The 57,671-nt window shown below is 39.0% G+C and carries 39 protein-coding genes (1 of these 39 running past the window's edge); 23 read left to right on the top strand and 16 right to left on the bottom strand.

From position 1 onward, the window contains the following. The 5 genes from AC1DDK_RS24400 to AC1DDK_RS24380 all read left to right on the top strand — a co-directional run. Positions 1–2,382 carry part of the coding region annotated (locus tag AC1DDK_RS24400) for an immunoglobulin domain-containing protein (protein ID WP_477634126.1) on the top strand (this coding region is incomplete at its 5' end). Its footprint begins 4,014 nt before the window's first position, so 2,382 of the 6,396 annotated nt are shown. Between the two features lie 29 nt (positions 2,383–2,411). Continuing rightward, entirely contained in the window at positions 2,412–4,184 is a 1,773-nt protein-coding gene (locus tag AC1DDK_RS24395) for an Ig-like domain-containing protein (RefSeq protein ID WP_477634127.1), read from the top strand. 57 nt (positions 4,185–4,241) lie between these two features. After that, positions 4,242–5,237, top strand: a complete 996-nt coding sequence (locus AC1DDK_RS24390; RefSeq protein ID WP_172660448.1) for a PorP/SprF family type IX secretion system membrane protein — start codon at positions 4,242–4,244, stop codon at positions 5,235–5,237. 78 nt (positions 5,238–5,315) lie between these two features. Beyond that, on the top strand, positions 5,316–7,310 hold the full coding sequence (locus AC1DDK_RS24385; RefSeq protein WP_288883729.1) for an OmpA family protein: 1,995 nt from the start codon (positions 5,316–5,318) through the stop codon (positions 7,308–7,310). A 373-nt stretch (positions 7,311–7,683) separates the two neighbouring features. After that, positions 7,684–8,196, top strand: coding sequence for a GAF domain-containing protein (locus AC1DDK_RS24380; protein WP_288883728.1), 513 nt, complete (start codon positions 7,684–7,686; stop codon positions 8,194–8,196). A 669-nt stretch (positions 8,197–8,865) separates the two neighbouring features. Here AC1DDK_RS24380 and AC1DDK_RS24375 read toward each other — a convergent pair. Genes AC1DDK_RS24375 through AC1DDK_RS24360 form a run of 4 tightly spaced genes read right to left on the bottom strand, consistent with a single transcriptional unit; the run spans position 8,866 to position 15,269 of the window. Continuing rightward, on the bottom strand, positions 8,866–9,720 hold the full coding sequence (locus AC1DDK_RS24375; protein WP_172660451.1) for an N-acetylglucosamine kinase: 855 nt from the start codon (positions 9,718–9,720) through the stop codon (positions 8,866–8,868). A gap of 18 nt (positions 9,721–9,738) precedes the next feature. Then, on the bottom strand, positions 9,739–11,049 hold the full coding sequence (locus AC1DDK_RS24370; RefSeq protein ID WP_172660452.1) for a TolC family protein: 1,311 nt from the start codon (positions 11,047–11,049) through the stop codon (positions 9,739–9,741). Positions 11,050–11,071: 22 nt separating this feature from the next. Continuing rightward, entirely contained in the window at positions 11,072–14,176 is a 3,105-nt protein-coding gene (locus tag AC1DDK_RS24365; RefSeq protein WP_477634125.1) for an efflux RND transporter permease subunit, read from the bottom strand. Between the two features lie 10 nt (positions 14,177–14,186). After that, the gene (locus tag AC1DDK_RS24360) at positions 14,187–15,269 is read right to left on the bottom strand and encodes an efflux RND transporter periplasmic adaptor subunit (RefSeq protein WP_172660454.1); all 1,083 of its coding nucleotides are present in this window, start codon (positions 15,267–15,269) and stop codon (positions 14,187–14,189) included. 205 nt (positions 15,270–15,474) lie between these two features. Here AC1DDK_RS24360 and AC1DDK_RS24355 point away from each other — a divergent pair, with 205 nt between their 5' ends. Continuing rightward, positions 15,475–17,274, top strand: a complete 1,800-nt coding sequence (locus AC1DDK_RS24355; RefSeq protein WP_337718258.1) for a M61 family metallopeptidase — start codon at positions 15,475–15,477, stop codon at positions 17,272–17,274. Between the two features lie 399 nt (positions 17,275–17,673). After that, a complete protein-coding gene (locus AC1DDK_RS24350; protein WP_337718256.1) occupies positions 17,674–19,329 on the top strand; it encodes a TlpA family protein disulfide reductase in 1,656 nt (551 codons plus the stop codon). Positions 19,330–19,412: 83 nt separating this feature from the next. Here AC1DDK_RS24350 and AC1DDK_RS24345 read toward each other — a convergent pair whose 3' ends face one another. After that, entirely contained in the window at positions 19,413–19,880 is a 468-nt protein-coding gene (locus tag AC1DDK_RS24345; RefSeq protein ID WP_099439747.1) for a hypothetical protein, read from the bottom strand. Positions 19,881–20,394: 514 nt separating this feature from the next. On the opposite strand from AC1DDK_RS24345, the gene AC1DDK_RS24340 reads away from it, so the two are divergent. From AC1DDK_RS24340 to AC1DDK_RS24300, 9 genes are all read left to right on the top strand, one after another. After that, entirely contained in the window at positions 20,395–22,176 is a 1,782-nt protein-coding gene (locus AC1DDK_RS24340; protein ID WP_337718254.1) for an AMP-dependent synthetase/ligase, read from the top strand. Further along, positions 22,136–23,860 carry a gamma-glutamyltransferase gene (ggt, locus tag AC1DDK_RS24335; RefSeq protein WP_337718253.1) on the top strand — a complete coding sequence of 575 codons (1,725 nt, stop codon included), beginning with the start codon at positions 22,136–22,138 and terminating at the stop codon, positions 23,858–23,860. The genes AC1DDK_RS24340 and ggt overlap by 41 nt, the downstream gene beginning before the upstream one ends. Before the next feature lie 132 nt (positions 23,861–23,992). Next, positions 23,993–25,327, top strand: coding sequence for a DUF6089 family protein (locus AC1DDK_RS24330; RefSeq protein WP_172660456.1), 1,335 nt, complete (start codon positions 23,993–23,995; stop codon positions 25,325–25,327). A gap of 134 nt (positions 25,328–25,461) precedes the next feature. After that, positions 25,462–25,917 (top strand): MarR family winged helix-turn-helix transcriptional regulator, encoded by a 456-nt coding sequence (locus AC1DDK_RS24325; protein ID WP_172660457.1) that lies wholly within the window; start codon positions 25,462–25,464, stop codon positions 25,915–25,917. Positions 25,918–25,965: 48 nt separating this feature from the next. Then, positions 25,966–28,329, top strand: a complete 2,364-nt coding sequence (locus tag AC1DDK_RS24320) for a 3-hydroxyacyl-CoA dehydrogenase/enoyl-CoA hydratase family protein (protein ID WP_337718261.1) — start codon at positions 25,966–25,968, stop codon at positions 28,327–28,329. A gap of 24 nt (positions 28,330–28,353) precedes the next feature. Continuing rightward, positions 28,354–29,532, top strand: coding sequence for an acetyl-CoA C-acyltransferase (locus tag AC1DDK_RS24315; protein ID WP_172660458.1), 1,179 nt, complete (start codon positions 28,354–28,356; stop codon positions 29,530–29,532). Positions 29,533–29,545: 13 nt separating this feature from the next. After that, complete coding sequence (locus AC1DDK_RS24310; RefSeq protein ID WP_477634124.1) at positions 29,546–31,336, top strand: acyl-CoA dehydrogenase family protein; 1,791 nt, start codon at positions 29,546–29,548, stop codon at positions 31,334–31,336. Positions 31,337–31,469: 133 nt separating this feature from the next. Then, positions 31,470–31,967: an FKBP-type peptidyl-prolyl cis-trans isomerase gene (locus tag AC1DDK_RS24305; RefSeq protein ID WP_172660460.1), complete on the top strand. Its 498-nt coding sequence runs from the start codon at positions 31,470–31,472 to the stop codon at positions 31,965–31,967. Between the two features lies 1 nt (position 31,968). Further along, positions 31,969–32,895: an FKBP-type peptidyl-prolyl cis-trans isomerase gene (locus tag AC1DDK_RS24300; protein WP_172660461.1), complete on the top strand. Its 927-nt coding sequence runs from the start codon at positions 31,969–31,971 to the stop codon at positions 32,893–32,895. 8 nt (positions 32,896–32,903) lie between these two features. Here the strand turns inward: AC1DDK_RS24300 and AC1DDK_RS24295 are convergent, their stop codons facing one another. Beyond that, a complete protein-coding gene (locus AC1DDK_RS24295; protein WP_337718250.1) occupies positions 32,904–34,208 on the bottom strand; it encodes a cryptochrome/photolyase family protein in 1,305 nt (434 codons plus the stop codon). Continuing rightward, positions 34,208–35,113: a TIGR01777 family oxidoreductase gene (locus AC1DDK_RS24290; RefSeq protein ID WP_172660463.1), complete on the bottom strand. Its 906-nt coding sequence runs from the start codon at positions 35,111–35,113 to the stop codon at positions 34,208–34,210. The genes AC1DDK_RS24295 and AC1DDK_RS24290 overlap by 1 nt, the downstream gene beginning before the upstream one ends. 156 nt (positions 35,114–35,269) lie before the next feature. Between AC1DDK_RS24290 and AC1DDK_RS24285 the strand changes: the two genes are divergently transcribed. The 4 genes from AC1DDK_RS24285 (at position 35,270) to odhB (ending at position 41,656) form a co-directional block, all read left to right on the top strand. Then, complete coding sequence (locus tag AC1DDK_RS24285; protein WP_172660464.1) at positions 35,270–36,562, top strand: DASH family cryptochrome; 1,293 nt, start codon at positions 35,270–35,272, stop codon at positions 36,560–36,562. 104 nt (positions 36,563–36,666) lie between these two features. Next, positions 36,667–37,545 carry a MerR family transcriptional regulator gene (locus tag AC1DDK_RS24280; RefSeq protein ID WP_288883719.1) on the top strand — a complete coding sequence of 293 codons (879 nt, stop codon included), beginning with the start codon at positions 36,667–36,669 and terminating at the stop codon, positions 37,543–37,545. A gap of 66 nt (positions 37,546–37,611) precedes the next feature. Further along, positions 37,612–40,407 (top strand): 2-oxoglutarate dehydrogenase E1 component, encoded by a 2,796-nt coding sequence (locus tag AC1DDK_RS24275; RefSeq protein ID WP_172660466.1) that lies wholly within the window; start codon positions 37,612–37,614, stop codon positions 40,405–40,407. Positions 40,408–40,426: 19 nt separating this feature from the next. Continuing rightward, the gene (odhB, locus tag AC1DDK_RS24270) at positions 40,427–41,656 is read left to right on the top strand and encodes a 2-oxoglutarate dehydrogenase complex dihydrolipoyllysine-residue succinyltransferase (RefSeq protein WP_288883718.1); all 1,230 of its coding nucleotides are present in this window, start codon (positions 40,427–40,429) and stop codon (positions 41,654–41,656) included. Between the two features lie 68 nt (positions 41,657–41,724). Here the strand turns inward: odhB and AC1DDK_RS24265 are convergent, their stop codons facing one another. The 3 genes from AC1DDK_RS24265 to AC1DDK_RS24255 form a co-directional block, all read right to left on the bottom strand. Continuing rightward, positions 41,725–42,450 (bottom strand): head GIN domain-containing protein, encoded by a 726-nt coding sequence (locus AC1DDK_RS24265; RefSeq protein WP_288883716.1) that lies wholly within the window; start codon positions 42,448–42,450, stop codon positions 41,725–41,727. A 64-nt stretch (positions 42,451–42,514) separates the two neighbouring features. Beyond that, positions 42,515–44,170 (bottom strand): M1 family metallopeptidase, encoded by a 1,656-nt coding sequence (locus AC1DDK_RS24260; RefSeq protein ID WP_172660469.1) that lies wholly within the window; start codon positions 44,168–44,170, stop codon positions 42,515–42,517. A gap of 4 nt (positions 44,171–44,174) precedes the next feature. Then, positions 44,175–46,052, bottom strand: a complete 1,878-nt coding sequence (locus tag AC1DDK_RS24255) for a CocE/NonD family hydrolase (protein WP_172660470.1) — start codon at positions 46,050–46,052, stop codon at positions 44,175–44,177. A 114-nt stretch (positions 46,053–46,166) separates the two neighbouring features. On the opposite strand from AC1DDK_RS24255, the gene lpdA reads away from it, so the two are divergent. Continuing rightward, a complete protein-coding gene (gene lpdA, locus AC1DDK_RS24250; protein ID WP_172660471.1) occupies positions 46,167–47,573 on the top strand; it encodes a dihydrolipoyl dehydrogenase in 1,407 nt (468 codons plus the stop codon). A 35-nt stretch (positions 47,574–47,608) separates the two neighbouring features. Here lpdA and AC1DDK_RS24245 read toward each other — a convergent pair whose 3' ends face one another. The 6 genes from AC1DDK_RS24245 to AC1DDK_RS24220 all read right to left on the bottom strand — a co-directional run bounded on the left by AC1DDK_RS24245 (position 47,609) and on the right by AC1DDK_RS24220 (position 55,624). Beyond that, on the bottom strand, positions 47,609–48,418 hold the full coding sequence (locus AC1DDK_RS24245) for a hypothetical protein (protein WP_337718248.1): 810 nt from the start codon (positions 48,416–48,418) through the stop codon (positions 47,609–47,611). 115 nt (positions 48,419–48,533) lie between these two features. Then, positions 48,534–51,722, bottom strand: a complete 3,189-nt coding sequence (locus AC1DDK_RS24240; protein ID WP_172660473.1) for an efflux RND transporter permease subunit — start codon at positions 51,720–51,722, stop codon at positions 48,534–48,536. Positions 51,723–51,782: 60 nt separating this feature from the next. Then, the gene (locus AC1DDK_RS24235; protein ID WP_172660474.1) at positions 51,783–52,850 is read right to left on the bottom strand and encodes an efflux RND transporter periplasmic adaptor subunit; all 1,068 of its coding nucleotides are present in this window, start codon (positions 52,848–52,850) and stop codon (positions 51,783–51,785) included. Positions 52,851–52,852: 2 nt separating this feature from the next. Further along, on the bottom strand, positions 52,853–54,196 hold the full coding sequence (locus tag AC1DDK_RS24230) for a TolC family protein (protein WP_172660475.1): 1,344 nt from the start codon (positions 54,194–54,196) through the stop codon (positions 52,853–52,855). A gap of 21 nt (positions 54,197–54,217) precedes the next feature. Beyond that, positions 54,218–54,823 carry a TetR/AcrR family transcriptional regulator gene (locus tag AC1DDK_RS24225; protein WP_172660476.1) on the bottom strand — a complete coding sequence of 202 codons (606 nt, stop codon included), beginning with the start codon at positions 54,821–54,823 and terminating at the stop codon, positions 54,218–54,220. A gap of 195 nt (positions 54,824–55,018) precedes the next feature. Beyond that, complete coding sequence (locus AC1DDK_RS24220; protein ID WP_477634123.1) at positions 55,019–55,624, bottom strand: TetR/AcrR family transcriptional regulator; 606 nt, start codon at positions 55,622–55,624, stop codon at positions 55,019–55,021. 184 nt (positions 55,625–55,808) lie between these two features. Between AC1DDK_RS24220 and murB the strand changes: the two genes are divergently transcribed. Both murB and AC1DDK_RS24210 read left to right on the top strand, forming a co-directional pair. Continuing rightward, on the top strand, positions 55,809–56,825 hold the full coding sequence (murB, locus tag AC1DDK_RS24215; protein WP_172660478.1) for a UDP-N-acetylmuramate dehydrogenase: 1,017 nt from the start codon (positions 55,809–55,811) through the stop codon (positions 56,823–56,825). A 168-nt stretch (positions 56,826–56,993) separates the two neighbouring features. Beyond that, complete coding sequence (locus AC1DDK_RS24210) at positions 56,994–57,524, top strand: RNA polymerase sigma factor (RefSeq protein ID WP_048906458.1); 531 nt, start codon at positions 56,994–56,996, stop codon at positions 57,522–57,524. The last annotated feature ends 147 nt before the right edge of the window (positions 57,525–57,671 follow it).

The raw sequence follows: 57,671 nt of genomic DNA, 5'->3' as shown, positions 1-57,671 counted from the left end.
GCATTACGTAATGGCTGTCAAAGTGCTAAAACGAAGGTAACAGTTACCATCCTTGCATCACCAAATGCACCAGTGGCTGCAACAGGAAACCCTGCAACTACTTGTCCTAATACTCCGGTAGCGTTAAAAGTGAATCCTGTAACAGGTGTTACCTTCAACTGGTACGACGCGTTAACAGGCGGTAACCTTTTAGCTTCAAATACCGACACTTATACTACTCCTGCAGGATTATCTGTAGGCAAACATGACTTCTATGTAGAGGCGGTAAATGGTAACTCATGTGTAAATACAACGCCACGTACTAAAATTACATTAGAAGTAAATCCAACAGCACTTCCAACTGACATAACTGTTGCCGGAGCCAATGTACCTTTCTGTGCAGGAACAGAAGCAACACTAACGGCTACAAGTACCACCGTAACGTCACCTATATTTACATGGTATAAAGATGCAGCGTTAACTGATGTGGCCTTTACAGGTGCAACATTTAAAACTCCTGTACTTACTGTAACCACAACTTATTATGTAACGGTAAGAGGTGCAAATAAATGTGAGAATACTGCTGCTGCCGCTAAAACAGTGACCTTAACAGTTAACCCACCTGCAACAGCAGCTGATCTTGCGGTAAGTGGAGCTGACGCACCATTCTGTGCAGGTACGATAGCTACATTAACAGCAACTACAACTACTGTTACCAATCCGGTATTTACATGGTACAGCGATGCTGCGTTAACTAATCAGCTTTTTGAAGGACCTGTTTATAAAACACCGGCTCTGACCGCATCAACAACGCTTTATGTAACAGTAAAAGGTTCTAATAAATGCGAAAACTTAAGTTCAGGTGCAGAAATTGTGACCATAACAGTGAACCCTCCTGCAACTGCGGCAGACATTGCCGTTAGCGGAGCAGGAACACCTTTCTGTGCTGGTGCAATAGCAAATCTTGTCGCCAGCAGTACAACAGTAACAAATCCTGTGTTTACCTGGTACAAAGATGCGGCCTTAACTGATGTTGCATTTACGGGAGCAACATTTAAAACACCAGCCCTTACTGCAACTACTACTTATTATGTTACCGTTAAAGGAGGCAACAAATGCGAAAATGCCGCAGCAACAGCTAAGGCAGTTACTTTAACTGTTAACCCGCCTGCACTTGCTGCTGATATAAGTGTAGCTGGGGCTGATGCGCCATTCTGTGCGGGCAATACCGCTAAATTAACGGCAAGCAGTACAACGGTTGCCAACCCAGTGTTCACCTGGTACAGTGATGCTGCGTTAACAAATGCGGTGTTTACCGGAGCAATTTTTAACACTCCGGCACTTACCGCAACCAAAACCTACTACGTTACAGTTAAAGGATCTAACAAATGTGAAAACACTGCAGCAACGGCTAAAGCAATCACATTAACAGTTAATCCTCCAGCTTTGGCAACAGATATTAATGTAAGTGGAGCCGATAAACCATTCTGTGCAGGTACAACTGCTAGGCTAACTGCAAGCAGTACAACAGTAACCAACCCAGTATTTACCTGGTATAGTGATGCCGCATTAACTGATGTGGTATTCACCGGAGCAATATTCAATACACCAGCGCTTACAGCTACTAAAACTTATTATGTAACTGTAAGAGGTTCTAATAAGTGTGAAAACGCAGCAGCTAATGCTAAAGTTGTAACCTTAACTGTTAACCCACCTGCAATAGCATCTGATATTACAGTGGCGGGTGCAGGGGCGCCGATTTGTTTCGGAACAACTGCTAAATTAACAGCAAGCAGTACAACAGTAACTGATCCGGTATTTACCTGGTATACTGATGCTGCGTTAACCAATGCAGTATTTACCGGAGCAGAATTTACTACTCCAGTGTTAACCGCAACAACAACTTATTATGTAACTGTAAGGGGATCTAACAAATGTGAAAACACTGCATCAACAGCAAGAGTGGTTACCTTAACCGTAAATCCTCCGGCAGTGGCTTCAGACATAAGTGTAGGTGGTGCTGATGATCCGATTTGTGCTGGCACAACAGCTAAATTGACTGCAACTACTACAACAGTGACCAACCCTGTRTTTACCTGGTACAGTGATGCTGCGTTAACCAACGCTGTATTCACGGGAGCAGCCTTCACAACACCTGTGTTAACTGCAACTACCAGTTATTATGTAACTGTAAGGGGATCTAACAAATGTGAAAACACCTCATCATCAGCAAAAGTGGTTACGATAACCGTTAATCCACCGGCAACAGCCGCTGATATCAATGTGGCAGGAGCYGATTCTCCRTTCTGTGCAGGTACTTCAGCTAAGTTAACTGCAAGYAGTGTAACGGTAACTAATCCAGTATTTACCTGGTACAGTGAGCAGGTGCAACTGCTAAGCTAACCGCAAGCAGTACAACAGTAACAAACCCAATATTCACCTGGTATAAAGATGCTGCGCTAACCGATGTAGCATTTACCGGAGCAGAATTTAMTACWCCAKTATTAACWGCMACCAMWACTTAYTATGTRACWGTAAGMGGCGAYAACAGATGYGAMAAYACAGCWGCYACAGCTAAGRYTGTTACYGTAACGGTTAATCCACCRGCCACAGCAGCTGAYATTGYTGTAGCAGGAGCRGGCTCACCATTCTGTGCAGGCACAACTGCCACGCTTACAGCAAGCAGTACAACCGCTACTAATCCGGTGTTTACCTGGTACAGTGATGCAGCATTAACCAATGCAGTGTTTACCGGGGCAGAGTTTACTACTCCGGTGTTAACAGCAACTACAACTTACTATGTAACTGTTAGGGCTGCTAATAAATGCGAGAACACTGCCGCAACAGCAAAAGTGGTTACAATTACAGTTAATCCTTTACCAGAAACACCAGATGTTGCTAGTGCAGGAACAAGTATATGCAGCGGCGAATCAACTGTGTTAAAAGTAGCTAATGCTGAGGCAGGGATCTTGTACCAATGGTACAGTGAGTTAGCAGGAGGAACATTATTATTTACTGGTGAAGAATTTACCACACCAACCTTAACTACTAATACAGATTACTACGTATTGGCAGTAAGTGCTTCAGGTTGTGGAAATGCAACTGGTAGAACTAAAGTAACAGTAACTGTTTCACCAAAACCACAAACACCAATTGTAGTTTCAGCAGTTGTAGATGCCTGTATAGGAACTCCGGCTGTATTGAGTGTTTCAAGTCCTCAAACTAATGGAGTAACCTACAAATGGTATACTACTCCAATTGCTGGAACAGCTGTTGGTACAGGCACAAGCTTTACTACGCCTGCAATCACAACAACTACTACATATTATGTTGAAGCTTCAACAGCATCTTGTGTAAGTACGGGTCGTACAGCAGTTAAAGTAAACGCTTCACCAATTCCTACAGCGCCACCTGCAATATCAGGAGCTGAAGGGCCATTGTGTTCAGGTACAACTGCTACACTTTCAGTAACCAATCCAGATGCAGCGCTTACTTATAGCTGGTATACTGCAGCAACCGGAGGAACTTCAATTGCTCAGGGTGTAACATTTACTACACCGGCTCTAACAACAACTACAACTTATTATGTGGAAAGTAGCAATGCAACAGGATGCTCAAGTACAACACGCACATCAGTTGTGGTAACTGTACTAGGTAAACTTGAGGCACCAGTGGTTACTGTTAAAGAGAACAAAGCAACAGAAATAACATTCCAGTGGAATCCAATACCAGGAGCAACTGCTTACGAAGTTTCATTAGATAATGGACTAACATGGGTTGCACCTACAGGTGGAGCGACTGGAACTACTTATCTGGTAGCTGGTTTGAAACCTGATCAAAGTGTAACAATAAGAGTTAGGGCTAAAGGTCAGCTTGACTGTCAACTGAGTGACGCAACCAGCTTAACTGCTAAGAGCGATAATCCTCTAGGAAACACAATTTTTGTCCCTAATACATTTACACCAAATAATGATGGTAAAAATGATATTCTGTACGTGTACGGAAATACAATTGCAAAAATGAAGTTGCGTGTATACAATCAATGGGGACAATTTATTTACGAATCATTAAACATTCAAAATGGATGGGATGGAACGTATAAAGGTGATATACAGCCGAACGGTGTGTATGTGTATTTCCTGGAAGCGGAATTTAATGACGGGACTAAAACCACTAAAAAAGGCACAATAACCCTATTAAGATAAAAGATGTTTCCAGTTAATATTAATCATTTACCTAAAAACTCGAAAAACAAATTTGTTATGAAGAAACTAATAAAAATAATAGCACTAGGAGCATTTTTAAGTTTGGGAGCTGTAAGGGTGGTTGCACAGATTGATCCGCACTTCTCTCAATACTACGCTCACCCGCTATGGCTAAACCCAGCACTAACCGGGGTAACGGACGGTGAATACCGGGTTTCTTTGAATGCCAAACAACAGTGGGGAACTATTTCAAATTCATTTTTAACCGGGGGGGCGTCATTTGACATGGCCCCGGTTAAAAACTTAGCATTCGGTGCAATGGTTTTGAATCAGAATGCTGGAGATATTAGTTATAATCACCTAAGCGCTATGGTTTCAGGAGCTTATCGTATCCACTTTGGAAAGATCGGTTTAAACATGATAAACTTTGGTTTGCAGGCTGGTATTCTTAATAAAAGCTTTGATCCATCAAAGATCACCCTGGGTGCACAATTCAATCCAATAACGGGTTATGATCCCAATTTTGGAATAAACGAATCCTTTGCTTCATCTAACACATTAGTGCCAGATGTGAATGCAGGATTTATGTATTTCGATGGAAATCCAGGACAAAGAGTTAACGTGTTCGGAGGTGCAATGGCAGGGCATATTACCAGGCCAGTCGATAAGTTTTTAGGGAATAGCGTTCGTATGCCAATTAGATATGCAGCTCATGGAGGTGCTAGAATCAAAATGTCAGAAGTTCTTGATATTACACCAAATGGGTTATACATGAAACAGGGTAATGCACGCGAAATAGCAATCGGGGCTTATGCACAGTTTATGCTTAATCAGGAATCAGATTTGCTTTTCGGGTCTAATTATAGGGTTGATGATTCTGCGATAGCTTTCTTCGGGTTACACCTAAAAAATATGGTCTTTGGGGTAAGTTATGATTTTAACACTTCAAGTTTAAGTAGAGCTACACGTAATCAGGGAGGGTTAGAGTTATCCATTTCATTTACCAGTAGGAAGGGAATTACAGGCCCTAACTTCTTTTGTCCAAGATTATAAACTAACGCGATATGAACCTAGCATGATTCATCATGCGAGCTCCATCTGACCACCTAAACATAAATAAATCATTTACAGATGAAACTGCTTAAAACATTACTGATCCTGTGCTTATTCACAACTGCTGCAAATGCGCAATTTGTAACCAATAGTAAGAGAGTAGCGGATGTCTATTTTCAAAATAAAGAGTATTACGCAGCCGCAGAATATTATAAAAGATCACTGCAACTATCCTCCGCAGATAGTGCTGGGTTTGTAGTGCCTTATGGTTTTGCAAATAAGATTAAACAAGATAACCCTAAAAAGGAAGATTACGAATACAGCGTATTTCAATTGGCTGAATCGTTAAGGCTTTATAAAAACTTTACTGACGCAGAGAAATGGTATGCTTTGGCAAAGGAATTTAAGGATCCGAAATATGTACTTGCTACATTTTGGTATGCCGAATCACTGAGGGCAAATCAAAAATTTGAAGAAGCAGTTACGGCTTTCAATGAATTTGCCGGCAAGTATAAACTTAATGATGCGTATGCCGCAAAAACAAAATCTGAAATAGCTTCTTGCCAGTTTGCATTATTTGAATTGCGCTATCCGAGATTGTTTAAGTTAACCAAGCTTCAAAACGATATTAACCAGAAAGGATCAAACTATACACCGGTTATAAAAGACAGTAAATTTTACTTTACATCTTCCAGACCAGTAGGTGATGCAGGCAAAAAGGAAATCTTAACTGATCAAAGTAATGCGAAAGTGTCAAAAAAAGAGACCCCATATTTGAATGCAGTATATGAAACTCCAGGTAATCCTTTAACGGGAGGCATCACAATTAAAAAGGTAGCATTAAACAGTTTAAACAAAGAAGCAGCTGCTCCGGCTTTTCATCCAAACGGAAAGGCCATTTATATTACCAGCTGGACAGCTCAGGGCGACAAAAAGATCTACCAACTAGCTTCATCAGATAAAGGTTGGGGCGATCCAGTTGAGTTAGGAAGCCAGGTAAATGTAAAAGGATTTAATGCTATTCAGCCCTTTGTAACTAAAGATGGCAAATACTTAATCTTCTCGTCTAACAGACCTGGTGGACAAGGTAAGTATGATTTATGGTATTGCCCTTTGAGAACTGATGGGTCATTAGGACAAGCGATAAATTTAGGTAATAAGATAAACTCCCCTGAAGATGATCAGGCTCCCTACTATAATGCTCAAACCAATAAATTGCTTTTCAGTAGTAATGGCAGAATAGGGATGGGTGGATTTGATTTTTATGAAAGTGAGGGTGATTTCACTAATTGGTCAGACCCTCGCAATGTTGGTTATCCATTTAACTCATCAAAAGACGATATCTATTATACTCCTTCTGATAATTCAGATACCGAAGGCTATATTAGTTCAGACCGTGAATCTCTTTGCTGTCTGGAGGTTTTTAATGTAAAACGTGAATACCTTACCGTTAAAGGTATTGTATACGATTGTGATACAAAACAGCCCTTACAAGATGCCACTATTATACTTGTTGATTCATTGCAAACACTTAGAACAGTTACAAATCAAGCCGGAGAGTACACGTTCAAAGTAAATTCTAATCGTAAGCTAAAACTTACAGCAGAAAAAGATAAGTACTTCTCTAAAATTTTAAACTTCAGTTATGATGATTTAGCAAAAAAAGATACATTGTTTAGTCCTGATATTTGTTTAACTCCTTACGAAATTGACAAACCTATAGTACTTAAGGATGTGCTATATGAATTTGATAAAGCAACATTAACTGAAGATTCAAAAGGTAAGCTGGATCATTTATTTTCAATCATGGAGGATAACCCTAAGATTGAAATCGAGCTAAGTGCGCATACAGATAGCAAAGGTTCAGATGCTTATAATATGGACCTGTCAGTGAGAAGAGCGAAATCTTGCGTAGACTATTTAGTTTCAAAAGGAATACCGATTTCAAGAATGACAAGCAGAGGCTATGGTGAAACAAAACCAGTAGCTCCTAATGAACTACCTAATGGCAAAGATAATCCTGAAGGTCGTGCCCTTAACAGGAGAACTGAATTCAAGGTTACAAAGAAATAAAATACGAATACCCGTCTGTTAACAGGCCTTCAGAATTTTATTTTTGAAGGCCTGTTTTTTTAACCTTATCTGTAAATATTGGGGAAATGAATCCAGTTTGAGGAAGGTTTACCCCTCTTTACTTTTTCTGAATTGTAGCTTTTGTCGCACATAATCCTGATCCCTCGTTTTTCATCCTCAATCGTAAATCCCCTTCAATTAATAATAGAAGATACATTTATTTGTCGTTAGCCATAAAAAAGCAATTTTTTAAAGCACAATAACAAATCGGGTATGGTAATTGCCATGTAACCGACATATTAGCTGCTATGCAATACCTTGATTGCAAGTGCTATGGGATAAATTAAGTTTAATTGTTTTGCGAATTGTAAGTATGATTGGAATCAATGTAATTTCACCAAATGAATATCCTTGCCTGGAAAACTTAGAGCAATATAAAATTTTGCATACTAAGCCGGAGCCAGTGTTTGATAAACTAGTAGCAGTATCGGCAAAGATGTTAAATGTTCCTTTAGCGATGATCAATTTTGTAGACAACTATAAAGTCTGGGGTATGTCAGAACAATCAGAGTCTGCTGATCTGGATACCGATCAAGCTAACAATATATGTTCAATTGCAATACAGAATGATAGTCTTGTGAAATTTGAAACCATCACAAAAAAACCTGGGTTAATTTTAAATCCAATGATGCTTGGTGAACTTGGGATACAATTTTTTGCTTCGGCTGTTATCACGACTAAAGGAGGACTTAATGTGGGTTCAATTTGTATTGTAGATAGTCAACATAGAGACTTTAGTTCAACCGAACAGAAAAAATTGGATTGGATAGCCTCCATGGTAACTGCCGAAATGGACAAGCGAATAGCGGTGTATGAAGTGGCTTAATTCTTCCTATACAGCCCGGAATGATAATCATCTAAATCTGTCCAAATAGTTGGTCGGGTTTATGCAGAATATATAGATTTCCAAAATTGTATCTACACTACTTAGGGACGCACTGTCTTCGCTTCATTAGTCCGGTTAAAGGATGCTCAGATAAAAAATTTATGTCTTTGCCCTCCATGGTTTGTATTTTGTTTCCGCAATATTCACTACCATGTTTCAAGTCATCATCAGGTCCTATTAACACTGGGGAATTTACAAGATCCTTATAAGCAGAAAAATGGCATCAGTTACTTTGCTTTTGTCAGTTGTGATCTTCTCCCTGTAATTGTATCCCTTCAACAGGAATTGTGCCGAAGTTCCTCTAAATAGAAAGAGAGATAGAATGCGTGTAAATGGCAGGCCCGATCAAACGTTCATGTAACTCCTCGTAAATTTTCGTAAAGATGCTGTCTATGAAACCAATATTCGGTTAATTAAAGAAATTTGTCAGTGGTAAATAATCTATATAGACTTGAATCCATATAAGGAAATAGGCGTTTATAATCATGTTAATCATTTCAACCGGCACTGCTACGGCCTAAGAAGATGATCCCGACGTACCAATGATGCGAGTTCGGTTTACTGCCTGCGGCAGGAGCGGTCTATGATGTAAAAAGGATAAAACGCAGCTTAAACCATGATGCCTTCTTTTCTTAAGATGTAGTTGTAAATACCCTCAATAGGTTTTTGATATATCTTACCAACTTTTACCTGATTCTCAATACAAACCTCTCTTAAAATATCCTGATAGTAAAATGCAATAGAGCCTACAAAGTGAGTATCAAGGCTTTTATAATTAGGGTAATCCTTAATGTTGGAATCTACAAATTCCTGGAAACCCTCACGTAAAATATTAATAATAAAAGGATGATCAGGATGAGAAGCCATAAAACGACTTATCGAGGCCAGGTAGATATTTGGTGCTGGTTTTTGATAAAGATTGGTAATAACAGATTCCTTGTCAATTTGATAAGTATCGGCAAATTCAACAGCAAGATCAGCAGGCATCTGATGATATAGATAGCTTGTGATCAGTTTGCGACCAAAATAGGTGCCTGAGCCTTCATCACCAAGAGCATAACCCAAGCCATGTGCCCCGTTATGAACTTCTTTACCGTCGTAATAAGAAATATTAGAACCAGTACCCAAAATACAAGTCAGTCCTTTTTTATCACCACAAGTGGCGTATGCCGAACCAATTAAATCATGCTCAACTGACACATAAGCCTTGGTAAAGAAAGAAGAAATCCCGTTAGAGATCACCTCAATTTTATCAGGCGACGAGCAGCCTGCACCAAAGAAATAGATTTCTTTAACCTTATCAGCGTAAGGGGCAATTTCTTTCTTCTTTGAAAACAATTTGAAAATATCATGTGCATTTAAGAAATAAGGGTTTATTCCTTGCGTACTAAAGTTGATTTTTTCATTGGGGCTGTAACCCATCCAATCGGTCTTAGAAGAACCACTGTCTGCTACTAGAATCATGCGATAAAAATACTAATCTTATTGGATATTTAAAGTGCCACTTATCTCTTTTAAACTGATTTCTGTAAGTTTTGCCTGATATTGAGCATCTAAAAACCTGGTGATTGCGTTTATAGCGTTTCTTTGGGCCTCTCTAAGTTCCAGAGGGGCAATGCTTCCTAGCCTGTACTTTGCTAAAGTGATATCTAGATTTTGCTTGGCAATGTCAACATTTTTAGTCTCAACCTTTAACAAATCCAGGCTTGTTTTATAATTCTCGAAAGCAGTTAGCAGCTGGGCGTTAATAGTTTGCTTGGTTTTTTCAAGCTCCACTTCAGATGAATTGATCTGCACCTTAGCATTTCTTTCATTCTGACGCTGTAAAAAACCATTAAAGATATTCATGCTTGCCGTTAAGCCATAAGAGATACCCTGACCTCTAAATTTCTGGTTAAACCCAGTAGGGTTGGCGCTTCTCGAAAATGCATAACCACCATTTACACCAACTACCGGATAACGCTGTCCCTTTACCTCTTTTAAACTAAGTTCAGCCACCTTTTTATTAATAAAAGCATTCTGTAGATCAGGATTCAACTGTAACGTTTGCTCCTGCAACAGGGTATAATTCAGTTTGTAATCAATGTCCATATCCTCTTCCGCAGTAAATTTAGTATCAATAGCCCTGGCCATAACCTGATTAAGCGTAATCATTGATGTTTGCAAAAGGTTTTTTTGCTGTAAATAGGCAGATGTATCGGTATTGTAGTCAACCTGAGCAGCTAAAACATCAAGTTTCGAACCCTTACCCAGCTGCAGTTTGTTATCAGCAATGGTTAATCTAAATCTCGAAATATCCAATGCACTGTCATTGGCAACAACAAGCTGTTGCTGTTTTACCACTGCATAATATGAATTAATTACATCAGCAATTGTAGTTAATATAGCGGCTTTTGCATTTACCTCGCCCTGTTTTTGCAACTCCTTTAATTTATCATAAGTAGCAAACATCTTAAAGCCGTCAAAAATGGTCCAATCCAGCGCAACACCGTAGTTCATGCTTGTATTCCTAACACCATCGGCAACTCTCTCAGCACCAGTAGAAGTGGTTTGTACTGTATTTTGTCTACTCCCGTCCGTTGCAAAACTCCCTGTAACCCCAGGTAAAAAACCGGCATTGCCAATATTGGTGTTGTTCTTTGCAATCTGCAAATCATTGTTAACCAATTTTATGTCGTAATTATTTTGCAGAGCGATGGTAATTGCCTGTTGAAGCGTTAGTTTCTCCTGGGCAGCTGCATTTTGTACAAAGGCTGCAAGAAGTATGATCAAAATAAAATTAAGCTTTTTCATGTTTCTCTTTGTAAATGGCCACTTATACATTTTCCGTTTTCAACGCAGCTATTAAAGACTCTTTTAGTTCTGAATTTTCCTTGTGTTMTTTAGACCAGAACGAATAAATAGCAGGGATAACAAACAGCGTAAGAATCAGCGCGAATATAGTACCACCAACAATCACAATACCCATACCCATCCTGCTTTTTGCAGCGGCACCTAATGCCATTGCAATAGGAAGCGCACCAATGGCAATAGCCAAACTGGTCATCAAAATAGGTCTTAACCTCGATACTGAAGCCTCTCTGATTGCATCATGAACGCTCTTGCCCTTTTCTTTAAGCTGATTGGCAAATTCAACAATCAAAATACCATTCTTAGTTACCAGTCCGATCAGCATAATGGTGCCAATCTGGCTAAATATATTCCAGCTTTGGCCAAACAACCAGAGGGATAAAAATGCACCGGCTACAGCCATCGGTACCGTTAATATAATGATAATAGGGTCTTTAAAACTTTCGAACTGTGCTGCAAGAATGAGGTAAACCAACAATAACGCAAGGCCAAAGGCAAAAGAAGTATTAGATGAACTCTCTCTAAAATCTCTCGACTCACCGCCTAAATCTGTAGAAAACGTTTCGTCAAGTATTTTAGCCGATATCCTGTCCATTGCATCCAGACCTTCTCCAATACTTTTGCCCGGAGCCAACCCCGCCGAAACAGTTGCTGCGGTAAAGCGGTTATTTCGGAATAGCTGTGGCGGACTGCTCTCTTCTTTACTCGAAACCAGGTTGTCAATCTGAATCAACTCACCTTTATCGTTTCTAACATATACAGAACTAAGATCAAGTGGATCTTTCCTGTCGCCAACCTCAAACTGACCAATAACCTGATACTGCTTTCCGTTCATAAAGAAGTAAGAAAAGCGCTGACCGCTTAAGCCCAATTGTAAAGCAGAACCAATATCTGCAACAGAAACCCCCAGGTTTTTGGCCTTAGCCCTGTCAATAGTTAAGTCAATTTCGGGCTTATTAAACTTCAAATTCACATCAGAAGTTGTAAAAGTAGGATCCTTAGCCACCTCATCCATAAACAAAGGCACTTTTTCTCTTAGCTTTTCAAAATTCTGAGCCTGTATAATGTAATTGATAGGCAAACCACCCCTACGGCCAACCGAAATAGTAGGCTGTTGCGTTACAACCACTTTTCCTTCAGTATATTTTCTGGTAATCTTGGTTAAAGCATTAGTAATATCAGCCTGAGAACGTTGCCTTTCTCCCGGGTCACTTAAGCCCATTCTTACGAACCCGCTATTTGTAGATGCCGAACCACCAAAGCCCGGCGAGGTAACCGTAATAGCCACTTTCTTTTCAGGCACAGAATCCTGAACCATTTGGGAAACCTTACCCACAAAATCATCAGTATAGGCAAAAGAAGAGCCTTCAGGTAGAGTAAGGTTCATGTTAATCGCGCTTCTGTCGTCGTAAGGAGCGGTTTCTTTAGGCAATATCTTCCAAAACAAAACAATAAGACCCAAACAAACCAAAATAATAGGAATTGCCAACCACCTTCTGTCCAAAAACTTGTTTAGTTTTTCTTCGTACCAATCATTCATGGCCACAAAGTATGGCTCCGTCATGTCGTAGAATTTGGATTTTTTGTGCCCGCTTTTTTTCATCAGGTAAGCATTTAGCATCGGTGTTAAAGTAAGCGATACAAATGCCGATATGAGCACGGCGGCCCCAATTACCACCCCAAACTCCCTAAACAGCCGGCCTACAAAGCCCTGCAAAAATATAACCGGTAAAAACACTGCAGCTAAGGTTACTGAAATTGAAATAACAGCAAAAAAGATCTCGTTAGAACCTTTAATTGCGGCCTCAAAAGGGGAGTAGCCCTCTTCTACCTTTTTAAAGATATTTTCTGTAACCACAATACCATCATCAACCACCAAACCCGTTGCCAGTACAATTGCCAGCAGCGACAATACATTAATCGAGAACCCAAAAATGTACATGATAAAAAACGTAAACACCAGCGATACCGGAATATCTATCAGCGGCCTCATTGCAATTGCCCAATCCCTAAAGAATAGGTAAATGATCAGAATAACCAGAATCAGCGACAAGATAATCGTTTCCGCAACCTCAGTAACAGAGCTCTGGATAAACCTGGTTGTATCCAACGAAACATTAAGTTTTATATCCTGTGGAATATCTTTTTGCAGCTGCTCAAACCGCTTGTAAAACTCTTTAGAAATGTCAAGGTAGTTAGCTCCCGGCTGCGGAACCAAGCCAACAGCAACCATAGGCTTTCCAGATTCCCTTAAAACAGTTTCTTCGTTTTCAGAACCCAGAACCGCGTAGCCAACATCTTTTAACTGCACTACATTGTCCGAATCATTTTTCAGAATCAGGTTGTTAAATTCATCTTCGTCAGTTAATTTACCTAAGGTTTTTATCACCAGTTCCGTACTTGCACCCGTAATTTTACCAGATGGCAACTCTACGTTTTCCCTGTCTAACGCAGTAACAATATCTTGCGATGTTAAGCCATAGGCAGCCAGTTTATTAGGGTCTATACGAATACGCATGGCATATTTCCTTTGCCCCTGTATCTGTATACTACTAACCCCGGTTATGGTTTGCAGCCTATCAGAAATCACGTTTTCAGCGTAATCACTTAGCTGCATTACATTCCGCTTATCGCTTTGCACCGTCATCGTAATTACCGCATCAGAGTTAGCATCAGCCTTACTTACAACCGGATTGCCATCGATATCTTTAGGCAAACTTCTTGCCGCCTGCGAAACCTTATCGCGCACATCATTGGCTGCATCGTCTATATTTTTATCCAGATTAAACTCTATGGTAATATTACTACTACCCTGATTACTTGATGAAGAAATATTCCTGATCCCGTCAATCCCATTAATAGATTTTTCAAGCGGTTCAGTGATCTGCGATTCAATAATATCAGAGTTGGCACCCGGATAAGAAGTTCGCACAGAAACCACCGTAGGGTCAATATTAGGGAACTCCCTAACTCCTAAAAAGTTATAGCCGATAACCCCAAACAAAAGGATCATCAGGTTCATTACAATGGCCAAAACCGGCCTTTTTATACTCGTGGTTGAAATACTCATCCTGTCGCTCTTAGTTTTTAGTAACTGTTACATGTACCGGCGTCCCTGTTTTAAGAGCCATGGCACCTGTGGTTAAAACTGTATCTCCAACTTTTAGTCCCGAAGTAATCACGATAGCTTTTGCCGTACGCGTACCCGCCTCAACAGAAATCTGCTGTGCCTGTCCGCCCTTACTTACAAATACCGTTTTCCCATCAAGTACAGGAATTATAGCCTCATTAGGAATTAAAATAGCATCGTTTAAAGTGGTAAGCGCTAATTTAATCCTTGCAAAAGCACCCGGCAGCAACTCGTTATTCGGGTTAGCCGCCAATGCTTTAATCTGTAATGTTCTTGTTTGTGAATTTATTCCCGGTTCAATAGCAAATACCTTTCCGATGTAAGATTTTGCAGATCCATCTGTTCTAAATGAGATCTCAGAGTGTAATTTGATCTGGCCTACATACTTTTCAGGAACCGCGAAGTTTATTTTAATAGGATCTATGCTAAGCAGGTTTGCAATAACACTGGCAGGGGTAATATACTCTCCAACCGAAATAGAGCGCAACCCAATTTTCCCGCTAAAAGGGGCATATATAGATGTTTTTGCCAATTGTGCACGGACCAATTGCGTTTGCGATTTAAGCGACTGCAAATCTGCAAGCGAGGTATCATACTCTTCCTGACTAATTGCTCCCTTTTGCAAAAGCTGTTTTGCCCGGGCTTCGTTAGTAGCCGATAATCGTTCTTTAGTAAGTGCGTCTTGTAACTGAGCCTGTATATCCCTGTCGTTAATTTTTACCAGCAGCGTACCTTTACTTACGTTAGTACCTTCCTTAAAATTAATTGCGGTAACCAATCCAGATACCTCACTTTTTAAAGTAACAGCCTCGTTGGCCTCAACAGCCCCTGTTATTTCAAGATCATTGTTAAAAGCAGCAGCATTTACTACTACGCCATTCACATTCATTGTTGGCGCGCCGCCTTTGGCTCCCTTGCCTCCGCCTTTTCCGCCACCTGAATTTTCGATCGCCTTATTGGCCGAAATCCTGTAATAAATAAAATAAAGAAACCCTAAAACAATTAGGGCATAAACGATATACTTGAGCTTCATATTGGCTGTGTTGACTTTGTTAGCGTACAAAAATATTCAAATATGGCGCCTCACAAGGCTTGTATTAAGGATGTTACAGCTCCATTAACGTAATATTTTACTTACGAGCATATTAAACGGTAGGTAAAATATACACTATTTTAAGCACTTTTATCTAAGTTTGGCACAGCAAAAACAACTAACTTATATTAATAAAGAATTTTTGATGAAAACATCATTAGCAGGATTAATCGTATTACTATCAATAAGTATGACAGCTAAGTCGCAGGTAAAGATTGGGTTCGAGGTAAATTTCACTGAACCACAGGCACATTACGTTGAAATGGAAATGAACATTTCAGGATTAACTAAGGATTATGTAGACGTTAAAATGCCTGTATGGGCACCAGGATCATACTTGGTTCGCGAATTTGCAAAAAATGTAGAGGGCTTTTCGGCTACTGCAAACGATAAGCCTGTTAAGTTCGAGAAAGTAAGAAAAAACGCCTGGAGAATTTATTCCGCTAAAGCAAAAAACATAAAAATCAAATACCGCGTGTATGCTTTTGAAGTATCTGTACGTACCTCTTTTGTTGATGAAAGTCATGCTTTTTTATCAAGCACCGGAATATTTATTTATCCTGATGGCATGCTAAACTTACCAAGCACTGTTAAAGTGAACCCGTTTAAAGGTTGGGAAAAGGTATCTACAGGCTTAGAGCCGGTAAGCGGAAAACCGTTTACTTATACGGCATCGAACTTCGATCTTTTGTTCGATAGCCCTATTGAAGTAGGTAACCAGGATGTTTTTGAATTCACTGCATCTGGTGTTAAACATGAAGTGGCTATGTATGGAGGTGGTAATTACGACAAGGAAAAGCTACAGGTTGATATGGCTAAGGTTGTTGAGCAGGGAACCGCTATTTATGGCGAGAACCCGAATAAACACTATACTTTTATAGTACACAACCGCTCCGTTGGAGGTGGTGGTCTGGAGCATTTAAATTCTACCGTACTTGGCGCATCCAGAGATAAATATGCTGATCCAAAAGGATATAAAGATTTTTTAAATCTTGTTGCACACGAGTATTATCACCTTTGGAACGTAAAACGCTTACGTCCGGTAGCCCTGGGTCCATTTGACTACGATAATGAAAATTACACTACAAACCTTTGGGTTGCCGAAGGTTTTACATCGTACTATGAGAATAAACTAACGCATCGTGCTGGCTTTTTTACTGTTGATGAGACCGCACAGGCGCTAGCAACAGCTATTGCCAATGTGGTAAACACACCGGGCGCAAAAGTTCAGTCGGCCGCCGAAGCGAGTTACGATGCATGGATTAAAGCATATCGTCCTAATGAAAACTCTAACAACGCCACCATTTCTTATTACAGTAAAGGTGAGGTTGTTGGTATGCTTATGGACATTGAAATTGCCCATGCTACTAAAGGAGCCAAGAGTTTGGATGATGTAATGAAAAGCATGTACCATGAGTACTATAAAAAATTAGGCAGAGGTTATACTGATGCTGAATTTAAGGCTATGGTAGAGAAAATTAGCGGCATCAGCTTTACTGATTTCTGGGCCAGATATGTAAATGGAACGGATGCTATTGAGTACAAAAAATACTTTGGCTATGCGGGTATTAGTGTTGTAGACGAAAATGAAGGTAAAATTATTCCGTATTTAGGTGTGGCATCTAAAAAGGTGGAGGGTGATATTATTGTATCGGCTGTTTCGCGTAATTCTGCTGCCTGGGATGGTGGCTTAAATGTGAATGATCAGATTGTAACTGTTGATGGCGTGCCTGTTGAGGTTGCTATTGAGAAAATGCCGGTAGTTACCAGTAAAAATGTTGGCGATGTGATTACCGTTACTATTAGAAGAGATGGTTTGGTAAGGGATATTAAACTTACCTTAAAGGCTAATCCGAATGTTAAATTGATAACTACGGTTAATGAGAATCCAAGCGAAGGAGAAAAGGCTGTAAGAAATCGTTGGCTTTTGGGAAAGAAAGGTTAAAAAACACTTACTATTCAGCGTCTGGAATAAATGCGCTGAAAAAGCGCAATGATTCCTAGACCTCTTCTTAGCAAGCATTTTTTAAGGGAATTGGGCGCATAATATGGAGCACATCCCCGTCCTCGACGACAGGAGAGATCTCTTGATTATGTGAATCGTTTCGTCGCTACTTCTTGGTCGAGAGACTCCTGTTTAATTACATATAAAAGCAAGGGCTGCGAATTCATATTCGCAGCCCTTGCTTTTATATGTAATTGCTTAATAGTGTACTAGTTAAAAAAAGTTAAATGATCTTTGTCATTTAAGTAAATGTTTATCTTGTGGATTATTAACCAATTATAACCAGAAATTATGCGCTCATTCTCTTGTTATCTTATAATGATCTTTTATTTGTTTGCTATGTGTCTAACTGCATTTGGCCAGAGCAAAGACCGTTCAATACCTTCAACAAAGCTGTCTATTGAAGCGCAAAAGAACATCACGATAACAGGCAATATTAAGCAGTTTGCTAAAAACGAAGGTTTAGCAGATCAATATGCATTTCAATACATAGATCTGATTACAGGCAAGGATGTCATTATACCAATTAGCAAAGATAGCATGGGGAATTACAGTGTTACTTTCCCTGTTAATGGTTATCAGGAAATACAGCTCACTCAAGGAGTTAAGTCTGGAGATGATATCCGCTTCGGTTTGTATTTCACGGGGCGTTTTTTTGCAAAGCCGGGAGATGTGATGGACTTCGATTTTAAGCGATTAGAGGATTATACATCTAAGCAAACGTTTAAAGGGAACATGGCTAATGCCAATAACCAGCAAGACGAATATTATAATTCATTGAGAGAAGCACAAGGTTCAACTGATCTCTTTTCTTTTGATTCCCTGGATTCCTTAAAGCCAGGCGGTTATATTCAATTTAAACAATCATTAACGGCACAATTGAAAAAAGTACTTGACTTTAACGCTAAATATTTCAGTGCTCTTAATGCCGATCCATTCCTGAAAGCACAATCGGATCTTGAATCAAAATATTTTGTAGCTAGCCATCTATTGATGGCATTACTTAAGACAAAAGAAAAAGACCCAAACCTATTACAATTTCTCGATTCAATAGGAGCTCCATTAAACAATCAGAAAGCTTTCGGAAACTTTAGGTATAAGAGTTTTTTAAATAGTTATTATCAATTTTTGGAAAGGGAAACATTTGCATCTGGTAAGGAGGTCACTATTCTGTTTACAGATTTGGTCAGGTACCTCCTAAAAGAACATATTGAGTTTTCGGAGGATGAAAAAGCACTTTGCCGGAAAATCCTTGATACAGTGAACAAGGCCTCAGAGGCAGATAGACAGTATTTTATAAACACATATTCAACCAGATTTGACCAGGAATACCTGATGACATTTAAAACAAAGGCGACTTTTGATCAGATAGCATCTAATAAAAATCGTTTTGTAAAGGATGTATTTCTGACAAGATTTCTGAGGGAAAGATTGGATAAGAATCAATTAGTAAATATCAACTCATTAATCTCCAATTATAAATCAATAGTTAGTGACAATCCGGTGAAGAAGCTGTTTTTAAAGGATTATCAACTGGCGTATGACAGGCTTTATAAAAGCAAGCTCTCTGCTAAGTCTGTTTTAAATGATGCCAAAAAGCTGCCCCCTGATGCGCTGGTTAAAACGATTCTTGAGAAATATAAGGGAAAAGTAGTTTACCTGGATGTTTGGGCAACCTGGTGTGTTCCCTGTCTTTCAGAAATGGCCAATTCGAAAAAACTCCGCAATCAGTTCATCGATAAAGACGTTATTTTCTTGTATTTATGCATCAGCTCACCAACTGAAAGCACGTGGCAAAATTTGATTGCCGGTCATAACATAGAAGGAGAGCATTATTTCCTGAATAATGCACAAAGCGCCGAATTGGGTAGAGAGTTCAATATTAGTTTCATTCCCAGGTATTTGATTATCGATAAAGAGGGGAAGGTTGCTAATGCTGAAGGCCCCTCTAGTGCTAAAACGGTAGCGGAAATTGGGGCGCTGTTACTTAAATAGAATGAGGTATATATAAAACAAGGGCTGCGAATTCATATTCGCAGCCCTTGCTGTTTTTCAATAAGGAAGATGTGTAGTTTTATCTAGAACGCGTAACGTAATGAAATGCCGAAACGCGCTGCGGTAAATTCTGTTCCTTGATTAAGGGTAAACATTGGGCGCCAGTCAAATGCAAAGTCAATTGGTGCATTTGGGATTTTAAAATCTAAACCAGCGGTAGGTCTAAGTTGAACTGCAGTTGAGTGTTTTCCAAACAAGAAATTCGGACCAACACCTAAGTACCAGTCTAATCCTCTTGCACCTGCAATTGGAGCCTGATATTGAAATTCTGCACCTAAACCAACAACGTTTCCGTCAAAAAAGATAAGGTTGGCATCAACTGCACCGTTTCTAGAGAAGAAGTGTTTTACATTAAAACCAACACCGGTTGAACCGTCGCCAGCGTCAATACGCATACCTAGTGCAGTTTTATAACTTTGAGCATTAGCCACATTTGATGTTAATGCTAGCAATGCAGTGCAACAAAATAGAGTAAAGATTAATTTTTTCATAATGTCTGTTTTTAACTTTTTATTAGATGAAAGCATCATAACAACTATTGTGCCACGGCATGACATTCAGATTATAAATACTGGTTTTCAGTKAGGTTGTTTTATAAAAAGAGCAAATTGCCCTTATCATACGGAGATTTAAATGTAGGACTGATGGCATTGCTATACGATAACTACAGTCTTTTCTACTTTGATTTGCCGGCGATGTTTAGCTCAGGAAAAGAAAATTTGGAGAAATCTATCAGATGATCTTGAATGATTTATATCATACTCCGACATCGCGAACGAGCAGAGAGATAACAGTGCGGTCTGAATTGGGAAGAATGTTGAGAGCTGCTCTAATCATGAATTGTTCTTTATCCGCCTCCTAAAAATGACCCAAATCACACTGCAATTGTAAAATAATATTGATTATTTTTAGTTAAGTTTGGAAAACAAGGGGCGTAGAGGGAGAATATATGGGCATATCCTTTGTGAACCAAATTCCTATAATATAAATATTAAGCGAAGTACCATGGCTGTAACGATAACAAGAGTATTCGACTTGCTTCAATACAATTTAGAGAAATTTCCAAAGGAAGAATTTGTTAGTGGTAAAATAAACGGAAAGTGGGTAAAATACAGTACCCAAAAGTTTTGTGAGACTGTGGATGCATTGAGCCGCGGATTAATTGGTATCGGGTTGGGAAAAGAATCCAGAGTGGCAGTGATTTCGCCAAACAGACCTGAGTGGAACATCACCGATTTCGCTATTATGCAAATAGGCGCCTATCAGATACCACTTTACCCAACGCTTGCAGAACACGATATCAAATTTATTCTTGAAAATGCAGCCGTTACGGTTGTGTTTGCAGCCGATGAAGCCCTTTATAAAAAATTAAAAAACGTATGTGCAGAACTGGCTACTGATATAAAAGTATATACGTTTAATGACGTGCCGGGTGCCAATAATTGGTCTGCATTGTTAGATGATGGTGCAAAACAAACTCATAATCTTGATGAGTATCGAAATCAAATAAAACCAGAAGATATTTTAACTCTTATTTATACTTCGGGAACAACCGGAACGCCCAAAGGAGTGATGCTTACGCACGATAACCTGGTTAAAAATTTCGAGAACTCCGCGGTGCTTTTGCCAGAAGGAATTACAACGGGTTTGAGCTTCCTGCCCCTGTCTCATATTTTTGAGCGAATGGTTGTTTACCTGTACATGTATACCAACACATCTGTTTATTATGCCGAGAGTATGGATACCATTGTGGCCGATATTCAGTTTGTAAAACCTACGGTTTTCTCTACCGTTCCAAGATTATTGGAAAAGGTATACGAAAAGATCATGGAAAAGGGTAAAGCGCTTACCGGTATTAAAAGGGGAATCTTCTTTTGGTCGGTAGCCCTGGCAGAGAAGTATGAAATTGAAAGCGGTTGGTTCTATAATTTTAAATTAAGCATTGCCAGAAAACTCGTATTTAAAAAATGGCAGGAAGCCTTGGGGGGCAACATTATCGTTATTGTTTCGGGCGGTGCGGCATTAAATCCGCGATTGGCAAGAATCTTTTGGGCTGCGGATATGCCAGTATTTGAAGGTTACGGATTAACGGAAACATCACCGGTAATTACAGTAAACCACTTTGGTAATACCATGTTTGGTACTGTGGGGCCCGCAATTAAAGGGGTAGAAGTAAAGATTGCCGAAGACGGAGAAGTTTTGGCGCGTGGCCACGACATTATGAAAGGCTATTATATGCGCGATGACCTGACTGCCGAAACTATAGATAAAGATGGTTGGTTCCATACCGGAGATATTGGCGAGCTTGTGGGTGGCAAGTTTTTGAAAATCACAGACCGTAAAAAAGAGATATTTAAAACTGCAGGCGGCAAGTATGTGGCACCTCAAATGATAGAAAATAAATTTAAGGAAACACCTTTGGTGGAGCAGGTGATGGTATTGGGCGAAAATCGTAAGTTTCCATCTGCCTTAATTGTTCCTAATTTTGTGGCGTTAAAGGCCTGGGCAGCGAAAAAGGGAATTGGCTATACCACCGATGCTGAAATGGCAAAGGATCCGAACGTAGTAGAAAAGTTCCAGCAAATTGTAGAGCTGTCTGGTAAAGAATTTGGTAAGTGGGAGCAGGTTAAGCGCTTCGCCTTGCTGGCAAAACAATGGAGTATTGATGGTGGTGAGCTTACTCCTAAGCTTAGTTTGAAAAGGAAAGTTATTCTGGAAAAGAATAAAGATATTATAGAAAAAATTTATGCCGACGCAGAGAATTACAAAGAAGAGAAACACGCATAGGAACATTGTATTAGCTTTAATTACAGGGTTAATGCTATCTGGGTGTGTTGGAGGACAGCTTGGAAAGCATAACAGCAACGAGTATAGAAACGGAATGGTGGTTTCTGCAAGTCCGCTTGCCTCTAAGGTTGGCCTGGGTATTTTAAAAAAAGGTGGTAACGCGGTTGATGCTGCGGTTGCCGTACAGTTTGCCCTGGCAGTAGTTTATCCGAATGCCGGTAATCTTGGTGGCGGGGGTTTTATGGTTTATCGCGCTGCTTCTGGAGAAACCAATAGTTTAGATTTTAGAGAAAAAGCAGCGGCATTGTCATCAAGAGACATGTATTTGGATTCTGCCGGTAATGCCATTACCGATAAAAGTTTATACGGCCACCTGGCTGCCGGTGTTCCCGGCTCTGTAGCCGGAATGGTCGAAGCACATCAAAAATATGGTAAACTGAAATGGGCTGATTTAATTGAGCCATCTATAGAATTGGCAAGAAACGGTTTTAAAGTAAGTGCCAGACAAGCCAGAGAGCTTAACGGATTAAAGGAAACGTTTACCGAGTTCAATCCAGATGGTACCGCATTTTTGAAAGCAGGCGATTGGACAGAAGGTGATGTTTTACAGCAGCAAGAGCTGGCCAATACTTTGGAGCAGATTAGAGATCATGGTCGCGCCGGGTTTTATGAAGGTGCTGTTGCCGATAGTTTAATAGCCGAAATGCAACGCGGACAAGGCATTATCTCTAAAGAAGACCTTAAAAACTACAAGGCAGTTTGGCGTAAGCCCACCATAGGTAACTACAAAGAATATAAAATTATTACAATGCCTCCGCCATCAAGTGGTGGCATTGCTTTGTTGCAGTTGCTTAAATCGGTAGAGACTTATCCTTTAAAAAGATGGGGTTTAAATGCTGATTCCACAGTTCAATTGGTGGTTGAGGCCGAACGCAGGGTATATGCCGATAGGGCTGCCTATCTTGGAGATCCTGATTTTTTTAAAGTGCCGGAACAGCAGCTTTTAGATAATGCTTACATCAAAAACAGGATGAGCAATTTTAGCTGGAACAAGGCTACCCCAAGTGCACAAGTTAAAGAAGGGAATTTAAATGGCAGGGAGCATGAGGAAACCACACACTTCTCTATTGTAGACAGGGATGGAAATGCGGTATCTATAACTACCACATTAAACGGGTCGTATGGTGCGGCTGTAGTTGTAAAAGGAGCGGGTTTCTTGTTGAACAACGAAATGGACGATTTCTCCGTAAAGCCCGGAACACCTAATATGTATGGGTTAGTTGGTGGCGAAGCCAATGCCATTGCACCAGGCAAGCGGATGCTAAGCTCTATGACCCCAACTATTATCGAAAAAGATGGTAAACTATTTATGGTTGTAGGCACACCTGGTGGTTCTACTATTATTACTTCGGTTTTTCAAACGATATTAAATGTAATAGAGTTTGATAAAAGTATGCAACAGGCGGTATCGGCTAAAAAGTTTCATCACCAATGGTTGCCCGATGAGGTTTATACTGAAGAAAACACACTCGATAGTTTAACTATGTTAAAACTTAAGGCTAAAGGGTATAATATTATCCCTCGCGGCTCAATTGGCAGAGTGGATGCGATATTGAAAACCAAGTGGGGATATTATCAGGGTGGTGCCGACCCCCGCGGCGATGACAGCATTGCAGCATGGTAGTTTTGTATAGTATATAGCACAGTGGCTTTACCTCTTAAACATTGTTAAAGGTGGTTTTGGCTGTTTGGCCTGAGTATTGAATAATTGAACAGGAATTAAAAAGATTCTGATAATTATTTAAAAACTCGATCTATGAAACTAAGACTATTTAAATGTTTACCCGTAGCTGTTGCAGCACTGCTTGTTGGTGGTGTAGCCCAGGCTCAGGATTCTACAAGGGTAACAACTAGCGATGCAAATAAATTAAATACGTGGTCTATTGGTATAAATGGCGGTGCATTAGCTCCAATTTCTCCTTTGGGAGGAAAAAATGATTTCTCTAACTGGAAAAGCAACTTCGGTTACGGATTATATATTAAAAAACAATTTACGCCATATTTCTCATTGCGTTTAGATGGGGTAAGAGGTAAATTGACTGGTGATAATTCAGAACCATACAAAAGTGGTGCAGTAAACGATAGTCCTATCAGTGCTTTCGAAACTACTCTGGATTATTCAGCAAGCTTAAATGCTGTAGTGAATTTGTTTAATATTGATATGTTCAATAAAAACAATGCATTGCAGTTATATGCATCAGCTGGTGCTGGTGTTGCTGGTTACAAGGTTAAAACCTCTACCGGTAGTGCTGGTTTAACCGACTACAAAAATGGTGAAACACTTAATGAACTGGTTATTCCGGTTGGTGTTGGTGCTAAATTTAAACTGTCTGACAGGATAAACCTTGATTTGGGCTGGACTATGAACTATCTTGATAATGATGATCTTGATGGTTACTTCCGTGGAAGCAATGATAAATACTCATACGCTTATGGTGGTTTGGAATTTGCTTTGGGTAGCGGTCAGAAACAACTTGCATGGCATAATCCTGTAGCTTTAACTTATGATGAGGCTTTACAGGCTAAGCAAACTGCCAATGCTTTGAAAGGCGATCTTGAAGCTCAGAAAGCTGAGAACCAGAAATTAAGAGGCGAAATGAACGATCTGTTGAAAGATACAGATGGTGATGGTGTTGCCGATAAATTGGATAAATGTCCGGATACTCCTTCAGGAACTGTAGTTGATGGATCTGGATGTCCGTTAAAAGTACCGGCTCCGGTGGAAAAAGTTGTTATTACAGAAGCAGATCGTAAGGTTGTTGCTGATGCAATTAAAAACTTAGAATTTGATTTGGGTAAAGCTACAATCAGATCTAAATCATATGCTACATTGAATCGTGTTGCGGCACTGTTGGTTGAGAAAAACTTTAGTTTGAAATTAGCAGGTCATACTGATAATACAGGATCTGATGCGTTAAATATGAGATTATCTAAAGATAGAGCGGAATCTGTAAAAGCTTATTTAGTGTCTCAGGGAGCTAATGCTTCTCGTATTGAGGCAACTGGATATGGCGAGAGTCAGCCTATTGCAAGCAACAAAACTGCAGCAGGCCGTCAGAAAAACAGAAGGGTAGAGTTTACGCTTTACTAGTCTGAAACAGTATTAAGTTTAAAAACCCCACTCTATTGTTTTAGAGTGGGGTTTTTTATGATATAATATTTTGCAAATTATACTTGCAAACTAATTATTATTTCAATAGCTTTGTTATGCAAGCATAGTATTTAATGAAACAACAGGAGACAATAGACTATTTTTTAAAGGTAGTGTGGCAAAACATGGCCAACACCTATAACCAGATCGCATCCGGATTCGGAATAACGCAGGCAATTGGTTATGTATTAATTAATATAGACAAAGAGGGGACGGCGGTGTCCCAGCTTGCAGGTCTGCTTGGGGTCAAGGCAACGAGTTTGTCCAGGATGCTAAACAATATGGAAGAACTGGGGTTAATATACAGGGAAACTTCTGCCGGGGATAAGCGATCGGTTAAAGTTTATCTTACTGATTTTGGCCGCGAGAAAAGACAGCTGGCAAAAGGGGTTGTGATTTCATTTAATGAGTATTTAAATGAAAACCTAAACTCTCACGAGAAGAACAATTTGATATTATCCTTACAGAAATTAAATAAACTGACTTTAGCTTATAAAATACCTGAAGAAAACAGGGAAAATAAAGGCTAACCAGGTAACAGCTTGACAATCATTAAAAGCAAAAATATACTGATGGAAATGATAAACAAAAAGATAAATAAGGTAGCGGTATTGGGATCCGGAATTATGGGATCGCGTATTGCCTGTCACTTTGCAAATATAGGTGTTGAGGTCTTGTTGTTAGATATTGTGCCAAAGGAGGGGCCAAGAAATGGTATAGTTGATACAGCCTTACAAACCGCTGTAAAAACCAATCCCTCGCCAGTTTATTCCAAAAAAGTACTTAACAAAATTACTACTGGTAATTTTGATGATGATATGTCTAAAATTGCAGGTTGTGATTGGATAATAGAGGTTGTTGTAGAAAATCTGGATATTAAGAAAAAAGTATTTGAGCAGGTAGAACAGCACCGTAAACCGGGTACTTTGGTTACTTCCAATACTTCTGGAATTCCTATTCATATGATGGCCGAGGGCAGAAGTGACGATTTTAAAGCGAATTTCTGCGGCACGCATTTCTTTAATCCTCCTCGTTATTTAAGGTTACTTGAAATTATACCTACTCCACATACCAAACCTGAACTGGTAGATTTTCTGATGCATTATGGCGATAAGTTTTTAGGTAAAACGACCGTTTTATGTAAAGATACGCCTGCATTTATAGCAAACAGGGTTGGCGTGTATTCTATTATGGCCTTGCTACATCTGGTTGAAAAGATGGAGCTGACGGTAGAAGAGGTAGATAAATATACTGGTCCGGCTTTGGGCCGACCAAAATCGGCAACTTTCCGTACTACCGATGTAGTAGGGCTAGATACCATGATTAAAGTTGCCAAAGGACTTTATGATAATTGTCCGGATGATAAAGCACACGATCTTTTTAAGCTTCCGGCTTATGTAGAAAAGATGGAAGCCAATAAATGGCTTGGTGATAAAACCAACCAGGGTTTTTATAAAAAAACAAAGACTGCAGATGGCAAAACAGAGATTCTTGCCCTTGATTTAAAAACACTGGAATACAGACCGCAGGTAAAAGTTAAATCGGCTACACTGGATTTGACCAAACCGATTGAGAACGTAAGAGACAGGATGAAAGTGTTTGCTGCAGGTAAAGACAAAGCAGGCGAGCTTTTCAGAGCTTCGTTTTTTGGTTTGTTCGAATATGTTTCTGACAGGATTCCGGAGATATCTGATGAACTATACAGAATTGATGATGCCATGCGTGCCGGTTTTGGATGGGATTTAGGTCCGTTTGAGGTTTGGGACGCTGTAGGCATAGCAGAATCTATTGAGGACATGAAAAAATATGGACACGAGGCTGCGGCCTGGGTTCATGAGATGCTTGCTGCCGGTAATACATCGTTTTACAAGGTAGAGGATGGGGTTCGAAAATATTACGATATCCCTACCAAAAGCTATAAAGCAGTTCCGGGTACAGAGGCGTTCATTATTCTTGATAATTTAAGGGGCAGCAAGGTGATCTGGAAAAACTCCGGTGCATCGATTATTGATTTGGGCGATGGAATTATCAACGTAGAGTTTCATTCTAAAATGAATACCATTGGTGGCGATACTTTACAGGCCATTAATAAAGCAATTGATATGGCAGAGAAGGATTACAGAGGGGTGGTGATTGGAAATGATGGTGCAAATTTCTCGGCCGGTGCCAACGTAGGGATGATCTTTATGATGGCGGTTGAGCAGGAGTGGGACGAGTTGAATATGGCGATAAGGACGTTCCAGAATACTTCTATGCGCATCAGGTATTCTTCTATCCCGGTAGTTGTCGCGCCACATAACCTTACACTTGGTGGTGGTTGCGAGTTCAGCTTACATGCCGATCATGTGCAGCTTAATGCCGAAACCTATATGGGTTTGGTTGAGTTTGGTGTAGGAGTTATACCCGGTGGGGGCGGTACCAAAGAATTTGCTTTAAGGGCATCTGATGAATATAATGATGATCAGATTGTTCAGAATGTGCTTAAGGATAGGTTTTTAACTATCGGTATGGCTAAGGTTTCTACCTCGGCTGTTGAGGCTTTTGAGCTGGGTTACTTGCAAAAAGGTAAATATTCTATTTCTATGAACAGGAGCAGGCTAATTGCTGATGCTAAGGCTAAGGCAATTGAACTTGCCGATGCGGGTTACACACAGCCAGTTAGACGAAAAGATATTAAGGTATTGGGTAAACAGGGTTTAGGTATTGTTTACGCAGGTGCTAATACCATGTATTCGGGCCATTACATCTCCGAGCATGATAAAAAGATCTCTGAAAAATTAGGTTGGGTGATGTGTGGAGGTGATCTTTCATCGCCAACAGAAGTAACCGAACAGTATTTACTGGATTTGGAAAGGGAAGTGTTTTTATCGCTTTGCGGTGAAAGGAAAACGCTTGAACGTATCCAAAGTATTGTAACTAAAGGCAAGCCATTAAGAAATTAATTTTTTGATTAAAAAAGATAAGACATGCAAGAAGCATATATTATAGCAGGATATCGTACCGCAGTAGGCAAAGCCCCTCGTGGTGTATTTCGTTTTACGAGGGCAGATGATCTGGCAGCTGAAGTAATCAGACATTTGGTGGCATCCATACCCAATCTGGATAATGAGCAAATTGATGATGTGATTGTAGGTAATGCTACRCCTGAAGCAGAACAGGGACTAAATATTGGTCGTATGATATCGCTGATGGGTTTAGATACGGATAAAGTACCGGGTGTTACCATTAACAGATATTGTGCTTCAGGCCTGGAAACTATTGCCACGGCGGTTGCTAAAATTAAAAGCGGTATGGCCGATTGCATTATTGCCGGTGGGGTTGAAGTGATGTCGGGTATGCCTTTTGGTGGTTGGAAAGTTGTTCCGAATGCCGAGGTTGCCAGGGTTAATCCGGATTGGTATTGGGGGATGGGCTTAACAGCTGAGGCGGTTGCGCGTGAGTATAATGTGAGCAGGGAAGATCAGGATGAATTTTCTTATCAGTCGCATCAGAAGGCTGTTGAAGCGATTAAAAATGGTCATCTGAAAGATGGGCTTTTACCAATTACGGTAAATGAAAACTATCTGGATGCTGATATGAAAAAGAAAACCAGAAGTTATGTGGTGGATACTGATGAAGGGCCAAGGGCCGATACTTCGATAGAGAAGCTGGCTAAATTAAAACCTGTATTTGCAGCTGATGGTTGTATTACTGCCGGTAATTCTTCGCAAACATCAGATGGTGCTGCGTTTGTTTTGGTGGTTTCTGAAAAGAAAATGAAAGAGCTGGGTGTTGAGCCTATTGCACGTTTGGTTAGCTATGGTATAGCTGGTGTTCCGCCGCGTATCATGGGAATTGGGCCTATCTATGCCATCCCTAAAGCTTTGAAACAAGCGGGTATGACGCTTGATCAGGTTGAATTGATTGAATTGAATGAGGCCTTTGCTTCTCAGTCGCTTGCGGTTGTTAGAGAATTGGGTATCAATAAAGATATTTTAAACGTTAACGGAGGTGCTATTGCACTTGGTCACCCACTAGGGTGTACTGGTGCCAAGCTATCTGTGCAGTTGTTTAATGAATTAAAAAGAAGAAAACAAAAATACGGTATGGTAACTATGTGTGTGGGTAGCGGACAAGGTGCGGCCGGTATTTTTGAAATGCTTTAATCTTATAGGTATTATGGAAACTACAGACAAAAAGACTATTAAGGGCGGAGAGTTTTTGATAACAGAAACCGCTTATCAGGATGTATTTATTCCTGAAGAATTTGATGAAGAGCAAAAAATGATTGCGCAGACTTGTCGTGATTTCCTTGCTGCAGAGGTATATCCAAATCTTGATCGTATTGATACGCAGGAGGAAGGATTAATGCCTTCGCTAATGGATAAAGCAGGAGAGCTGGGGATTCTGGGTGTATCTATACCTGAAGAATACGGCGGTTTTGGGAAGAATTTTAATACTTCGATGCTGGTAGCTGATGTTATTGGTGCCGGTCACTCTTTTGCTGTTGCGCTTTCTGCACATACCGGAATTGGTACTCTGCCTATTCTGTATTATGGAAATGCTGCTCAAAAAGATAAATATATTCCTAAGCTGGCAACTGGCGAATGKAAAGCAGCTTACTGCTTAACTGAACCAAATTCTGGTTCTGACGCCAACTCTGGTAAAACAAAAGCCAAACTAAGTGCTGACGGTAAACATTATTTGATCAATGGTCAGAAAATGTGGATCACTAATGGTGGTTTCGCTAATGTGTTTATTGTGTTTGCCAAGATTGATGACGATAAAAACCTAACCGCATTTATTGTTGAGCGTGAGTTTGGTGGCATTACCATGAACCCTGAAGAGCATAAAATGGGTATTAAAGGTTCTTCGACCAGACAGGTGTTTTTTAACGACTGCCCTGTACCTGTTGAAAACATGTTATCTGAGCGCGAAAACGGGTTTAAAATTGCTGTAAATATCTTAAACATTGGAAGGATTAAACTGGCAGCTGCGGCTATTGGTGCCTCTAAATCTGTAATAGATACGGCTATTAATTATTCGAATGAGCGTATTCAGTTTGAAAGACCTATCTCTAAATATGGAGCTATTCGTCATAAACTGGCCGAGATGGCTTCTAAAGTTTATGCTGTGGAGTCGGCTAATTACCGTGCAGGTCAGAATATCGATGATGCATATGATACCCTGGTTGCGGGTGGCATGGATGCCGGTAAGGCGAAATTAAAATCTACAGAACAGTTTGCAGTTGAGTGCGCCATTTTGAAGGTATGGGGATCTGAAGCGTTGGATTATGTTGTTGATGAAGGTGTGCAGATTTATGGCGGTATGGGATTCTCGGCCGAGGCACCTATGGACAGGGCTTATCGGGATGCGCGGATTAACAGGATATTTGAGGGCACTAACGAGATAAACAGATTGCTTACTGTTGATATGATGCTGAAACGTGCAATGAAGGGCGAACTGGATTTGATGACTCCGGCAACTGCTGTTGCAGGTGAATTAATGTCCATCCCTGATTTTGGTGAAGAGGATGATACTTTGTTTGCTGCAGAAAAGAAAATCATTAAAAACCTTAAAAAGGCTACTTTAATGGTTGCTGGTGCTGCGGTTCAGAAGTTGATGATGAGCTTGTCTAAAGAGCAAGAGATTCTGATGAATATTGCTGATATGGCCAGCTATGTGTATGTAGCTGAATCGGCAATGTTGAGAACGGAGAAACTGGTAAGTATCAGAGGTGAAAAGCAATGTGAGGGGCAGTTGAATTTAATGCGCATCTACTTTGTGGAAGCGGTTGATGCGGTTCAAAAGGCTGGTAAAGAAGCGCTATGGGCGTTTGCCGAAGGCGATGAACTGAGGATGATGATGGTTGGCTTGCGCAGATTTACTAAAGCAGAGCCGTTTAATGTTAAAAATGTTCGCCAAAGTGTGGCACAGCAGCTAATAGCTGCAAATAGGTACTGTTACTAACTTATTTTATACTAGGAGTAACATTTCATAAATAAACTGGGCGCCCCTAAAATATTAGGGGCGTTTTTTATGTCAATTGTTAAAATTGGTTAAAAATTGTTCTATCGCCAATAAAAGACTATTTTTGTGCATTATGTTAAGAAATAGGCTTTTATTAGGGATAGCTATCATTGTTGGTGTTTTAGCCGCGTGTACAAAACCTGAAGTCTATGATGAAAAAGCTCAGTTTGAGATTGATGAAACGATAATTAAGGACTGGGCAGTGGCAAATAAGGTTACTTTAACAAAAGATACGAGCGGGCTTTATTACAGAATTGATTCTGCTGGTACAGGAGCCGACGATCGTGCCCCGACTGATACTTTAACTGTAGAGTATGAAGGCCGCTTAATGACCGATTCAGTTTTTAGTCGGGCTACCGCTGATAATCCGTTTAAGTTTATTCGGGAAAGTGTAATGCCGGGCTGGAGAATAGGTTTGTCTTTAATTAAGCCAGGTGGACGGATAGAGTTACTGGTGCCTTCAAAACTGGCATATAAGAATTACCCTACTCCCGGAGTACCGGCAAATTCTGTATTATATTTTATTATTGATTATAAAAAAGTTGCTAAAAAAGTAGATAAACAAAAATAGTATGTTAAAAAAAATTACCTCATATACCTTTCTTCTAGTGGGTTTGATTCTTCTAAATTCTTGTAAAAAGGAATATGAGTCCATTCAAAGTATAGATGATACTAAAATAAAAGATTACATCTCGAGCAATAATATCACCGATGCAATAGAAGATCCTGATAAAACAGGATTTTATTATCAGATTAAGACACAAGGAACCGGAGAGCTTTTTAAGACTACCGATTCTGTTTTGTATTCTGTATCTGTAAAATCGTTATTGAACGGTACTAATTATCACACTACACCCGCTATCTCTAACTTAGGAACATATGTAGGGTATGCCAGTTCTTTTTCTTATTCTGGCGGTACTAGTGTTGGATCTGTGGGCATCCAGCTTCCAAGTTTAAGAAAAGTATTGCAGACCCTTAAGCCGGGTGGTGTTGCTAGAATTTTATTGCCTTCATACCTGGCCTTTGGTAAAAACGGAACAACTGTTTTAAATATTCCATCAAATGAAAATATTGAATTCACTGTTACTACTTACCCTGAAAAGTCTCAAAGGTTATTGGATGATAGAAGAATCAGAGAGTTCATACAATCAAAAGGTTTAACCGCTACAAAAGACCCATCTACCGGAGTTTACTATTCAGTTATACAGGCCGGTACAGGTACCGAAGTTATTGATCTTAATACTACTTTGAAAGCCAAGTATACAGGTCGCACATTTGATGGAACCTCATTTGATTCTAATACTGATGGAACATTTTCAACCACACTACTGCAAGTTATTTCTGGTTGGGAAGTGTTGACGAAATTTACAAAGGGCGCAAAAGTTAGGATTTTCATTCCATCTTCAGAGGCTTATGGAACTGCCGGTAGCTCAACTGGAACTATCCCTCCTAATGCCTGTTTAGATTTTGATATTGAAATTGTTGATGTTACCAACTAATTTGGTGTCTATTCATTTAGTGCATCCTTAAAAACTTTTAACACTCTTTCTCTTGCAAAAGCATGTTCAACAATAGGTTGTACATGCTTTTGTTGTTTATATTCAGGTAGCCAATGGTTGATATAAGCCTGATCCGGATCAAATTTTTTGGCCTGAAGTTCCGGATTAAATACCCGGAAGTATGGTGCGGCATCGTTTCCACATCCGCACGACCATTGCCATCCTCCAATATTGCTGGCCATTTCGTAATCCAATAATTTCTCTGCAAAATAGGCTTCGCCCCAGCGCCAGTCTATTAATAGATGCTTAGTTAAAAAAGAGGCTACTACCATGCGTACCCGGTTGTGCATATAGCCGGTTTGATTGAGTTGTCTCATTCCTGCATCTACCAGTGGGTAACCGGTTTTACCCTCACACCAGGCTTCGAAATCTGATTCATTGTTTAGCCATTGGATATTGTCGTAAGCAGGTTTAAAGGACTGATGCACGATTCTGGGGAAGTGCCAGAGGATCATCATGTAAAAATCTCTCCAGGCAAGTTCGGATAGCCACTTGTTTGCTTTTTGTTTTAATGCTTGTTGTGCAGCCTCGCGGATACTTATTGTGCCGAAGCGAAGATGCATGCCGATATGTGTAGTGGCATCAACAGCTGGGAAATCTCTCTTGTCTTCATAATCGGTAAGTTTGCTGCCGAAACGTTTTGAGGGGAACTTTTGGCTCGACTCTTTGAATCCGATTTCTGCTAAAGTAGGTAATGGAAGAGAGGCTATTTTAAGAAGATTGTTGAAGTAGTTGTTTATGGGATATGACTTAATGTAAAATTCATTAAGCTTTGCCCGCCATTGGTTGAAATAGGGAGTGAAAACGGTGTAAGGCTTTCCGTCGGCCTTTAAAATCTCGTTCTTTTCAAAGATGACCTGGTCTTTGAATGTTTTAAACTCAATTTGTTCAGATGCAAGATATTCTGCCAGTGCATCATCTCTTTCAATTGCATTGGGTTCGTAATCATGGTTGGTATAAACAGCTTTTACATTGTAGTTTTTTAAAATTTGAATCCATACCTCTTCAGGCGTGCCATATTCAACTGCTATGGTAGATCCCTGTGTTGCAAGTTCGGAATGAATTTCCTGTAAGGTGTGATGTATAAAGGTTACTCTTGGATCTTCCCGGTTTGAAAGTTTTTTGAGAATCTTTGTGTCAAAAATAAAAAGAGGCAGGACGGGGTATGGCCCTCTTAACGCCTCGTAAAGTGCTGCATTGTCGTCTAACCTTAAATCTCTTCTGAACCAGCAAACGCTTATTTCTTCTTTCACTACTTGTAAATATCGGTTAATGCATCTTCCAGGTGGGTATATTTAAATATAAAACCTGCATCCAGAAGTTTTTGTGCAGATGTATTTGTGCTTATGAGCGGGAGGATACTCATTTTTCCGAGAATCATTTCCAGTACTTTTTCCGGTACATGTATTGGCCATACCGGACGTTTTATTGTTTTTGCTATCGCTTTTGTTAAAGTTTCGTTGGTAACCGGAAAAGGCGCACAAGCGTTGTAAGCACCCTGGTATGATGGATTCTCTGCTGCCGTAAGAAACATATTTACAATATCATCAATGTGTACCCATGGGGTCCATTGCTTCCCGCTACCTAAGGGGGCGCCAACAAAATAGCGGATGGGCCTTTCTAATGCTGCCAGACCGCCTTCTGATTTACCAAGAACAAAACCAATTCTGAATTTAACTATTCGCAGATCTGGTGAGGCGCCTTCATCAACTGCCTCTTCCCATAATTTACAACACCTGGAAAGAAAGCCTGTGCTGCTTCCAGATTCTTCAGTTAATATTTCATCTCCACGGTTTCCGTAATAACCGATGGCCGAGGCTGAAATAAAGGTTTTTACAGGGGCCTGTGTTTCTTTAATGGTTTTATAAAGCAATTGGGCAGACATTACCCTGCTATCTATAATTTGTTGTTTACGTTCTTTTGTCCATTTCTTTTCTGCAATGTTTTCGCCTGCCAAATGAATAATGGTATCTATGCCTTGCAGGCAGTTTGGATCTATGGTCTGTTTGTAAACATCCCATAAATAAACAGTTGCGTTTTTTATGCTGGTGGCTTTCCTTGTTAGCACAGAAACTCTATGCCCGGATTCATGTAGCGCATTTATTAGTTTTTTGCCTAGCATACCGGTAGCTCCTGTAATCAAGATTTGGTTCTTCATACTTCAATAACCTATTGTTTTAACTTTAAGTTTTGCGAAAAGCGCTTTTTATGCCTTTGATTTGTTTCGCTAGTGTAAATATTGGGGTTGTGATTCTTATTCGGATAAAAAATCGTATATTTTTGTAAATAGTACACAAAACTCAGTTGCAAGTTAATGAAGTCTAAGAAAATATTGGTGTGGTTCAGGAATGACCTTCGCTTACATGATAATGAAATGTTAGTTGAAGCAATTGCTAAATCGGACTGTATTTTACCTATTTATTTTTTTGATCCCCGACATTTTGAGAGTACTTCGTTCGAAACAGAAAAAACAGGAGCACGCAGAGCGCAGTTTTTGTTAGAAAGTGTTTCATCATTAAGAACAGCATTTCAAAAATTAGGTGGGGACATATTGCTGATACAGGGTAAACCTGAAGAGCATATACCGGCTATTGTTGAGCAGTTAGAAATTTCTGAGGTTTATCATCACCGAGAAGTTGGTCCGGAAGAAACTATAATATCTACTTATGTAGAGGATGCCTTGTGGAAACAAAGGATTAATCTTAAACATTTTATTGGGCATACACTTTATAATAAGGAAGATTTGCCTTTTCCAATTAAAGATATTCCAGATGTATTTACTCAGTTTAAAAAGAAAACAGAGCGTGATGCGATTGTGAAATCCTGTCATGAATCTCCTTTAGAGATTGATTTTGTTGAAAATGAAAATTGGGGTGCGCTGCCGTCGTTATTGGAGTTAGGATTTGCTGAGGCTGGGTTTGTGAACTTTGATGATGAGGCTAAAGGGGGGGAATTAGATGGACTGGAACATCTAACAAAGTTACTTGAACCCGGATCAGATATTTATATCAAATATAGCTCAAAAGTTGCGGCGGATAAACAGGGGTTTTCTTCTAGGATTTCGGGATGGCTCTCGTTCGGTTGTCTTTCGCCAAGAAAGGTTTATTGGATGGTTAAAGAGGCCGAGGCGAGCTTTGGTGCCAATCCTAATTTTAATCAGATCTTATTGGGCTTGCTTTGGCGCGATTACTTTAGATTTATGTTTAAAAAACATGGGATTAAGTTTTTCCAGGAGCCAGATTTTGAAGAACTGATTTTATCGCCTGTTGAGGTTGATGAGACTTTGGTGAAAAAATGGAAAGATGGGGAGACGGGGCATTTGCTTGTTGATAAATACATGAAAGAGCTAAATGACTCTGGATTTATTCCTCATGCAGGCCGCTTAGTTGTTGCTACTTTTCTGATTCATGTTTTAAAAATTCATTGGACAATTGGGGCTGCATATTTTGAAGAAAAGCTAGTGGATTATGCTCCTGCGAGTAACTGGGGTAATTGGGCAAATGTTGCAGGCGCTGGTCTTGACCTTAAATCAAAGAACACATTTGACCTTGATAAACAAATGAAAATTCTGGATGTAGTATCTCCTGATGCTGCCTCTCTTGTCTGATATTCTTGTTTAATAAATGCTGCTTTTGGACAGTTAATAAAAAAAATGTTAAACAAAAATTGTTTTTTAAACAAACTTGTTTAACATTTGTTGTTCAATATAGTGTGAAAAAATTCTCAATTAGTGATATAGAAGGCCTTATAGGCATAAAGGCGCACACCATCAGGGCGTGGGAAATCCGGTACAATCTTGTACCGCCTAAGCGGACATTAACCAACATCAGGTATTACGACGAGGAGGATTTGAAGTCCCTTTTAAATATTGTTGCGCTTAATGAGAATGGCTACAAGATTAGCAAAATAGCTAAAATGAGTAAGAAGCAGATTTCTAATCTGGTTACTCAGCTTAAGGCAGATTGGAACAATGATTCGGTTCAGATGCTTAGTCTTTCTAACGCGACTATCGATTAYGATGAAGAAGTTTTTTCTAATACTTTAGCAGGCTGCATTGATGAAATGGGATTGATTAAAACCATGGATCTTGTGCTGTTCCCTTTTATGAAGAAGGTTGGGATGCTTTGGCAAACGGGCGCAATCGATCCTTCTCATGAGCATTTTGCTTCTAACCTGATAAGGGATCGTATAATTGTTGAGATTGATAAAGTTGAAAAACCACATAGAGAAGAGCCGAAACGATTTCTGCTTTTTTTGCCTGAGGCAGAGATGCATGAAGCAGGTTTGTTATTTGCCCGATATTTATTGAAAAGCTGTGGGCAGGAAACTCTTTATCTTGGTTCGGAGATACCATATTCTGATCTGAAAAAAATTGTTGCAGCGTATAAACCAGATTATTCGTTTATTGTGCTAACCTCCTTAAATTTAGGCAAGGATATTAATAAAGTTGTAGGAAAGGTGATGGATAATTTGAACGTGCCGTTGTTAGTGGCAGGGAGTTTGATATCAGAATTTGATATTCTTGTGAAGGATCAACTGACACCATTGAAAAATGTTTGTGATATGGTTGAATTTCTTGAAGATTTATAAGGGAATTTACCTGTTTATTAAGGTAAAAAAACCTAATTTTGCAACACTTATAGCAATTCACACATAATGGATAATTTATCTTATCTCAACGGCGCAAATGCCGAATACATAGAATCCGTATATCAGTCTTATAAACAAGATCCTAATTCTGTTGAGTTTGGTTGGCAAAAGTTTTTTGAAGGCTTTGATTTTGGAAGAGGGTCTTCCGGAACATCGGTTAGTTCAGAGACTCCTGAGCATTTTTTAAAGGAAATTAATGTTCTTAATTTAATCAATGGCTATCGTCAGCGTGGCCACTTATTTACCCAAACCAATCCGGTAAGAGAAAGACGTCATCATTTGCCTACTTTGGACATGGAAAACTTTGGATTAACAAAGGCAGACCTGGACACTGTATTTAACTCTGGAATTGAGATTGGTATTGGAGCAGCTAAGCTTAGTGATATAATTGCTTTTTTAAAACAAACTTATTGTCGCTCTATTGGTGCAGAATATAAGTATGTACGTACGCCTGAAATCCTTTCATGGATTGAAGAGAAAATGGAAAGCGCACGTAATACTCCAAACTTCTCTATTGATGAGAAAAGAAGGATATTAAAGAAATTGAATGAAGCGGTTAGCTTTGAGAATTTCCTTGGAACTAAGTTTCTTGGTCAGAAGCGTTTTTCTCTTGAAGGTGCTGAAGCTTTAATTCCTGCCCTGGATTCGGTAATTGAAAAAGGAGCGGAACTTGGAATTGAAGAGTTTGTAATTGGTATGGCACACAGAGGACGTTTAAACGTTCTTGCCAATATCATGCAGAAAACCTATAAGGACATCTTTGCTGAATTTGAAGGCAAGGGTTATAGTGCGGAATCTCCTTTTGGAGGTGACGTGAAATACCATCTGGGTTACTCAACTGATGTTACTACGAATAATGGTAACAGTGTGCATTTGAGTTTATGCCCTAACCCTTCTCACCTGGAAACAGTGAATGGGGTAGTAGAGGGTATGACCAGATCTAAAATTGATTTTAAATATGGTGGCGACAATGCACGCATTGCTCCAATTTTGATACATGGTGATGCTTCTGTTGCAGGACAGGGTATTGTTTATGAAGTAATTCAGATGGCTGGTCTGGATGGTTATAAAACCGGTGGAACAATTCACTTGATTATAAACAACCAGATTGGTTTTACTACCAATTATAAAGATGGCCGTACCAGTACTTATTGTACTGATATTGCTAAAGTAACATTGTCGCCAGTATTCCATGTGAATGGTGACGATCCTGAGGCTTTAGTTTATGCTATTAATTTGGCAATGGAATATCGTCAGAAATATAAAAATGATGTGTTCATTGATATTTTATGTTACCGCAGATTTGGCCATAACGAGGCCGATGAGCCTAAGTTTACTCAACCGCTTCTATACAAAAGCATAGAGAAGCATGCTAATCCACGCGATATTTATATTCAGCAGCTGATTGGTGAGGGTAAGCTTGAAGCAAGTTTAGCCAAGGAAATGGAAAAAGAGTTCCGTGGTATATTACAGGAACGTTTGAATGAAGCTAAAGAAATAACTTCTACTTATCATGAGGTGAAATTTGGCGGTGCATGGTCAGACATGCGTTTAGCTACACCTAAAGATTTTGAAACTTCTCCAAATACTTCTGTTAAAAAATCAACGCTGCTTGAGGTAGCTAAAAGAATAAGTACGCTTCCATCAAATAAAAAGTTCTTTAAGAAAATAGAGAAGCTTTTTGAAGAACGTAGTAAAATGGCAAATACTACTCATGTGTTCGATTGGGCAATGGGTGAGCAATTGGCATATGGTACTATCCTTGCTGAGGGAAAAAGAGTACGTTTAAGCGGACAGGATGTAGAGCGTGGAACATTCTCTCACAGACATGCGGTTATAACTCTTGAAGATTCTGAGGAAGAATATATCCCATTGGCAAACATTTCTGACCAACAAGCTCCATTTGATATTTACAATTCGCATTTATCTGAGTACGGTGTACTAGGTTTTGAATATGGTTATGCAATGGCTAATCCTAATGCGCTTACCATTTGGGAAGCTCAGTTTGGTGATTTCTTTAACGGAGCGCAGATAGTGGTAGATCAGTATATTGCAAGTGCTGAAACGAAATGGCAACGTGAGAACGGTTTGGTAATGTTATTGCCTCATGGTTATGAAGGACAAGGTCCGGAACACTCATCAGCAAGGATTGAGCGTTTTATGGAACTTTGTGCTGATTACAACATGCAGATAACCAACTGTACTACTCCGGCTAACTTTTTCCACGCATTACGCAGACAGTTTAAACGTGATTTCAGAAAACCTTTGGTAGTGTTTACGCCTAAGAGTTTATTGCGTCACCCTCAGTGTGTTTCGAAACTTACTGAGTTTACTGATGGTAAATTCCAGGAGGTTATTAATGATGAAAATGTTAAAGCAGCTGATGTTAGAAGAGTATTGTTCTGTTCTGGTAAGATCTATTATGAGTTGTTAGAAAAACAACAGAAAGATCAGATCAAGGATGTTGCTATTGTTCGTGTTGAGCAGCTTTATCCAACTCCATTGGAGCAAATGGAAACTGTATATGGGAAATACAAAAATGCTAAAGAAGCAGTTTGGGTACAGGAGGAACCTGAGAATATGGGCGCATGGCCATATTTGTTGCGTAAATTAAGAAGAACTATCTTTAGTGATATTGAACTGATTTCAAGAAAAGAAAGCAGTAGTACTGCCACAGGATTTGCAAGACAACACGCAGATCAGCAGGCTTATATTTTAGCTAAAGCTTTTGAAGCTCCTGTTACTGAAACAGAGAAAAAGATTGCTAAAAAATCAGTGAATAAAGTTTATAATGTAGATTAGAAAAAATAATACATCAGTTATGAGTATAGAAATAAAAGTTCCGCCAGTAGGCGAGTCGATAACCGAAGTTGTTTTATCACGTTGGGTAAAAAACGATGGGGATGTAGTTGAGATGGACGAAGTAATTGCTGAATTGGAATCTGATAAGGCAACGTTTGAATTAACTGCAGAACAAGCCGGAACTTTAAAAACAGTAGCTACCGAAGGCGATACACTTGCCATTGGTGCTGTAGTTTGCAAAATTGAAGATGGTGGCGCTGCACCTAAAGCTAAAGAAGAACCTGCTAAGGAAGAAAAACCTGCTGCAGCTGCAGATAAGGCTGCTGCCCCGGTTGCCGAAAAAAGTGGTGAGAATTATGCTACAGGAACTCCTTCTCCTGCTGCCGGAAAAATCCTTGCTGAAAAAGGCGTTGATCCTGCTTCTGTAAAAGGAACAGGTGTTGATGGAAGAATTACTAAGGAAGATGCTGTTGCTGCAGAGAAATCTCAACCAAAAGCTGCGGCTCCTGCTGCTAAAGCTACTCCTGCGGTTACTGCTGTTGCAGGTTCTAGAAATGAGCGCAGAGAGAAAATGTCGCCATTGCGTAAAACGGTTGCTAAGAGATTGGTAACGGTTAAAAACGAGACTGCAATGTTAACTACGTTTAACGAAGTTAATATGAAGCCGATAATGGATTTGAGAGGCAAGTATAAAGATCAGTTTAAAGAGAAATTTGGTGTAGGCTTAGGCTTTATGAGTTTCTTTACTAAAGCTGTTTGTGAGGCATTAAAAGATTTCCCTGCCGTAAATGCTAAAATTGATGGTGAGGAAATAGTTTATAATGATTTTGCTGATATCTCTATCGCTGTATCTGCTCCTAAAGGATTGGTTGTTCCGATCATTAGAAATGCAGAAAGCATGAGCCTTGCTCAGATCGAGAAAACTGTTATTGAGCTTGCTACTAAAGCACGCGATAGCAAATTGACTATTGAGGAAATGACTGGTGGTACATTCACTATAACTAACGGTGGTGTGTTTGGATCTATGATGTCTACTCCAATTATTAATGCTCCTCAGTCTGCAATTTTAGGTATGCACAATATCATTGAGCGCCCGATTGCTGAAAAAGGAGAGGTTGTAATTCGTCCGATGATGTATGTGGCTTTATCTTACGACCACAGAATTATTGATGGAAGAGAGTCGGTAGGCTTCCTTGTAAGGGTTAAACAATTGTTAGAAGACCCAGCCAGATTATTGTTAGGCGTTTAATAGCTTAAACTATATAGAAAAACCCCAATGTTTTTAAGCATTGGGGTTTTTTATTTATTTGTGTGTGTTTATATTTTTCTTACGCCACCAGATCCTGATACAGTTTTTTGAACTGTAGGATTGCCTGAGTAGCTTATATTTCCTGACCCGCTTATCGCTGCATCAATGCTTTTTTGTGCATTAATATAAATATTTCCAGAGCCGCTTACATGTGCTGAAATGGTTTCTACTGAGAAATCCTTTCCAGAGAATGTACCTGATCCACTAATGGCAACTTCTGAACTCTTGGCTTTTCCACTAATTGACAACCCACCAGAACCGCTGATTGCGCCTTCGAAATTATTTACACTTGCTGATGCTTTGATATTGCCAGAACCGCTTACGGCAACACTCAATGAAGAAGAATTGATCATTCCTTCAACATCTATACTTCCGGAGCCGCCCAATCCTAATGACGTGATCTTTTTTGCGGTAATATAGGCTGTGATTTTTGCGTTTTTGAATTTTTTAAACCAATCGTTCCATTTTGTTTTTGGTTTAATGGTGAGCACGCCATTTTTTACCTCGGTAATAAGGTTATCTATGGCCTCTTGATCTCCTTCTAATCTAAGACTTTCTGTATTGCCGAGCTTAACTTTTGCATTAATAGAACCACCAATCTCGATACCTGTAAAATTGCTTACTTGTCTCTGTTGATTTGAGTAATATGTGGATTTGCTGCTTAGATTGGAAGCTTGGCTTGCTGTTCCCAATGCCAGGAATGCAAGGATTAATATTGAACTTATTTTTTTCATTTTGTTTAGGTTTTTCTATATGACGCACAGAACTTCAATTAGTTGCACCATCTTAAAAAAAAATCTATGATTTTTTAAGTTTAATATAAAAGTTCCGGTCTGCTTTGAAAGTATTTGCCGTTACGCCTTTGCCCAATTCAGCTGTTTTCCATTGAGTAGTTGGGTGGAGGAGGGAAAAGGTGTCTTCTTTTAGGCTTACCTTAACCGGCATATCAAAATTCTTTACATCGGCAAGCCATCTGTATGATAGTTTTGAGCCTACAATTTTATACTCTAAAGTTGGAATATTCGCATAACGAAGGTATTGGTCAAATACCTTATCCAGTTTTAAACCACTTTTCTTTGCTATATAATTCTCAACTTCTTGAGTGGTAACAGTTTTATGATAGAATGTTTTATTTAATCCCCTTAATATGCTTCTGAATTTCTCATCATTATTGATCAGCTGACGGATAATGTGGATCATGTTTGCACCTTTGTAATACATATCACCAGATCCTTCTTTATTGACATCATATTGTCCAATAATTGGAATATCGTTCTGGATGTTATGTCTTATCCCCACAACATAATCTGATGCAGCTTGTTTTCCATGTTCTGATTCTGTGAACAGGGTTTCAGAGTAGTTTGTGAAGGCTTCATGGATCCACATGTCGGCTATATCTTTTGAGGTGATATTGTTCCCAAACCATTCATGCCCGCTTTCGTGAACAATAATGAAGTCGAACTTTAAACCCCAGCCTGAGGCGGACAAGTCTTTTCCAAGGTAGCCCATTTTAAACTGATTACCATATGCAACGGCACTCTGATGCTCCATGCCAAGATGTGGTGCCTGAACAAGCTTATAGCCGTCTTCATAAAAAGGGTAGGGGCCAAACCAATGCTCAAAAGATTTTAGCATGGGTTTCACATCCGTATCCCAATGGGGATGGGCTTTTAAACTGTCCTCTTTAAGTGCCCAGTAATCAAGAGATAATTTGCCTTTTTCGCCCTGATACTGATCAGACCAATGCGCGTATTTGCCAATGTAAAAGGTTACGTTGTAGTTGTTTATTGGGTTGGCTACAAACCAGTTGTATTGCGTGTAGCCATCTGGTTTTTGAACAGTGCTTCTTAAGCGACCGTTTGAAATATCCTGAAGGTCTTTCGGTACAGTTATACTAATAAGCATGCTATCCACCTCATCGCTTTGATGGTCTTTGTTGGGCCACCAGCAGCTGGCGCCAAAGCCCTGACAGGCTACAGAAACCCATGGATTTCCAGACTTATCTTTGGTAAAGATAAAGCCTCCATCCCAGGGTGGGTTCTTTGCAATAACAGGATTGCCTGAATAATATACAGTAAAGCTTTCCTTAGCACCTTTTTTAATCTCAGTAGGGAAAGTTACAAATACTGCATTGAATTCTCTCTTGTAAGGAAGCTCGGTACCTTTAAATACAATTTTATCAACCTTAAGGTTATCGAACAGGTCAAATTGCAGTTTGCTGAAGTTTTGAGTAGCCGTAAATTTAAATTCATTGCTGCCGCTGATGAATTTGTTATCGATGTTAATTTTAACATCAAGGTGGTAGTAATTGATGTCGTAGCAGGTTCTTAACGGGGTAAGCGCACCTCTGAGGCTATCAGCCCTGAAAGATTTTTCGGCTCCGGTAAGTAATTGTGCCTTTGCAAAATTTATTGTACACAGTAACGCAATCGCACTGAATAATAGCTTCTTCATTAAATTATTGTTTTAGAACGGTTACGGTTAGTGAGGAAGAATTGTGTACATCGTGAAAAATGCGGTGTGTTGCCTTTTGGAAATCACTTGGCTCAGCCTGGTAAATATCCATGAATTTTTGAGGGTTTCTATCTGCTAATGGGAACCATGAATTTTGTATCTGTATCATAATCCTGTGACCTTTTTTGAAAGTGTGGGCAACATCAGGCAGGGCATAATTAACCTTGGTGATTTCGCCTGGATTGATGGCCTCAGGTTTCTCAAAGCTATTACGATATTTCCCACGCATAATCTCTCCGCGTACCAGCATTTGATAACCACCCATAATCAGGTTTTTTGGGTTTGTTGTGGGATTTGGAGTGTTTTCAGGATAAACATCAATTAGTTTTACCACATAATCTGCATCTGAGCCGGTTGTAGACACAACCAGATTGGCCAATACTGGTCCGGTTAGTGTGATATCCTCAGTTAACGTATCAGTTTGGTATACCTTAACATCAGGTCTGCGGGCAGCGAAGCGTTGGTCATCAATCATATATTCGCGCGTTCTTTTAGCTTGAACTCCATCCTGATAAGGAACTGGATTATTAGGGTCAGTTACGTATTCGTCCCAGCTATCTGTTCTCTTAACTTTTTCAAAGCTTAGTTTCCCATTGGGTTGCAAATACAGCGTTTTAGTTTCGGTATCTTTAGGCGGCCATGTACTAAACTTTTTCCATTCGTTGCTGCCAGTTACAAAGATGTTTGCTTCTGCGGCATTAAAATCACCCTGACCTTTAAGGTAGTGCTTAAAGAAAGGCAGCTCAAAGTTTTCCTGATAGTATGTGCTGGTTGGCTGTCCGAATTCAATATCACCAAAGCTGCTTCCGGTACTGCGTACCCAGCCACCATGGAACCATGGCCCCATAACCAGAATGTTATTTGCTTTTGGGTTTTGTTTCTCGATGCTTTTATAGGTTGCAAAGGTACCATAGGCATCTTCTGCATCAAAGAAACCACCAACAACCATAACGGCAGGTTTTACATTAACTAAATGCGGCTGGATGTTTCTTGCCTGCCAAAAGGTATCCAGATTAGGATGGGCAAATAAGTCATTCCAGAATTTAATGCTATCGGCAAAGTATTTATCTTTTAAGTTTTTAACTGATCCGGCTTCCAGGTAAAAACGATAGTTGTCTTGTATTGGAAATTCGAAACCTTTAGGTCCTTTGTCTGGAGTGATGGGCTGCGGTCTTGGAACACCGAATGTGCTCATAAAACTGAACGCGTCCATTAAAAACAGACTTCCATTGTGGTGAAAATCGTCGCCACGGAACCAATCGGTAACAGGGGCCTGTGGAGAAACAGCCTTTAAAGCAGGATGTGCTCCCGGTAAAGATGTGGTAGAGTAAAATCCTGGATAAGAAATGCCGTAGATACCAGCTGTGCCATTATTGTTTTCTATATTTTTTATAAGCCAATCAATGGTATCGTAGGTATCAGTGCTCTCATCAATGTCTTTTTTAGTTTTTTTGTTGGCTACCTGTGGTCTTATATCATCGAACGTACCCTCACTCATCCACTTGCCTCTCACATCCTGATAAACGAATATGAATCCTTCTCTCATCATTGCAGGGAAGTTGCCCAAACTGGTTTTGTATTTGTCTGCTCCGTAAGGTGCAACAGTGTATGGGGTTCTATTAATTAGAAAAGGGTACTTTTTTGTCTTATCTTTTGGGATATAGATTGAAGTAAATAATTTGACACCATCTCTCATGGTAATACTACGTTCAATCTTAGTGTAATTTTCTTTTACATATGCCGAATCGGATTGCTGTGCAAAAACAGCTGAAAATGTAAAAATGTGGATAGCAACAAGCCAAAGGAATTTAATACGGGCCATTATGGGTTAATAAGTTATAAATAGTAAATATAGTAAATGGAAATGTTTTAGGCTAATAAGTGTCAGATTTTGCCTCAGGTTTACTAACTTTGTTTAATAAAAAAAACCTTTAATATGCAATACGATGTAGTTGTAATTGGCTCGGGCCCGGGCGGTTATGTTGGAGCAATAAGATGTGCCCAATTAGGCCTAAAAACGGCAGTTATAGAAAAATATAAAACTTTTGGTGGAACCTGCTTAAATGTTGGTTGCATTCCATCTAAAGCATTGTTGGATTCTTCAGAGCATTATCATAATGCTGCTCATACTTTTAAAACCCATGGTATTGATCTTAAAGATTTAAAGGTTGACATGCCTCAGATGATTGCGCGCAAGAATGATGTGGTTGCTCAAAATACTGCAGGGATTCAATATCTTTTCAAGAAAAATAAAATTGACACATTTGAAGGTGTAGGTTCATTTGTTGATAAGAATACCATAAAAATTACCAATGCTGATGGTAAATCTGAGACGATAACTGCTAAAAATGTAATTATCGCATCGGGATCTAAACCAACAGCTCTTCCATTTTTACCTGTAGATAAAAAACGCATCATTACTTCAACTGAAGCTTTGACCATTACTGAAGTGCCTAAACAAATGATTGTTATTGGTGGTGGGGTAATTGGTTTGGAGTTAGGTTCTGTATATGCTCGTTTGGGTACTAAAGTATCAGTTGTTGAGTTTATGCCATCTATTATTGGTACTATGGATGCTGGTTTGGGCAAAGAACTACAACGGGTGTTAAAGAAATCTTTAGGGATGGAGTTTTACATGGGCCATAAAGTTACCGGTGCAACTACAAAGGGCAAAAAAGTTACTGTAACGGCTGATAATGCTAAAGGCGAACAAGTGAAACTTGAGGCTGATTACTGCATTGTTGCTGTAGGACGTACCGCTTATACTGCTGGCTTAGGTTTAGAAAACATTGGCATCACTACTGAAGAGAGAGGAAATAAAATTCCAGTTAACGAGCATCTTGAAACTTCGGTACCTGGAGTATATGCCATCGGCGATGTAATTAAAGGCGCTATGCTTGCGCATAAAGCAGAAGATGAAGGCGTTTATGTAGCAGAGAGATTAGCCGGACAAAAACCACATATCAACTATAACCTTATCCCTGGTGTTGTTTATACATGGCCTGAGGTTGCATCTGTAGGTTATACTGAAGAGCAATTAAAAGAAAAAGGTGTTCAATATAAAGCAGGTTCATTCCCTTTTAAAGCAAGTGGAAGAGCTAAAGCAAGTATGGATACTGATGGTTTTGTGAAAGTATTAGCGGATGCTAAAACCGACGAGATTCTTGGGGTTCATATGATTGGCCCTCGTGCTGCTGATATGATTGCTGAAGCGGTGGTTGCGATGGAATTCCGTGCTTCTGCTGAGGATATTGCAAGAATTTGTCACGCACACCCAACATACACCGAAGCCCTTAAAGAAGCGGCTATGGCAGCTACAGAAAACAGAGCAATACATATTTAATTGCAATGACATATTATAAAAGCAAAGGCCTTAGATTATTCTAAGGCCTTTGCTTTTAAAGCTGGATAGGTTTCGTATAAGACCTTTATGGCTATTTCAATAAGTCTTAAATTTTCTTCCTGATGGCCGTGCTGTACTTCTACATTTATGTAAGGAATATTTTTACTCATAGCATAAACGGATAAAGAACCATCATCAGGTGCTTCTGGAGATTGGAGTATTACATTTACCTTTTCTTGCTTTAAGCGATTAAATAATTTTAAGTCGGTTACTAGAATCAGATCATCATTATCCATTTCGAAATTGATGTACACAGAATCTGCAGCGCTTTCTAGCTCATAGCCCTCTAGATACGACGAAATACCAAACGCACCATCTCCATTATTATGTAAGGTGAAAATGTACCCAAGTTTTTTAGGATTGTAAAAGTCGAGAATCAGCTTGCCGGTTCGTTCTAGTTGCATTAGAACTTCATCATTATCTACATTTCCGTACTTTTCAAGGCCCATAATAATGCCTTCCTGCGTATAAATGCTGTTAGGATCTGTTTGGAAATTAAAGCCATCCTTTGCGAATTTAAAATTCCTTACACCGCCATACTGGCAATCAATGATGTTGCCCCCATTAAATTGTATGTATTCAAAAGCTGCTTTTACTCCAGTATCTTCATCATCATGTATAGCAAGGAAACTGATCTTTGGTTTCCCATAACTATATTTTACAAGATTGATGTTTAAATCATTTAATGCAATAGTACTTGTATCAGTCAACATTCCCTCAAAAACAGGAGGATGCTGTGCTTTTATCCCGAATGAAAAGCCGCATAACAGCAGCAGTAATATCATGTGTTTCAACATATTCCCTGTAAATACAACAAAACAATTATAATTGTTTTTAATTATTAAAACAAAAAGAGGAACTTTTCAGGGTTCCTCTTTTTATTATTATCTATTTGAAATACTACTCTGCAAGGTCATATTCCAGAACATCTTTATGTTCGTATGGCTCTTCCAATAATTCGTCTATTGTTTTGCCTTTTTTGTTAAAGCCTAATTTATCTAACATCATATCAAAAATCAGGTAAACAACCGGTACAACAATTAATGTTAAAAATAACGAACTGGTTAAACCACCTACAATAACCCAGGCCAGTCCATTTTTCCATTCCGCACCGGCACCACTTGCAAGGGCAATTGGAAGCATACCAAAGATCATGGCTATGGTTGTCATTAAAATTGGACGCAAACGTGCATGGTTAGCTAAAATTAATGCTTCTATTGTAGACTTTCCCTCTGCTTTCATGTGATTGGTAAAATCGACTAGTATAATCGCATTCTTCGCCACCAAACCCATTAGCATAATTAAACCTAAAATGGTGAAAATACCGATAGAGTTATTTGTTAAAGCAAGCGCCAGAAAGGCACCGATTAACGCAAGTGGGAGAGAGAACATTACCACTAAAGGATAAACAAAACTATCATATAGCGCCACCATAATTAAATAAACTAGAATAACAGAAGCGAGTAAGGCAATACCCAGGGTACCAAAGCCTTCGGACTGATTCTCCTGGTCTCCTGCCCATGCATAACTTACACCTATAGGGGCTTTTAACTTTCCATTTTTTTGCATTTGTTCCAGTTTTGTCTGAAATTCAGCAACAACAGTTCCTGTAGGTCTACCAATAGATTGTGCTTTAACAGATACTGAGGTCGATTTATTTAAACGCTCTAACTGACTTGGTCCGGAACCTTCGGTAATTGATGCAAACTGCGAGAGTTTAATTTGCTCGCCATTAGCGTTTACAAAGATAAGGTTACGTACATCGTCAACATTTTTTCTGTTGAAATCCTGGTATTGGATATTAATGTCATATTCGTATTCACCTTTTCTGTATTTACCATCTGTGTTGCCAGCAAAGGCAGTTTGCATGGTAGAACCTACCGTTTGCAATGTTAAGCCCAAAGCCGACATTTTATCACGATCAACCTGAACGTTAATTTCGGGAGTTCCTTTTTCTACAGATAATTTGATCTCCGTTGCACCTGGGATCGTTGCAAGTACTTTTTGGGCACCTTCTGCATATTTTAATGCACTATCCAGGTCAGAACCCATTACTACTAATTGTATCGGAGCATTTTCTGCAATACCCAAAATACTAATTGGTACAGTTTTAACCTTAGCACCTACCAATTCTTTAGCAAGTGCACGGCTCATTTTGGTTGCGAAAATGTCTGACGAGACACCCTCGCGCTCATTACGCTCAACCAGCTTTACATTGATCTCCGATTTATAGGCTGTTGCCTGAGTTCCACCGAAATCTCCACTGGCTTGACCAACAGTAGTAATTAGCTGAGTAATTTCCGGCTGTTTGTCCAAAAATGCTTCCGCTTTTTGTGTGTAAAAGTTAGTTTGTTCCAGAGGTGCATCTTTTGGCAATTCAATTTGAATTAAAAACTCACCTTTATCAGATTTAGGGAAAAACTCAGAACCAATAAAACCAGCTCCAGCTAACCACATTGCCCCTACAAACAGTACCACAACGGCTGCGATGGTGCGTCTTTTATGATTTAACGACCAGGTCAAGATGTTTGTAACCCATAATGTGAATTTTTTTAATTGTTTTTCAAACCAAAGGATAAAACGGCCAAATATGTTTTTGCCTTCAATATGTTCTAATTTACCGTATCTAGAGAAAAGGAGAGGTACAATGGTAAATGAAGCAACCAACGAAAGTAATGTTGCAATAATTACAACCACACAGAACTGACGTAGAATGTTCGACACAAGACCTGTACTAATGGCGATAGGGAAAAACACAACCACAATTACCAGGGTAATGGATACAACTGTAAAACCAATTTCTCTTGTCGCATCAGAAGCTGCTCTTACTTTATTTTTACCCATCTCCATGTGTCGCTGGATGTTTTCCAGAACCACAATCGCGTCATCCACAAGGATACCTACCACGAGCGACAAACCTAATAATGACATCAGGTTCAAGGTAAAGCCAAATAAACTTATACCAATAAATGTTGCAATTAATGATGCCGGAATGGATACCATTACAATTAATGCATTACGTAAACTATGCAGGAAGAATAGCATTACAAATGCTACCAGTACAACTGCCAGAATTAAATCGTGAATAACGGCATCTGCAGATTCTAAAGTGAAGATGGAGCTGTCGTTAACAATTTTAATGTTGAGTTTATTAGCGGCGTATTCTACTTTTAATTTCTCTATAATTTTATGTACACCTTTACTTACTTCTACCGCATTTGCATCACTCTGTTTAATAATTTGGATGGCAATAGCACCTTTTCTATCAATACGAGCAAGCTTTTCGGTTTCTTTTTGAGAATCTTGTACATCGGCAACGTCACCCAAACGAATTTGAGCGCCAGCTTTTGATGTTGTTAAAACAAGGTTTCTTAACTCCTCAAGGTTTCTGTATTTTCCAGATAAACGGATCAAAACATCCTGATTCTCTGTTTTAACACTTCCGGTAGGGAAGTCTAAGTTTGAGCTTAAAATCATTTGTTGTACCTGAGGCACAGAAAGATTATAGCCCTGTAATTTATCTGCATCTAAAGAAACCTGGATTTCTCTTTCAGATCCACCAATTAGGTTAACCTGAGCAATCCCGCTTACTCTGGAAATAACCGGAGCAATCCTTTGGTCAATTAAATCATAAAAGCTAATATCATCCATATCTGCAGAGGCCGACATGGTGATAACCGGTAAATCATCTAATGAGAATTTACTTAATGAGGGTGTTTTCACATCCTCAGGTAAATCTGAAAGGATGGCATTTACCTTACGTTGAGCATCATTTAATGAAATATCAATGTTGGCTGCATCAGTTAAAGTAATCGTAACTGTTGATAAACTCTCAAATGATACCGAGTTTATTTTTTTGATATTTTCCATTGATGATACCGCATCCTCAATTTTCTTAGTTACGGTATTTTCTACCTCAGCGGGTGAAGCTCCAGGATAAATGGTTGAAATAGATACTACGTTGTTTGAGAATTTTGGTAATAACTCATAGCCCAACGAAAAGTAACTTAATAGCCCTAATAGAGTAAGTGCAGTAAATACTACAATTACCAGGGAGGGCCTTTTTATCGATATGTCTGTTATCTTCATTTTCTTTTTTTATTGCGTATTGCGACTGGCATATCGCGATCATTAACTGCCGGGATTGACCTATTTTACTATGCTGACAGGAGTACCTTCAGCCAAGTTAATCTGTCCGCTTGTAATTACAGTTTCTCCTTCGTTTAGTCCGTCAAGGATTTCAACAAAATCACCTAAAATACGGCCAGCAACTACTTTACGAATTTTAGAAGTGTTATTTGATTTATCTAACATAAATACCTGGTTGCTACTTACACTACCCACAAAAGAAGTACGCGGGATTAAAATGCTTGGCGCTTGCTTAGGGAAGTTAAATACCGCTGTTCCATACATACCTGCTTTTAGGCTGTTTTTGGTATTGTTGTCTACTTCAATTTCAATCGGGAAGTTTAAAGTCGCATCAGCTTTTGCTGCAATGAATGTAACCTTGCCATTGAATTTTTCTGTTGGGAAAACAGAAGATTTGATGTCAATTTTATCACCGATTTTTAGATTAGCAACTTGTGATTCGTTAACGTTTACTCTTAACTTTAATTTAGAAACATCTACAATTTCAAATAACTGAGTTCCTTGTGTGTTTACAAACGCTCCAACTTCAATGTATCTTTTATTAATTATACCATTGATAGGCGATTTAAGATTTGCATCGCTTACTTTGCGCTGTGAAGCTTGCAGGCGTAATTTTGCGTTTTGAGTTGTTAATTTAGCCTGATCTAACTGCTGTTGTGTTACACCACCAGTTTCGTAAGAACTCTTGTATCTGGCCTCATCTCTCAATGCATTTTGATAGTTTGCTTCTGCAGTTTCTTTGTCGGTATTGATAATTTCAGCGTCAACACGAGCTAGAATTTGTCCTTTGGTTACGCGATCACCTTCATCAACATAAATTTTGCTTACCCTGCCAGCATTTTCTGAAAGGAAGTTTAATTCTTGTTTAGGCACAAAGTTTCCATTGGCAGCAAAATCCAGATCAACTACTTTCTTATCTACATTTGCAATTCGAACAGCAACAGCACCACCGCCTTCTGCAATAAAGGCTGTTTTTGCTTCGTTTTTCTTCTTATTGTTGCTTAAAACATAAGCTATTGCGCCAAGGGCGACAACGATTATAACAATTATAATAATTACTCTTTTCATTTCTATTTTGCTAGCGATTTAATATTTCCGTTCGATTTGATTAATTGTATTTCGGCTATTTTGTAATTCAATAGCGCCTGGATGTAGCTGTTTTGAGCTTCAGTAAGTGAATTTTCTGTGTCCAGTAGATCAGTTAGGTTCGCCAAACCATTGTTGTAATTGTTTTGCGTACTTCTGTAAATCTCATCTGCCAGTTCTGCATTTTTCTTTTGTGCATTAATTGTGTTTAAGTTATTGCGCAACTGAATTTTAGCATTCTCATAAGCCAAGTTTAATGAGTTTGTTGACTCTCTTCTGTCCTCTTTTGCTTTCTTAATATCTACGTCGGCCTGGCGTACCTTTGAACGAGTCAGGAATCCGTTGAAAATTGGTATTTTTAAGGTTAGACCCACAGCTGAGGAACCATAACCAATAGCCTTACTGCTTGTCTTTAAGAAGTCGAAACCTTGATTTTGACTGGAGTAAGTGTAGTTTCCACTTAAAGATAAGTTAGGATAATACTCTGCTACGTAAGCCTTACGCTGCAGCGATAAAAGTTTGTCCTGAATATCCAAAAGTTTAATTTCTGTTCTGTTGTCTAAAGAAATAGAATCTGCAAGTTCAGGTAATTGGGTTACTTCAGTAAGTTCTGTTTTAGGCAATGTAATGCTGGTGCTTACTGGCATTCCCATTGAAAATTTCAACTGGTTTTCCAATTGTGTAATAGCATTTAAAGTTTGCGAACGCTGTGTTTCCAAATTGGTAAGGTTAACCTTGATACGATCAACGTCAATTTTTTTAGCCAAACCATTTTTGTGCTGATTGGAAATGATATTTTCAATAACTTTTACATTCTTAATGTTGGTGTCGATTACATTCATTTGCTGTCTGTTTACCAACACCTGATAATAATTGCCTGCAACTAATTCTATTAACTGCTCTTCTGTAAGCTGGGCAGTAAGATTATAATACTCCTCACTGGATCTTGCAGCCTGTAAGCCTGTAAAAACCTGTTGATTGAATAGTTGTTGTGAAAGTTGGACTCCCGCAGATGAATTCCATTTTTGACCGAATTTAAGCGTCTGTAATTGTCCTCCAAAATCAACCACCTGCTGGCCGATTATAGGATTGTAAGTTAAGCCTGTATTACCTGTAATTTGTGGTAAAGCCTGAGCCCTAACTTCCTGGGTTTTATATTTTCCCCCATCAATATCAAGTTTTGCTTTTCGCACATTTGCGCTATTCTGGATGGCGTAATTTAACGCATCTTTTAAGCTAAGCGTTTGTTGTGCACTAACCGTATTTGATAATACCAAACCCAGTAATAATAGTGGGATTGTTTTTATCTGTTTAATAATAGTGTTCATATAATATAATTAGTCGTCTGTTTATTTTAATCCTTTAAGGAAGATATTCGAGAGGTTTATTTGTTTTTCAAGCATTGCCTTCATTTCTTTTTTACTTGGGAACAGCTCCTTGTTGCCATGTAAAATACATAGAGAGGTTATTCCTGCTAAACTCTCAAGATACAATTCTGCAATTTTGTCAGCATCGTCTTTGGCAAGTTCCCCTCTGTCCATTGCTGCTCTGAAGATATCGGCATGGAAATGTTCATTTTTCAATTTCATTTTCATGAAATGTTCTCTTAATTCATCAGAATTTAAGGATGAATCCGGGCTGCCTCCAGATAAGTGAAGCATATAGTACTTCTGAAAGAAGCGGTGTTTAACTTCAATAAAGCCAGTTAAGCGTTCTTCAATAGACATCTCGGTTGATTTGTCTTTTTCGATAATTTCAAAATAATCAGAGAATATCTTATCAATAACACCAAATACCAAACTGTTTTTATCTGGGAAATAATAGTATAATGAAGGTTTTGATACTGATAGATCCTCAGCGATCTCATTCATCGTGGTTTTGTTAATACCATAGTGAATAAAACGTTTAATAGCCCCCTCAATTATAGCATCCCTTTTTTTATCAATTTCTACCATTTTACTTTTCTACTTTTTGACTTTTTTAATTCAACAGTCAAAAATACTGCCATTATTTTACTTGAAGAATTTTAGCGTTAAAATCTCATTAAACTGACAAAATGATGACAAAAAGAGGATGGTCTATAAAGAAAGCTGTGGTTGACAGTCTTTTACAGATGTAAGAATTGTGATGTGAAGATGGAGGTTATCAGGTTATTTGGCCTTTAAACCAGCCAGGAAAATCTCTGCAAGCATTTTCTCTTTTGCAAAAATTTGCTTGAACTGTTCTTTTCCGGGGAACATAATTTTATCTCTGCTCAGAATATTAAAGTGGATTCCCGACAGTGCATCGATAAATATATCAGTAGCTAATTTAGGATCTTCCATCGCTAATTCACCGCTCGCTATTCCTCTGCTAAAAAGAGAGCCGATGATAATTGCCTCGAAGGTTCGGGCCCTTTGGAATTTTTCATAAAGACCTTCTGGTAGTTCTGTGCTGATTACCTGGTTCGACTCAAATAAATTATAGTATTTCTGAATGTAACCCTGACGTTTTTGAAGTAATTTAAGGACACCCTCGGTAGCAGTTGTGGTTTTATMAATAGACTTAACAAGGTCTCTGCTCATGATTTGCATAAGGTGTTCGATAGAGCTTACGTACAAGCTTAACTTATCAGGAAAATAATAATAAAGAAGAGCTTTTGAAAAAGAAATGTCTTTGGCAATTTCTGTCATTGTGGTTTTTGATAATCCATAATGAGCAAACCTTTTTAACGCAGCTTCAATAATTAAAATTCTTTTCTTATCCTGATTTTCCATACAAATATTAGTGTTCTCCCTTACTGTTCTTGAACTTACCTCAACGCCCTATAATCGTATAATGTGCCTGTTGCGGTAAAATTTCATGAAAAATAGTCAAAATTTTTAAATATTGATTTTAACATGTTTATTACAGGGCTTATCAATTACATTTGTAGTGTTTACTTAATCTGTTGAAACCTGTATGTTGGACGTGCAAAAGAATAAATCATTAAAACCTTACAATACATTTAGTATATCTGTAGATGCAAACTATTTTGCCGAAATCCTTTCTGAACAAGACCTTAAGGATGTATTGAAATCGGAGCTTATTAAGCAGCAGAATTTATTGGTTTTAGGTGGGGGGAGCAATGTATTGTTTACAAAAGATTTTAATGGCCTGGTGGTTAAAATTAGTATACCGGGGATTTCAAGTGTTGAAGAGGGGGATGATATTATTGTGACAGCTGGGGCAGGAGTAGTTTGGAATGATCTTGTAAAGTACTGTGTTTTAAATGGTTTTGCTGGTATAGAAAACCTTAGCCTTATTCCGGGAACTGTGGGAGCATCGCCGATACAAAACATAGGTGCTTACGGAGTAGAGTTAAAAGATGTTTTTAAATCTTGTGTGGCTTATGAAATAACTACCTCTGAAAAGAGGATCTTCAATTTTGAAGATTGTCATTTTGGATATAGAGATAGTGTTTTTAAAAATGAACTGAAAGGTCAGTATATAATTACATCTGTTAGTTTTAGATTAACTAAATCTGCAAAGATTAATACCCAATATGGAGCTATACAGGAAGAGTTAAATCGTAAAGGCATTGCTGTTCCCACAATTGCAGATATTTCAAATGTTGTTTCTGAAATAAGGGTTGCCAAGCTGCCTGATCCTTCTACAATTGGTAATGCCGGAAGCTTCTTTAAAAACCCGGTTATTACCTGGGTTGAATTTGAAAAAGTTAAATCTGAACATCCGAATGTGGTTCATTATCCGGCTCCAGATGGTAAAATAAAACTTGCAGCAGGCTGGTTAATAGAACAATGTGGATTTAAGGGGATTGTTGTAGGACAAACAGGAACATGGAAGAATCAGGCATTGGTTTTGGTTAATCATGGCGCTGCTACCGGGACGGAAGTGTATAGTTTTTCAGAACAAATTATAAATGATGTGAATGCCAAGTTTGGCGTTCAATTAGAAAGAGAAGTAAATATTCTGTGACAACGTTCCATTCGATACTGTAGGCATCGAAAATTAATTTCATAACATGGATATCTATTTTTTGGTACATATGTTGTATATGTTTTGGAGAGTAAGATTAAACAAACTGGTGAGCGCCACTCATAAAACTCTGTTTGTTTGCTTTTTTAACCCAAAACTTAAAACATTATGACAAAAAATGAATTCAACCTCAAATTAAATGACCACTCGGTCTCTTTACAGTCATTCGCTTTAAATTTTACAAAAGATATTGAAGATGCAAACGACTTGGTGCAGGATACTATGTTGAAGGCTGTAACTTACTATAGTAAGTTTAAAGAAGGAACAAATCTTAAAGGATGGTTGTTTACCATTATGAAAAACACCTTTATTAATAATTATCGCCGTTTGGTAAAAACAAACGCATTAATTACGAAATCGGATGATATTTCTTCGGCAAATCTTCATTACAGCGCTTCTAGAAATACCAGCGACAGTAAGTTTGTAATAGGCGACATTAATAAAGCTTTGGCTACTTTGCAACCGGAGTATCATATTCCATTTGTTAAGTATTTTGAGGGGTATAAATACCATGAAATTGCTGAAATGCTGAATATTCCAATTGGTACAGTAAAAACAAGAATACACGTTGCCCGTCAGATTTTAAAGAAATATTTAAAAACCTATTCTAAGGACGTACTTGGAGCAGAGATTGTTTAAAAATTTAATCCATAAAAAAGGGGCGCATTTATGCACGAATGGTCGGAAGAAATTCCGGCCATTTTTTATGTTTTGAAAAACAGACCAGGGTCACCGCCACACTGCACCACAATCAAGGCTATAGCTAAGTCTCTCACCTCCATTGCG

The sequence above is a fragment of the Pedobacter sp. 05T44 genome (assembly GCF_056395985.1).
This window is presented reverse-complemented; position numbering and strand designations above follow the sequence as displayed.

What these genes read in the sequence shown, in the direction of transcription:
- AC1DDK_RS24390 (WP_172660448.1), top strand. Translation starts at nt 4,242, where the DNA reads ATGAAGAAACTAATAAAAATAATAGCACTAGGAGCATTTTTAAGTTTG.
- AC1DDK_RS24385 (WP_288883729.1), top strand. Translation starts at nt 5,316, where the DNA reads ATGAAACTGCTTAAAACATTACTGATCCTGTGCTTATTCACAACTGCT.
- AC1DDK_RS24380 (WP_288883728.1), top strand. Translation starts at nt 7,684, where the DNA reads ATGATTGGAATCAATGTAATTTCACCAAATGAATATCCTTGCCTGGAA.
- AC1DDK_RS24375 (WP_172660451.1), bottom strand. Translation starts at nt 9,720, where the DNA reads ATGATTCTAGTAGCAGACAGTGGTTCTTCTAAGACCGATTGGATGGGT.
- AC1DDK_RS24370 (WP_172660452.1), bottom strand. Translation starts at nt 11,049, where the DNA reads ATGAAAAAGCTTAATTTTATTTTGATCATACTTCTTGCAGCCTTTGTA.
- AC1DDK_RS24360 (WP_172660454.1), bottom strand. Translation starts at nt 15,269, where the DNA reads ATGAAGCTCAAGTATATCGTTTATGCCCTAATTGTTTTAGGGTTTCTT.
- AC1DDK_RS24355 (WP_337718258.1), top strand. Translation starts at nt 15,475, where the DNA reads ATGAAAACATCATTAGCAGGATTAATCGTATTACTATCAATAAGTATG.
- AC1DDK_RS24350 (WP_337718256.1), top strand. Translation starts at nt 17,674, where the DNA reads ATGTGTCTAACTGCATTTGGCCAGAGCAAAGACCGTTCAATACCTTCA.
- AC1DDK_RS24345 (WP_099439747.1), bottom strand. Translation starts at nt 19,880, where the DNA reads ATGAAAAAATTAATCTTTACTCTATTTTGTTGCACTGCATTGCTAGCA.
- AC1DDK_RS24340 (WP_337718254.1), top strand. Translation starts at nt 20,395, where the DNA reads ATGGCTGTAACGATAACAAGAGTATTCGACTTGCTTCAATACAATTTA.
- ggt (WP_337718253.1), top strand. Translation starts at nt 22,136, where the DNA reads ATGCCGACGCAGAGAATTACAAAGAAGAGAAACACGCATAGGAACATT.
- AC1DDK_RS24330 (WP_172660456.1), top strand. Translation starts at nt 23,993, where the DNA reads ATGAAACTAAGACTATTTAAATGTTTACCCGTAGCTGTTGCAGCACTG.
- AC1DDK_RS24325 (WP_172660457.1), top strand. Translation starts at nt 25,462, where the DNA reads ATGAAACAACAGGAGACAATAGACTATTTTTTAAAGGTAGTGTGGCAA.
- AC1DDK_RS24320 (WP_337718261.1), top strand. Translation starts at nt 25,966, where the DNA reads ATGATAAACAAAAAGATAAATAAGGTAGCGGTATTGGGATCCGGAATT.
- AC1DDK_RS24305 (WP_172660460.1), top strand. Translation starts at nt 31,470, where the DNA reads ATGTTAAGAAATAGGCTTTTATTAGGGATAGCTATCATTGTTGGTGTT.
- AC1DDK_RS24300 (WP_172660461.1), top strand. Translation starts at nt 31,969, where the DNA reads ATGTTAAAAAAAATTACCTCATATACCTTTCTTCTAGTGGGTTTGATT.
- AC1DDK_RS24290 (WP_172660463.1), bottom strand. Translation starts at nt 35,113, where the DNA reads ATGAAGAACCAAATCTTGATTACAGGAGCTACCGGTATGCTAGGCAAA.
- AC1DDK_RS24285 (WP_172660464.1), top strand. Translation starts at nt 35,270, where the DNA reads ATGAAGTCTAAGAAAATATTGGTGTGGTTCAGGAATGACCTTCGCTTA.
- AC1DDK_RS24275 (WP_172660466.1), top strand. Translation starts at nt 37,612, where the DNA reads ATGGATAATTTATCTTATCTCAACGGCGCAAATGCCGAATACATAGAA.
- odhB (WP_288883718.1), top strand. Translation starts at nt 40,427, where the DNA reads ATGAGTATAGAAATAAAAGTTCCGCCAGTAGGCGAGTCGATAACCGAA.
- AC1DDK_RS24265 (WP_288883716.1), bottom strand. Translation starts at nt 42,450, where the DNA reads ATGAAAAAAATAAGTTCAATATTAATCCTTGCATTCCTGGCATTGGGA.
- AC1DDK_RS24260 (WP_172660469.1), bottom strand. Translation starts at nt 44,170, where the DNA reads ATGAAGAAGCTATTATTCAGTGCGATTGCGTTACTGTGTACAATAAAT.
- AC1DDK_RS24255 (WP_172660470.1), bottom strand. Translation starts at nt 46,052, where the DNA reads ATGGCCCGTATTAAATTCCTTTGGCTTGTTGCTATCCACATTTTTACA.
- lpdA (WP_172660471.1), top strand. Translation starts at nt 46,167, where the DNA reads ATGCAATACGATGTAGTTGTAATTGGCTCGGGCCCGGGCGGTTATGTT.
- AC1DDK_RS24245 (WP_337718248.1), bottom strand. Translation starts at nt 48,418, where the DNA reads ATGATATTACTGCTGCTGTTATGCGGCTTTTCATTCGGGATAAAAGCA.
- AC1DDK_RS24240 (WP_172660473.1), bottom strand. Translation starts at nt 51,722, where the DNA reads ATGAAGATAACAGACATATCGATAAAAAGGCCCTCCCTGGTAATTGTA.
- AC1DDK_RS24235 (WP_172660474.1), bottom strand. Translation starts at nt 52,850, where the DNA reads ATGAAAAGAGTAATTATTATAATTGTTATAATCGTTGTCGCCCTTGGC.
- AC1DDK_RS24230 (WP_172660475.1), bottom strand. Translation starts at nt 54,196, where the DNA reads ATGAACACTATTATTAAACAGATAAAAACAATCCCACTATTATTACTG.
- AC1DDK_RS24225 (WP_172660476.1), bottom strand. Translation starts at nt 54,823, where the DNA reads ATGGTAGAAATTGATAAAAAAAGGGATGCTATAATTGAGGGGGCTATT.
- murB (WP_172660478.1), top strand. Translation starts at nt 55,809, where the DNA reads ATGTTGGACGTGCAAAAGAATAAATCATTAAAACCTTACAATACATTT.
- AC1DDK_RS24210 (WP_048906458.1), top strand. Translation starts at nt 56,994, where the DNA reads ATGACAAAAAATGAATTCAACCTCAAATTAAATGACCACTCGGTCTCT.